Raw genomic sequence first — 55,766 nt, 5'->3', positions numbered from 1 at the left:
CTGAACGATCCCAAGCAGTACTGGTCGATCTTCTCGGCCATCGACGGCGACACCATGAAGGTCGCCTGGCAGGTGCGGGTCGACGGCAATCTCGACAATGTCGACGCCGACTATCAGGGCAAGTACGCCTTCGCCACCTGCTACAACTCCGAGGGCGGCGTGACGCTCGCCGAGATGTCGGCGAACGAGCAGGACTGGGTCGTCATCTTCAACATCAAGCGCATCGAGGAGGCGGTGAAGAAGGGCGACGTCACCGTGATGAACGGCGTGCCCGTCGTCGACGGCCGCAAGGGTTCGCCTTACACCCGCTACGTTCCGGTCTCCAACAGCCCGCACGGCATCAACACGGCGCCGGATGGCATCCATGTCGTCGCCAACGGCAAGCTGTCGCCGACCGTGACGGTGTTCGACGTGCGGCTGTTCGACGACCTGTTCGACGACAAGATCAAGCCGCGCGACGTGGTCGTCGCCGAGCCGGAGCTCGGCCTCGGCCCGCTGCACACGGCCTATGACGGCAAGGGCAACGCCTACACGACGCTGTTCCTCGACAGCCAGGTCTGCAAGTGGAACATCGAGGCGGCGAAGCGCGCCTTCAAGGGCGAGAAGGTCGACCCGATCATCCAGAAGCTCGACGTCCACTACCAGCCCGGCCACAACCACACCTCCATGGGCCAGACCAAGGAGGCGGACGGAAAGTGGCTCATCTCGCTCAACAAGTTCTCCAAGGACCGCTTCCTGAACGTCGGTCCGCTGAAGCCGGAGAACGATCAGCTGATCGACATCTCCGGCGACCGCATGATGGTGGTGCACGACGGGCCGAGCTTCGCCGAGCCGCACGACGCCACCATCGTGCATCGCTCCAAGGTGAACCCGCTGCACGTCTGGAAGCGTGACGATCCGTTCTTCGAGGACGCCCGCAAGCAGGCGGCGGCCGACGGCATCACGCTGGAGACCGATGCCAAGGTGATCCGCGACGGCAGCACGGTGCGGGTCTACATGACCTCGTCGGCTCCGGCCTTCGCGCTCGAGCAGTTCGAGGTGAACCAGGGCGACAACGTCACCGTCTACGTCACCAATGTCGACGACATCGAGGACCTGTCGCACGGCTTCGCCATCGTCAACTACGGCATCAGCATGGAGGTGGCACCGCAGGCGACCGCGTCGGTCTCGTTCACGGCGAGCCGGCCCGGCGTCTACTGGTACTACTGCACGTGGTTCTGCCACGCCATGCACATGGAGATGAAGGGCCGCATGCTCGTGCATCCGCGCAACGCATGATGGCCCGACTCCACCATACGCTCCTGGCAGCGGCCCTCTGGGCCGCTGCTCCGGTCGCGGCGCAAGCAGAGCGCGTCACCGTTCCGGCCGGCGCCGACGTGCAGGCGGCGCTCGACGCCGCCGCCGACGGCGACACCGTGGTGCTGGCCGCCGGGGCGCACCGCGGACCGGTCACCGTGTCGCGAGCGCTGCGGCTCGAGGGTGCGCCGGGTGCCGTGCTCTCCGGCTCCGGCCAGGGCAGCGCCGTCACCGTGACGGCGCCCGACGCGGCGGTCGCGGGCCTGGTGATCCGCGGCTCCGGCTCCGATCTGGAGAAGATGGATTCGGGCGTGTTCCTCGCCCGCACGGCGAGCCGCGCCGTGGTCGAGGGCAATCGCATCGAGGGCAACCTGTTCGGCGTCTATGTGCACGGCGCCGCCGGCGCGGCGGTGACGCGCAACGTGATCGTCGGGCGCAAGGGCGGACGCACCAGCGAGGCCGGCAACGGCGTCTCGATGTGGAACGCGCCGGGCGCCCGGGTGACCGGCAACGACATCCGCTTCGGCCGCGACGGCATCTTCGTCATCACCAGCCGCGACAATACCTTCTCCGACAACCGGTTCGCCGAGCTGCGCTTCGGCATCCACTACATGTACGCCAACGACAGCGCGGTCGAAGGCAACGTCTCGCTCGGCAATCACGTCGGCTACGCCATCATGTATTCGAGCCGGCTGCGGATCACCGGAAACCGCTCGGAGCGCGACCGCGACCACGGTTTCCTGTTCAACTACGCCAACGGCTCCACCATCGCGGGCAATGTGGTGCTCGGCGGGCCGATCGCGGAGACGGCCGACATCGGCGGCGACGATCAGCACACGGCACTCCTGGCGCGGGCGCGTGAAAGCGCCGGAACGGTGCGACGCGCCGGCCCGGAGAAGTGCGTGTTCATCTACAACGCCAACGCCAACCGCTTCTCGGGCAACCGCTTCGACGGGTGCGAGATCGGCGTTCACTTCACGGCCGGCTCGGAGAAGAACGAGATCGTCGGCAACGCCTTCGTGAAGAACCGGCACCAGGTGAAGTATGTCGGCACCCGGTCGCTCGACTGGTCGAAGGACAGGCGCGGCAACTTCTGGAGCGACAACCCCGCCTTCGATCTCGACGGCGACGGGGTCGGCGACACGGCCTACCGGCCGAACGACATCGTCGACAAGGTGCTGTGGACCGCGCCCGCGGCGAAGATCCTGATCGCCAGCCCGGCCGTGCAGCTCCTGCGCTGGGCGCAGGCGCAGTTCCCGGCCCTCTATCCGGGCGGCGTGATCGACAGTCATCCGCTGATGGCGGCACCACCCATCCCCGCGGCCGCGGCGCCGGCCCTCGCCCAGGGCGTCCGAGAAACCTCCGGGAGACGTTCGCCATGACCGGGTCCCCGATCGTCGAGCTGCACAACGTCGCCAAGCGCTACGGCACGGTCGAAGCGGTGCGCGACGTGTCGCTGTCGGCAGCGGCGGGCGAATGCGTCGCGCTGGTCGGCCACAACGGCGCCGGCAAGACCACGCTGATGAAGCTGATGCTCGGCCTGCTGCATCCGACCCGCGGCAGCGTCCGCGTGCTCGGATCCGATCCGGACGCGGGGGCGTTCGCGGTGCGGCGTCGGATCGGCTTCCTGCCCGAGACCATCGCGTTCAACCCGGCGCTGACCGCGACCGAGATGCTGCGGTTCTATGCGCGGCTGAAGCGCGAGCCGATGCGCGTCGTCGCGCCGCTGCTCGACCGCGTCGGCCTCGCCGCGGCCGCCGACCGGCGCATCGGCACCTATTCGAAAGGCATGCGCCAGCGGCTCGGCCTCGCCCAGGCGCTGCTCGGCGAGCCCGCGCTCCTGCTGCTCGACGAGCCGACCACCGGGCTCGATCCGGCGTTGCGCGGCCAGCTGTACGGGCTGATCCGCGATCTCGTCCGCGGCGGCGCCACGGTGCTGATCTCCACCCACGCGCTCGGCGAGCTCGAGGGCGTCGCCGATCGGGTCGTCATCCTCGACCGCGGCGTGGTCCTGGCCGACGGCTCGCTCGGCGCGCTGCGCCGTCTCGCCCGCCTGCCCATCCGGGTGCGCGTCAAGGTCGCCGGCGCACAGGCGGAGGCGCCGGCCTGGCTGCGCGAGAGCGGCGAGGCGTTCAACGGGCATCACTTCGACCTGACCTGCACGCCGGACGGCAAGATGGCGCTGCTGCGCCGTGCCGTCGAGAGCGGCGCCGCCATCGACGACATCGAGGTCGCCGAGCCGACACTCGACGATCTCTACGCCCATTTCCTCCGCGGGGGAGACGCCCGATGATCAACCTCGCCGCGATCGCCGGCAAGGAGCTGCGCGAGGCCGTGCGCAACCGCTGGGTCGTGGCGGCGACGCTGCTGCTCGGGGCTCTCGCCTTGAGCCTGACGCTGCTCGGCAGCGCGCCGACCGGCACCACGGGTGCGAACGCGCTCGACGTCGTCGTCGTCAGCCTGTCGAGCCTGACCATCCTGCTGCTGCCGCTGATCGCGCTGCTGATCTCGCACGACGCGCTGGTCGGCGAGGTGGAGCGCGGCACCATGCTGCTGCTGCTCGGCTACCCGGTGGCGCGCTGGCAGGTGGTGCTCGGCAAGTTCGTCGGCCATCTGATCGTGCTCGCGCTCGCCACCTTGATCGGCTTCGGCGCCGCCGGCGCGGCGATCCTGATCACGGCGCGCGACATCGCGGCGGAGAGCTGGGCGGCCTTCGCCGCCATGATCGGCGCGTCGCTGCTGCTCGGCGCCGCCTTCCTGGCGATCGGCACCTGCGTCAGCGCGCTCGCCCGCAGCCGCGCCGCGGCGGCCGCCGTGGCGATCGGCCTGTGGCTGCTGTTCGTCGTCGTCTACGACCTCGCGCTGCTCGGCCTGCTCGTCGCCGACCAGGGCACCCGTCTCGGCGCCGGCGCGATCGAGGCGGTGCTGCTCCTCAACCCGACCGACGCCTATCGGCTCCTCAACCTGACCGGCTTCGCCAATGTCAGCCTGTTCTCCGGCATGGCCGGGCTCGCCGGCACGGTGTCGCTCGCCGTGCCGACGCTCGTCGCGGCGCTGGTCGCCTGGACCGTGCTGCCCCTCGCCGCCGCGACGGCCGCCTTCGCCCGCAAGGAGATCTGACGATGCGCCCGATGCTTCGGCTCGCCGCGCTGCTCGCTTTGCCGGTCCTGCTCGCGCTCGCCGCCTGCAGCGAGCAGGCCGCCGCCCCGCCGCCGCCCCCGCAGGCCCTGACCGCCGAGGCGATGGGCCACTATTGCGGCATGAACGTGCTGGAGCATCCCGGGCCGAAGGGGCAGATCCACCTGGCGAGCCGGATCGACCCGGTGTGGTTCTCGGCGGCGCGCGACGCCGTCGCCTTCACGCTGATGCCGGACGAGCCGCGGGACATCCGCGCCGTCTACGTCTCCGACATGGCCCGCGCCGAGAGCTGGGACACTCCCGGCGCGACCAACTGGGTCGAGGTGTCGAAGGCGTGGTTCGTCATCGACAGCCGGCTGCGCGGCGGCATGGGCGCGCCCGAGACGGTGCCGTTCGGCGAGCGGAGCGCCGCCGAAGCCTTCACCGAGCGGAACGGCGGCCGCGTCGTGCGACTCGCCGAGATCCCGCACGACTACGTGCTGGGCGGCCCGGCCGAGCCGGTCCGCGCGACCGGCGCAACCGACGGGTCGGCAGCGCATGGACATTGAGCCGATGGCACGGATCCCGGCATCTCACCCGCACCCCAGCCGCCGCCGTTTCCTCGCCGTCGCGGCAGCCGCCGCCGGCCTGCCGCTGCTGCCGTTCGGATCCGCCGATGCGGCGACCGACGGCGCGCTGGTGACGTGGCGGGGCGTCGCGCTGGGCGCCGTCGCGACCCTGCAAGTCCACCATCCCGACCGCGCGACGGCCGAGCGGCTGGTCCGCGCCGCCGTCGCCGAGACGGCACGGCTGGAGGCGATCTTCAGCCTCTACCGCACAGACTCTGTGCTCTCGGAGCTCAACCGCACCGGCGTGGTGATCGCCCCGCCGACCGAGCTGGTCGACCTGCTCGCCGCCTGCGACGCGATGGTGCGGGCGACCGGCGGCGTCTTCGATCCCACCGTGCAGCCGCTGTGGGCCTGCCATGCTGCGCATTTCTCCGCCCGCGGCCGCGACGCCGGTCCGCCGCCCGCCGACGCGCTGCGCGACGCGCTGGCGCGGGTCGGCTGGGACAAGGTGCGGTTCGGCCGCGACCGCGTCGCCTTCGCGACCCGCGGCATGGCCCTCACCCTCAACGGCATCGCCCAGGGCTTCGTCACCGACCGCGTGGTGGCGCGGCTGCGCGACGCCGGGCTGGCGCATGCGATGGTCGACATGGGCGAGATTTTCGCGCTCGGTGACCATCCGGGCGGACGGCCGTGGCAGGCGGCGCTCGAGAGGTCAGCGACTCGCGCTCCGGACGTCGTCCCGCTCGTCGACCGGGCGGTCGCGACGTCGGCGGCGGCCGGCTTCGCATTCGACGCCGACGGCCGCTGCAACCATCTCTTCGATCCGCGCACCGGGCGCTGCGCGGCACCGGCCCGGCGCATCACGGTCGTCGCGGCGACCGCGACCACCGCCGACGCCCTGTCCACGGCGTTCAGCCTGATGGACGATGCCGTGATGGCCGAGACTGCCCGACGCAGCGCCGTGGAGCTCTACCCGTGGCGGGGCGAGTAGCCGAGCGAACGTGGAGAGGCGCGCCTGCAAAGGCCTCGAGCGCCAGCCTCTTCAGCGGGTCGGCGGCCGGATTCATAAACGCCACCTTAACGGTTGTGTCCGCATTTTAGGGATCGCCTTCCGGCGCCCGGGTCGGCCTGCCGCGAGAAGGCCCCGTCGTTCTCTGATGGATCGAGCACGCCGATGCGGCCCTTGTTCACGGTCTCGTTCGTGGTGAGCCTTCTGGCGGCCGTCTCGGTCGCCCAGGCCGAGAAGCGAATCTTCATCCTCGGCCACAATGCCGACGGCTACGGCATCGACCAGTGCCTCGCTTCGGGCGCCCGCTGCGGCACCGCCATGGCGACGGCGCTGTGCAAGCAGCGCGACTTCAAGCAGGCCGTCTCGTTCCGAAAGGTCGACCGCGACGAGATCACCGGCTCGGTGCCGGCGGCGTCGGGCTGCCGCGGCGCGACCTGCGACGATTACGTCGCCATCGAGTGCTCGCGCTGACGGCTGTGCCCTTCCCCCCCGCTCGTTTCAGAGCGGTTCTTGGTTGTGATGAATCGGATTTGACTGGTGCTCGTTCCCGTGAAAGCGGGGACCCTGGGGCCGCCCGACGTGTGGCTCTGGATTCCCGCTTTCGCGGGAATGAGCGGAGTGTGGATCGATTCCAACGGCAACCGCGCCAGGATCACCCGCCCTCGATCTCCGCCTTGACGGCGGCGAGCGCCTCGGCCGTGTCGACGTCGGTGGCCGCCGCGGCGGCGGCCGGCACCTCGGCGACGGCCTCCTGATAGGCGGAGATCAGGTTTCGCGCGCCGATGTCGCCGGTCAGCCGGCCGAGCTCGGCGAAGAAGCGACGCGACCATACGACCGGGTTGCCGCGCTTGCCCTCGACCGTCGGGATCACGATCAGGGCGCCCTTCTCCGGATCGAAGGCGGCGATCAGCCGATCGATCAGATCCGCGTCGACCTGCGGCATGTCGCCGAGGCAGACGATCGCACCGTCGACGTCCTCGGGCAGCGCCGCGATGCCGGCCTTCACCGAGGTCGAGAGCCCTTCGGCATAGTCGGGATTGTGGACGAAGCTGACCGGCAGGTTGGCGAGCACGGCGCGGACGCGATCGCGCTGGTGGCCGGTGACGACGACGATCGGCCCGGCCTGCGAGGCCAGGACCGCGTCGACGACGATGCGCACCAGCGGCCGTCCGCCGATTTCGGCCAGCAGCTTGTTCGGCCCGCCCATGCGGGTCGAGCGGCCGGCGGCCAGAACGACAGCGGCGATCTTGGTCCCGTGCGACGTGGCAGCGGGGTCGGAGGGCTCCTCGCGCGGTTGCGGCCGCGTCACGATCTCCATCAGGAGGCCGCCGACGCCCATGCCGGCGACGTCGGTGCTCGTCACCGGCAGCCCGCACATCAGGCGCGCCAGGACCCAGTCGAAGCCGTTCTCCTTGGGGCTGCGGGCGCAGCCCGGCGCGCCGAGCACGGGCCGGCCGCCGACCTCGGCGATCATCAGGAGATTGCCGGGATCGACCGGCATGCCGAAGCGCGCGATGCGGCCGCCCGCCGCTTCCACGGCCGCCGGAATCACGTCGCGCCGGTCGGCGATCGCCGAGGCGCCGAACACGATGACGAGCTCGGCCCCCTCGGCGAGCACGCCGGCGATCGCCTGCGTCACGGCCTCGGTCTCGTGCGGCACCTTGCGCTCGGCGACAATGGCCGCGCCGGCCGGCGCCAAGCGCTCGGCCGTGACCCGCAGCGTCTTCTCAATCACCTTGTCGGCGAGGCCGGGCAGCAGCGTCGAGACGACCGCGACCTTCTTCACGCGATAGGGCGCAACCCGCACCAGCCCCGACGACACCGCGAGCGCGGCGTCGCGGGCCGCGCCGTCGACCGCGAACGGGATGATCTTCGCGGTCGCCACCATGGTGCCGACGACCACGGGCGCATAGGCCGGCAGCGTCGCGAAGGTGATGTCGGGATCGACGGCGTTGAGGCGATCGACACCGTCGCGGTCGACGACCAGCACGCCGGCCGCGTCGGCGAACAGGTTGGCGCGGCCCGTGAACGCCTTGTCGACCCGGATGCCGGGCCCCGCGGCCGCCGCCGCGATGGCGCCCGCCGCCGCGTCCTCGGGAACGTCGCCGGTCTCCGGCCGCGCGACGACGATCTCCGGGATGCCGGCCGCCTCCAGGGCAGCCGCCTCGGCCGCGCCGATCACGGTGCCCTTCTTCAGGACGAGACCGCCCTGGCGGACCGTGTGCACCACGATGGCGCCCGTCGCCTCGGCGACCGGGACCGGACCGAACTTCATGACGCGGCCTTCTCGCGGGCAGGTGTTCCGTCGGCCGCCTTCGCCGGCAGGCGCAGCCGCGCCGTGATCTCGGCCAGGATCGACACCGCGATCTCGGGCGGCGACACGGCCCCGATGGCGAGCCCGATCGGCGCGTGGATGCGCGCGATCGTCGCCGCATCGAGGCCCGCCGCCGTCAGCCGCTCGACGCGGCGGGCATGCGTCTTTTTGGAGCCGAGCGCGCCGATGTAGAAGCAGTCGCGCTGGAGCGCGTGCAGGAGCGCCGGGTCGTCGATCTTGGGATCATGGGTGAGCGCCACGAAGGCCGTGTAGCGATCGACGTTCAGGGGCGGCAGCGCCGTGTCGGGCCACTCGGCGAGCAGCGGCACGTCGGGGAACCGCTCCGGGCTCGCGAAGGCCGTGCGCGGGTCAATGATCGTCACGTCGTAGCCGAGCATCCTCGCCATCGGGGCGAGCGCCTGGCTGATATGGACGGCACCGGTGATGACGAGCCGCGGCGGCGGCACGTGGACGGTGAGGAAGACGCGGCCCTCCGGCGTCTCGGCCATGCCGCTCTTGCCGGTGCGCAGATGCTGGTCGAGCAGCGCCGCGAGCGGATCGGCCGGCGCGTCCAGGGCGCGCACCAGCCGCTGCGCCCCGGTCGCGACGTCGGTGACGACGATCACGGCACGGCGCGCCGCCCGCTCGGCGTTCAGGCTTTTCAGGATCTCGAGCTTCACGGCGCCGCTACTCCACCTTCTCCACAAACACCCGGATGGTGCCGCCGCAGGAGAGGCCGACCTTCCAGGCGGTCTCGTCGGCGACGCCGAACTCCAGCATCTTGGGCGCGCCGCTCTCGATCACGTCGAGCGCCTCGGAGACCACGGCGCCCTCGACGCAGCCGCCCGACACCGAGCCGAGGAAGCGCCCGTCCTGGTCGATGACCAGGTTGGAGCCGACCGGCCGCGGCGCCGAGCCCCAGGTCTCGACCACGGTGGCGAGCGCCACGCCCTTGCCTTCGGCCCGCCAGTCCTCGGCGGCTTTCAGAATGTCCTCGTCGCGTGCCAGCATTCTTTGGCTCCCTCGCTCGGCGGGCGGGCCGCGCCCGGTGGTCGTCCGGTCAGGCCGCGAGGCCGCGGCCACCGGCGCGCCTGGAGGCCGTACCCGGCTCCGACAGGGCCTGCACCAGGGCCGCCATGCTGTCGAGATTGTGGATCGGATGGAATTCGTCAACATGCGGCAGCATGGTGCGGATGCCGCGTGCCTTGGCCTCGAAGCCGTCGAAGCGCAACAGCGGGTTGAGCCAGACGAGCCGGCGGCACGAGCGGTGGAGCCGGTCCATCTCGAAGGCGAGGCGCGCATCGGTGTCGCGCTCCAGCCCGTCGGTGATCAGCAGCACGACGGCGCCCTGCCCCAGCACCCGGCGCGCCCACTGCTTGTTGAAGGCGCAGAGCGAGGTGGCGATGCGGGTGCCGCCCGACCAGTCCGGCACGGCGGCCGAGCAGGCGGACAGCGCCGCGTCCGGATCCTTGGTGCGCAGCGCCCGCGACACGTTGGTGAGCCGCGTGCCGAACAGGAACGAGTGCACGCGCGTGCGCGCATCCGTGACGGCGTGGAGGAAGTGCAGGAACAGCCGCGTGTACTCGCCCATCGAGCCCGACACGTCGAGGAGCGCGACGAGCGGCGGCGTCCGCTCACCCGGCCCGAGCCGCTTGAGGTCGACGAAGGCGCCGCCGCCGCTCAGGCTGGCCCGCAGGGTGCGGCGCATGTCGATGCGGCGGCCGCGGCGGTCCGGCACCAGCCGACGCGTCTTCACCGCGTCGAGCGGCAGCACCATGCGGCGGATCGCGGCCTGCGCGGCGGCGATCTCGGCCGCGCTCATCTGGGCGAAATCCTTCTTCTGCAGAAGCTCGGCGTCGCTCGCCGTCAGCTTGGCGACGATCTCGGTCTCGCGGGTCTCCGGCATCAGTTTGTTCTTGACGCCCTCGAACAGCGCATCGTTCACGCGCGCCGCCGCCGGCTTCGGCGTCTCGGGCGCGCCGCCCGGCGCCTGCGGCATCATCAGGCTCATGAGCTGCTCGAGATAACCGCGCCGGCGAAAGAAGATCCGGAATGCCTGGTCGAACACGGCGGCGTGCTCGTGCCGCTTCACCAGCACGGCGTGCAGCGTCCAATAAAAGTCCTCGCGGGTGCCGACGCCGGCGGCGCGCAACGCCTCGACGGCGTCGATCACGGCCCCCGGCCCGACCGGCAGCCCGGCCCGACGCAGCGCCCGGGCGAAGTACACGATGTTGTCGGCGAGGCGGCCCTCTACACCGGCTGTCGCGCCCCGAGGCGCGTCCACGCTCTCCGTCATGGCCGGGCTCGTCCCGGCCATCCACGTCCTGGCGTCCGGCGATGCCGCCGCGTGGATGCCCGGGACAAGCCCGGGCATGACGAGGCAGGAGCTGCGGCCACCCGCATCACTCCGCCGCCGTCATGTCGGCGCGGAGCTGCGCGATCAGCTCGCTCGCGCGAGACCCTTGCAGACGCGCGATGTCGTCCTGGTACTTCAGCAGGACGCCGAGCGTGTCCGACACCGTGGCCGGGTCGAGCGCGACGGCGTCGAGCTCGGTCAGCGCGCCGGCCCAGTCGAGCGTCTCGGCGACGCCGGGCGCCTTGAACAGATCCTCGCGCCGCAGCGCCTGGACGAAGCGCACGATCTCCTCCGACAGCGTCGTCGAGATGCCCGGCACCTTGGTGCGGACGATCGCGACCTCGCGCTCGGCGCTCGGGTAGTCGACCCAGTGATAGAGGCAGCGGCGCTTGAGCGCGTCGTGGATCTCGCGCGTGCGGTTCGACGTGATCACGACGATGGGCGGATGCGCGGCCTTGACCGTGCCCATCTCCGGCACCGTCACCTGGAAGTCGGCCAGCACCTCCAGCAGGAACGCCTCGAACGCCTCGTCGGTGCGGTCGAGTTCGTCGATCAGCAGCACGGGGGCGCCGCCGGTGTCCGGCTCCAGCGCCTGCAGAAGCGGCCGCTTGATCAGGAATTCTTCCGAGAAGATGTCGTGGGTGAGCCGCGCCCGGTCGACCGTGCCTTCGGCCTCGGCGAGCCGGATGGCGATCATCTGGGCCGCGTAGTTCCACTCGTAGACGGCGCTCGCGACGTCGAGCCCCTCGTAGCACTGCAGCCGGATCAGCTTTCGTCCGAGCGTGCTGGCGAGAACCTTGGCGATCTCGGTCTTGCCGACGCCGGCCTCACCCTCCAGGAAGATCGGCCGGCCCATGCGCAGCGCCAGGAACAGCACGGTCGCCAGCGACCGGTCGGCCAGGTAGTCGGCTTGCGCGAGAAGACTCTGGGTCGCGTCGATCGACGCGGGCAGCTTGGTCAACGGAACGTCCTTCGCGGTGGGCAACGATACGCGGCGCCGAGTATGCCCCGAACCCTCTCCCTCAGGGAGAGGGTCGGGCGCGCGCGCAGCTCGCGACCGGGGTGAGGATTTACGGCATCCGTCGGATGGCTCGGCACCCCCTCACCCGGACTTCGCGCCTGCGGCGCGAAGTCCGACCTCTCCCCGCTGGGGAGAGGTGCACGGAGAGCGCCGCGGGCCAGAGCCGCACGCGAGACGCCGCCCTCACCCGTTCGCGGCGGCGACGGCGCGGCGGGCCATCACGCCGATCAGGTGGGCCCGGTACTCGGCGCTGGCGTGGATGTCGCTCGCGAGGCCGTCGTCCGGCACCGTGATCCCCTCCAGGGCCGCCGGCTCGAAGCGCGCGCTCAGCGCCGCCTCGAAGGCCGGCAGCCGGAAGGCGCCCGAGGTGCCGGCGCCGGTGACGGCGACGCGCACGCCATCCGAGAACGTCGCCACGAACACGCCGACGATCGCGTAGCGTGACGCCGGGTTGCGGAATTTCTGGTACGCCGCCTTCTGTGGGACCGGAAAGCGCGCCTTGACGATCAGCTCGTCGGGCTCCAGCACGGTCTCGAACAGGCCGGCGAAGAAGTCGTCGGCGGCGATCTCGCGCTTGGTGGTGACGATCGTCGCGCCGAGCGCCAGAGCCGCGGCCGGGTAGTCGGCATTCGGGTCGTTGTTGGCGAGCGAACCGCCGAGCGTGCCGCGATGGCGCACGGCGGGGTCGCCGATCAGGCCGGCGAGCGCGGCGAGCGCAGGGATCGCCTGCTGCACGACCGGCGACACGTGCACCTCGGCGTGGCGCGCCATGGCGCCGATCGCCAGCAGGTCGCCCTCCATGGCGATGCCGTTCAGCCCCGCGATCGTATTGAGGTCGACGAGATCCGAGGGCGAGGCGAGGCGGAACTTCATCATCGGCAGCAGGCTCTGCCCGCCGGCGATCGGCTTGGCGTCGCCGTTCTCGGCGAGCAGCGCCGTCGCCTCGTCGAGCGCGCGCGCGCCGTGATAGGTGAATTCGTACATCCGTCCTCTCCACGTTTCGCCTCGCGGCGATCTCGTCTTTCACCTCTCCCCGCATGCGGGGAGAGGGAACACCGGCGCCTCACCAGGCGCCGGCAGTCGCGAGCCCCTACTCCGCCGCCTGGGCGCGTGGGCGGCGTTGCAGCGCGCGCCACACCGTCAGCGCGCTCGCCGGCATCGGCACGTCCTCGGTGCCGAGCGCGTCCGTGACGGCGTTCATCACGGCGGCCGGCGCCGCGATGGCGCCCGCCTCGCCGCAACCCTTTATACCAAGCGGATTGCCGGGGCACGGCGTCACCGTGGTGTCGACGACGAGCGCCGGCAGGTCCATGGCGCGCGGCATCACATAGTCGTTGTAGGAGCCGGTGACGAGCTGCCCGGACTCGTCGTAGACGGCCTGCTCCATCAGGGCCTGGCCGATCCCCTGCGCGATCCCGCCATGGACCTGGCCCTCGACGATCATCGGGTTGATGACGTTGCCGAAGTCGTCGACCGCCGTGAACCGCTCGACGCTCACGCGCCCGGTTTCCGGGTCGATCTCCACCTCGCAGACATGGCAGCCGGCCGGGAACGTGAAGTTCACCGGATCGTAGAAGGCGCCCTCCTTCAGGCCCGGCTCCAGCTCGGCGCCGGAGAACTTGTGCGCGATGTAGGCGTTGAGCGCCACCTCGCCGAACGTCGCCGCCTTGTCGGTGCCGGCGACCTTGAAGGCGCCGTCCTCGAAGACGATGTCGGTCTCGGCCGCCTCCAGCATGTGGGCCGCGACCTTCTTGGCCTTGGCCTCGACCTTGTCGAGCGCCTTGACGATCGCCGACATGCCGACCGCGCCGGAGCGCGAGCCGTAGGTGCCCATGCCGAACTGCACCTTGTCGGTGTCGCCGTGGACGATCGACACATTGTCGATCGGGATGCCGAGGCGGTCCGACACGAGCTGCGCGAAGGTCGTCTCGTGGCCCTGCCCGTGGCTGTGGCTGCCGGTCAGCACCTCCACGGTGCCGGTCGGGTTGACCCGCACCTCGGCCGATTCCCACAGGCCCACGCCCGCCCCGAGCGAGCCGACCGCCTGGCTCGGCGCGATGCCGCACGCCTCGATATAGGCCGAGAAGCCGATGCCGCGCAGCTTTCCGCGCGCCTCAGACTCGCGCTTGCGGGCGCCGAAGCCCGCGTAGTCGGCGAGCTGAAGGGCCTTGTCGAGCGAGGCGGCGTAGTCGCCGCAGTCGTAGCTCATGATCACCGGCGTCTGATGCGGGAACTTCTGGACGAAGTTCTTCCGACGCAGCTCCGCCGGGTCCATGCGAAGCCGTCGGGCCGAGACCTCCATCAGCCGCTCGATCACATAGGTCGCCTCGGGGCGCCCCGCCCCGCGATAGGCGTCGACCGGCACCGTGTTGGTGTAGACGGCATCGACCGTGCAGTGGATCGCCGGAATCGCGTACTGGCCGGACAGCAGCGTCGCGTACAGATAGGTCGGGATCGACGACGAGAAGGTCGACATGTAGGCGCCGAGATTGGCGATCGTCCGCACCCGCAGGCCCAGGATCTTCCCGTCGCGGTCGAACGCCATCTGGGCGTGGGTGACGTGATCACGACCATGCGCGTCGGCCACGAAGGCCTCCGAGCGGTCGCAGATCCAGCGCACCGGCCGGCGCACGCGCTTGGCTGCGGCGAGCGCCACCACCTCCTCGGCATAGATGAAGATCTTCGAGCCGAAGCCGCCGCCGACATCGGGGGCGACGACGCGCAGCCGGTGCTCGGGCGCGACGCCGATGAAGGCGGAGAGCACGAGGCGCGCGACGTGCGGGTTCTGCGACGTGTTCCACAGCGTGAAGCTGTCGCTGCCCGGGTCCCATTCGGCGAGCGCGCCGCGCGGCTCGATGGCGTTCGGCACCAGCCGGTTGTTGACGAGGTCGATGCTGGTCACGCTGGCGGCGCGCGCGAAGGCGTCGCTGGTCGCCGCGGCGTCACCGAGCTGCCAGTGGAAGATCGTGTTCCTCGGCGCGACCTCGTGCAGCTCCGGCGCGCCGTCGCGCTGCGCCGCCGCCGGGTCGACCACGGCGGGCAGCTCCTCGTAGTCGATGACGACCGCCTCGGCGGCGTCGCGCGCCTGCTCCAGCGTCTGCGCGACGATCGCCACCACGGGCTCGCCGACATAGCGCACCCGGTCCACCGGCAGGGCCGGATGTGGCGCCATCTTCATCGGCGAGCCGTCGGTCGAGTGGATCATCCAGCCGCACACCAGCGGCCCGAGCTTGTCGGCGGCGAGGTCCTGGCCCGTGATCACGGCGAGCACGCCGGGCAGCCGCGAGGCGTGACCGGCCTGGATGCGGACGATGCGGGCATGCGCATGGGTCGAGCGCAGGAAGTGCAGGATCGCCTGCCCCGGCCGGTCGATGTCGGCCGTGTAGCGGCCGTTGCCGGTGACGAAGCGGAAGTCCTCCTTGCGGCGCACGGGGGCGCCGATTCCGGTGGCGCTGCTGCCGCTCGGCTTCTGTCCGGTCCCGCTCATGCGCGTCCTCCCGTGAGCGTCCTCGTCGCCGGGCGGCCGCTCTCCGGCAGCCTTCGCCGGCGACGCGATGTGAAACGCGCCGGGGCGGCTACTCGGCCGCTTGCTGGCGCGGGGAATCACCGTCCGCCATGGCGCGGGCGCCGGCGGCGATCGACTTGACGATGTTGTGGTAGCCGGTGCAGCGGCAGAGATTGCCCTCGAGCTCCTCGCGGATGGTGCGATCGTCGAGGTCGTGTCCCTTGCGGCGGACGATATCGAGCGCCGTCATGATCATCCCGGGCGTGCAGTAGCCGCACTGGAGCCCGTGATTCTGGCGGAACGCCTCCTGCATCGGATGCAGCGTGTCGCCGGTCGCGACGCCCTCGATGGTCAAGACCTCGGCGCCCTCGGCCTGGACGGCCAGCATGGTGCAGCTCTTCACCGCGAGGCCGTCGACATGGACGACGCAGGCGCCGCACTGCGAGGTGTCGCAGCCGACATGCGTGCCGGTCAGCCGCAGCGTCTCGCGCAGGAACTGCACCAGAAGGGTGCGGGTATCGACCTCGGCCTGCACGGGCTTGCCGTTCACGGTCATCGACACGACAGGCATGGCACCTCCGACGCGCTCCCGGACCGATGCGGCCGCCGGCGCCCCGGAGGCACCGAACCGCGCATCGACGTATCTGGAATTTTACGGAGTGTGGCCCGCCCTCGCCGTCACGGTCAAGGGCGAGATCGGAATCGCTCCAAGGCAGCGCCGCGGGGGCGCCGGTGCCGCGTCGCCGCGGCCGCGGGTGCGTGTTCGCGGTCCCCCGGGCGGCGCGTCTGGCCCCCTGCGCGGCGCGAGCGCCGGCCGGCTCGCGATTGCGGTTGCATGTTCGGCCCGAGCGGCTAAACATGCGCCCGCCGAGTCCGGCTCGCCGGGCGCGGCGGTGCGGCTGACGCTCTGCGGCGGGTCGCCCGAAGGCCACGTGGCGGAGTGGTTACGCAACGGTCTGCAAAACCGTGTACGCCGGTTCAATTCCGGCCGTGGCCTCCACTCATCTCTCTTCGCCTCCAGATCACTCTGCTTCATCGATCCGCGTTCCCTCGTCCGGCCGCGTTGCGTCTGCGCGCGCGGCGCCCGCGAAACCGCGCGATCGATTCGTTCGCACGACTTGCGCCGCCTCGGCGCCGCAGCGGGAACGATCGACGCGGGCTCACCCTCCGCGAGCGAGCGCCGCCGACACACGCTTCGGTTAATTCGCCGATAACATCGCCGTCCCGGGCCATGCGGCAGCGTTATGCTGCCATGCAGCAATTCCGCTGGGATCAGGCGAAAACCCGAGCTATATCAACCGCACGAAGATTTCATAAGGTGAGACGATGTCGATCACGTATTCGGCCGGGCATGGCGCCCGGCATGGTGTCGTCGCGTTCCTGCGCGACGTCGCGGCGGCCGTCAGCGAAGGACTGGAGCTGGTGTCGCGCTACAAGGCCCTGGAAACCAAGACGGACCGCGAGCTGTCCGCGATCGGCCTGACCCGCGAGGATCTGCCGCGCGTCGCCGTGCACGGCTGGAAGAAGCGCTGAACGGTTGTTCGACCGAGGGCGCTCGTCCGCATCGGCGGCAGCGCCCCGGTCCGTATCCCTGCCTCGGCGTCCCGCCCCCGGACATCGTCCGTGCGCGAGATCGTTCACAGCCGACGAATTCGGGTTGGCAATCGCCCCGAGGTTTTGTTATACGCCCCCTGCCTGAGCCGTGAGGTGCGTGTTCCCCGGTAGCTCAGCGGTAGAGCAACCGGCTGTTAACCGGTTGGTCGCTGGTTCGAATCCGGCCCGGGGAGCCACTCAGCTGTTTCTGGACGTTCGGTACCGTCTCCCGACGTCCCCGATTTGGCGAAATCACTGAAATTTGGCACTATTTTCGGCTGTGGCGGTCTCGGACCGTCCGCCGACATCTCCTAGTTCTGTTGGTACCGGCGTTGGTACCGACGCGGCGGGCGCCCCTGGGACCGGCTTCGGTACCAACAAGGGTTCCCGAAATGCCCCTCAGCGACACAGCCATCCGCTCCGCCAAGCCCCGCCCTCGGCCCTACAAGCTCTCGGATGGCGGGGGGCTGTACCTCCTCGTTGCGCCTACGGGCGCCAAGCTTTGGCGCCTCGCATACCGCTTCGCTGGCCGACAGAAGGGGCTTGCCCTCGGGGCCTACTGCACGGCCGGGACGCCCTCTGAGACGCTTGTCGGGCTGGCGGAGGCCCGCAGTCGGCGCGAAGCGGCTAGGCGGCTGTTGGCTGATGGCGTCGACCCGGCCGAGAGCCGCCGCCAGGAGAAGCAGGCCGCCGCCGCCCCGACCTTCCGGGAGGTCGCGGCCGATTGGCTCACCAGGAAGGTGAAGGGGGAACGCAAGGCCCCGGGCACGGTCGAACGCGCCGAGTGGCTGGTCCGCGAGTTGTCCACAGCTTTGGGCTCCCGGCCGATAGCCGAGATCGAACCTCCGGAGCTGCTGGAGGTCCTTCGCCGCATCGAGGCCCGCGGACACTTGGAGACGGTGGCCCGAATGCGAAACACCGCCTCGCGCGTCTTCCGGTTCGGCATTGCCTCGGGGCTGTGCGGCCGCGACCCGGCCGCCGACCTCAGGGGCGCCCTGACCTCCCCCACCTCGGACCACCGGGCGGCAATCACCGACGCCACGGGCGTCGGCGCCCTACTCCGTGCAATCGACGGATACTCCGGGCAGGCGGTGACCCGCCTCGCCCTCCACTTCATGATCCTAACGATGGTCCGCCCGGGCGAGGCGCGGTACGCGGAGTGGCCCGAGATCGACGGCTCCGTCTGGAGTATTCCCGCGGCGAAGATGAAGCGCCGGCTCCCGCACAGGGTCCCTCTCAGCCGGCAAGCCCTCGCCGTATTGAAGGAGCTGCGCGTCCTGACCGGCAATGGCCGCCTGCTCTTCCCCTCGACGGTCAGCCGCGACCGGCCGATTTCCGAGAACACACTGACGACCGCCCTCCTCCGGCTCGGCTACCAACGGAGCGAGGTGAGCGCTCACGGCATGCGCTCGACCGCCAGCACGATCCTCAACGAGAGCGGATTGTGGAGCCCGGACGCGATTGAGCGGCAACTCGCCCACGTTCCGCGCGACAAGGTGCGCGCCGCTTATCACAGGGGCGAGCATTGGCCCGAGCGTGTCAACATGGTGCAGTGGTACGCGGACCACCTCGACGAGCTTCGGAGTAATCGCAAGGTCGTGGCATTCCGGCACACCGCTGCGGCGGCGGAAGCCTGAGCGCGACGTCTCCAGGCTCCGTGGCCGGCCCGGCGACGCGGTGCCCGTCCGATCGCGCGAACCGTCGGACGGGCGTGATGGCCACCAGCACAGGAACGAACCAATGACCACCGCAGGCACGTCTACCACACCCGCGACCACCAGCGACGCCGGCTCGCCCTTCAGCACGATCCTGAAGGCCCACGAAGCCGCAGAGGCCGCGCTGGCCGCGGCACAGTCCGACGCGATCCCGGACCAGGCATTCGAGTTGCTCGTCGACTACAGCAATCAGGTCCGCAACGAGGTCCTGAAGGCACCTGCCGGGAGCATCTCCGATCTGGCGGCCAAGCTCTTCTTGCTCGCGGATTTTTCGGCGACCTACGATGTCTCGCCGGCACCCGGCTTCCCCTACGCCGAGATCGCCGCCTCGATCCGCGAGGATGTGGCGAAGCTGTTTCCCGCGAACTGATCGGGTTGCCCGCGCACGCGGTCGGCGCTACCGTCCGGCCGCCTTCGCATCGCCGAGGGCCTGATCATCCCGAAGCACCGCCGCGCTCGGCACCCGGCCCTCACAGGCCGGGTGTTTCTTTTTCAGGCGGCGCACCCGGCGACGAAGGCGGGACGAGAACCTGATCCGCGGCGAGACCGGCCCGTCCGAACGCGCCCTCCTCACCGCAGAGCGGAAGAAGGTCTACGAGGCGAAGCACCCGGAGACGAAGGCTGGTGGTGATCGCCGGTCGGCCGAGAAGCGATCAAAATCCCAAGTTGGGACTTTGAAGGAGGCCGACGCCTTCGTGAACGACACGGCGAAGAAGACCGGGCGCTCGCGGACGGCGGTGGCCCGTGACGCGACCGCCATTCAGACGGCCGCGGCTCCAGCTCACTGCTCAAAGGGACCGTGAAGTTGACGAAGTGAGACTTGGAACCAACCACTTGGCCAGTGTCCGTGCGGAACGGTGATCGCTTGCACGCTGCCTTCAACATACGTTGTGTGGCCCGTTTGGCGATCATACCCTCGCAACCTGATCAACTTACCCATGTTCCTCAGGGCCAGTTCAGCTTGATGACTTTCAACAATGATCGTCGTCACTTCTGCATCTCCATCTTCGAGAAATTGACGTCAAATAGCGCACCTCGCACGTCTGACGACGGCGGGTCTCGATCGGAATGGAAGGATACAGATATCGGTTCGTCGCTGTGGCTAACGCTGTAGCTGGGCAGTGCGCGCGACGCCGTGGCCAGAGACATGGTTGCGGTTTGGCTGCTCGTCCAGAGGGCTGTCGGAGTTTTTTTTCGGCGCCAACCTCACCCTAAAGGTCTCACGGCCGGCAGCAGTGCATCCGTGCTGTCCGGCTCGTGAGGATGCGCCGCGAGGCAGCGCACCACCAATATGACGACGAGCTGGCATGGTGTCCAGGGCCGGGCCTCTCTAAACCCGCTCGCCTTCGTGATCAGACGCGCCGCGGATAGTCGCTGTAGCTGTTGTGGGCCGTCCGCGTGCCCGCGGCGCGCGGCGCACCCCCGCCGCCGCCGGACAGCGACGCCGGAGCCGGCGCGATGCGGGGGGCGACCACCGGCGAGGCGCGCATGCCGGCGAGCGCGTTCAACTTCGCGTGGACCGCTTCCAACTTCTGAAGGGTCTCGTCCAGCCCGACCACGCGGACCTCCGGCGTCGCGCTCTTGGTGCCGAGCTGGTCGATCGCCGTGCCGGCGTCGGACGCCTTCTGCTTGATCTCTTCCGACTGCCGCAGCGGTTCGGCCGGCGAGACACCAGGGCGCGGGACGGCGGTCGGCGTCGTGCCCGTGAAGGGCTGCGCCGGACGTACACCAGGGCGGCCACCGCCAGGGGCCGGCGTGCTGTCGTCGAAGCCCATCGGAGGGATGGCCGGCGGCAGCGGCGTGGCCGGCGTCACCTTCGACTTACCGAGCCCCGGGACGCGAGACCTCCACTTTTCCAGGGCGTCGCGGCGGGCCTGCAACGCTTCGTCCTGCTTCGTGACGACGGGCTCGTGCTGGCGCAGCCGGATCGCTTCAAGATCGAGGCGGGCGCGCTCGCGTTCGATGCGGGCCGTTTCGAGCTGGCCGCGGAGGCGGTCGGCGGTCCACCGCGCGAACGGGCGGCCCGCCTTCTGATCACGTTCGGCTGCGGCAAGGCGTTCCTCGACCCGGCGCACGTTTTCCTCGGCGGAGCGAGCGCGGTACTCCGCCGTCTGCTGCGCATGCTGGCGCCACAGGTCGCGGTCCGCTTCGGCACGCCCCTCCGGCGTCGCGATCTTGTTGAGCGCATCCGACACGACGTTGAGCCGCGAGGCGACGCCTTCCAAGAGGCTCGACACGCCGGCCGCGTCCAGCGATCGGCCCATCGCAGCCCATGCCAGCGTCCAGCTATCCGACAGACGCTGAACCGCAGCCGCAGCGTCGTTCGTCACCTTCACCACGTCACGGTCGACGGTGCCGAGCGCCTTCGTCTTGATGTCGTTCCTCAGCTTCTCGCGCTCTTGCCGGAAGCGAATGATCGCCGAGACCGCGTTGCGGCTGTCGATCTCGCCGAAGAACTTCGGGAGCTGCGACAGGTCGCCCTTGACCGCCTTCTCGGTCAGCTCGGCGATCACATCGAAGAGCTGGCGCCCCTCCCGCTGGCCCTTTTTCAGCCCCTCTTCGAGATCGACGCCAGCCTCTTTGAAATTTTTCTGAACGTCCTTCGAGTAGATTTTGGAGAGCAGATCACGAACACCGTTGAACGCCTGTTCCGAGTTTCCCGTCTGCTTCCGCACGATCTGAAGTGCCGAAAACAGGTCGCTCAGGCTTTCGACGCCGGTCTGTCCGACGTTGTTCCACGCGGACGCGAGCGACGGCATGAACTGCGCCATGTCCTTCAGCTCGAACTGGCCCGCCTTGCCTGCGTACGCCATGCGATCGAACGCCGTTTGCATCTCCGCAGCCGAGATTTTCAGGTTCGACGCCATCGCACCCGATGTCTTCGCCACGTCGTCGACCGCCGCGCCGGACGCCTGTGCCGTCTTCACGATCGGACGCATCAGCGCCACGGCGTCAGAAAGGCTGAGCCCTTGCGTCACCAGCGCGTCGAGCCCCTTCGTCGCTTCGGCCTGCGCGACCCCGTACTCGGCGGCCAGCGCGTGAACCTGACGGCGCGCGCTCGCCACTTTGTCGGCGGACGCTTCGGCCGTGATGCCGAGCCGGGTCCACAGGCGGTCAAGGTCCGCATGATCGCGGAACCCCTGCGTGACCTGTCGCCCGAGCGCGTAGCCGCCGATCCCGCCGAGCATCATTCGAAGGTTGGGCGCCATGGGCATCAGCATGCCGTCGCGCGGGGCACCGGCGCCGAGCCCCCGCCGGCCGACCATGGCGCCGTTCACGGACTTCGCCGCGCCCTCAATCCCGCGCAGTGCGGCCGCAATGTTCTTGGCCGGGCCGGACGCTTGGTCGATGAGCTTGATTACGATCTCTGCGCTTCGTGCGGCCATTCTACAGCCCCCTTCTGATCACTTCCTCGGCGCCGACGTGGTGCGCGTCGACCAGACCACGGGTCCAGACATTCGTCCGCATCGGCGGATGCGCCGTCACCGCCCACTCGGCACGCGGCCACTCTAGATCGCACTCGGCGAGCCGTTCAGCCTCGGCCGCTACAGCCGACCAGCTCACCGGCGTCTCGTTCCCGGCGAGGGCGGCGCCGTGCGGATCGCGATGCGCGACGGCGACCCAGAATAGACCGTCCTCCGTGCTCGGCGCGGCGATCATGAAGGTGCGCGACACGTCGCCCCCAATGTTGATCTCGACCGTGACGGCATGCTCGGGCGGCGGCGTGTGGAGCGCGAACAGACGGTCGACCGGCGGCGCGGCGTCCAGGGCCGCCCGCTCGGCCTGCATCTTGTCGGCAAGCTGGCGGAAGGCGCGGCCGACGACGGCCCACGCCTCCCGGCGAATGTGATCAGGATCAGGCATCATCCACCACCTTCTGTTCCGCCGTTCGGCCCATCTCGGCAGCGGCAGCAGCGAGGCGCTCCCTCGTGTCCCGGACGGCCTCCTCAATCTTCCTGCGCAGCACGAGGTCGCGGCCGCCGATACGCGCGGGCCACGCCTCGATCTCGGCCACGAAGAGACCGCACAGGGCGTCAATCGTCTCTTCGTACTCGTCGAGGTCGACGAGCTGCCCCTTCATGCGCGCGAGCTTCAAGCGAACCATTTCCGCCTGCTGGCGCCGCAGCTCGGAATGCGCCGCGCTCACGGTTGCGCGCGAGCCGGGGCGCTTCAGGTGCGAGACGTAGGAGCGCGTCGCGTCGGCGGCATCGTAGCTGCCATCGGGCCGGCGACGGATCACCCCGGCATCGGTCAGCTTCGCGACCGCCTGCCGCGTCACGCCCCACAGCTCTCCAAGCCCGGTTGCGCTCATCACCAGGACCGGAGCCTTTGACTTCATCGGCATCTTCATGCCACCCCGCAACGGAACCGCAGATATCAGAAGGCCAGATACGTTCGTTTCCCGGGCTGCGCGCGCACCGCGGGCCTGCCCTTCCGGCAGACGGTCCCTAGACCCCCGCCCACCCCATCAGCGCCCTCGCGTGCCCTCTGGCCGCCTTCATGCGATGCGCCTTCATGTTCCTGCCCGGCGCGCGCGAGCGCGCCACCGACCGCGGCAGAGCCCCGGGAAGGGATGCGGTCCACCCCCCACACCGCGCCGACGCGACGGCAATGGTCGCCCTCTCCGAGATCGGCGAGACGGAGCGGCGGGCGGTTGCGAGGCAGAGGGGCCTAGTCGACCTGACCGGCGCGCTGCCGAGCGTGTCAGTGCTCGGGTTCTGCGGCCGCGCTCGGCACGTTCTGAAGTCGAAGGGGCCGGGCGTCGCCCGCCCGCCCGGCCCCCTCTCGCGCGTCGCCGCTTGCATCTGCCCGCCCGAGGAATGAAGCGAACCGGCCCTGCGGCGGCGCACCCCAGCCGGAGCCGCGGGCTGCCGGTCGGGATTGCTGGTCTCCATCTTCACGCACCGCTTCCGGGAGAGACCGCACCACCGTTGCGGATCGCTCCGGGATGCTGGCCGCTGTTCGCGGCGGCGATCGCCTTGGCCCAGCCCGACGAGTTCCCGCTCACCGGGCCGGCCGGCACCGTGCTGACCGCATCGGAGAAGCCGTGGCGGGCGACCAGTTCGCGGTTCGCCTCGGCGACGGCGCGCGCCCACCCGGCCCGGCCGGACGGGGGCATGATCTTCTCGTCGGCGGCAGCCGTCTCCAGGCCGAGGCCGGCGTTCGCCTCGGCGACCGCGCGCCGCCAGCCGGCCGCGATCCGGTCGCGGTGCCCGGCGATCGTCGTGTCGTTGTGCATCAGGCTCACCTTGTGCGTCTTGGCCGCGCTGGACTGCATCGAACTGATCACCGTGTCGAGCGATGCGACACGATCGGCGAGCAGCTTGGTGATGGCCTCGCGGTCGCCGGTCCGCGGGTTGGCGTAGGCGTGGAAGACGCTGGCCTCGGTGGCGAGCGCCTGCTCGACCGAGAGCTTCGGCCGCCCGGCGGCGACCTCGTGCGCGAAGACCGATCGGAGATCGTCCACGCTGGCCTGGATGCGGCCGCGCACGTCATGCGGCAGGGGGCCGAAGGGGTGCCCGTCGACCTTGTGGCGGCCGGCGTGGATCAGGGAGACGTTGAGCCCGAAGTCCTGGAGCAGCTTCGACAGGTCCAGGTGCATCGTGTAGACGCCGATCGAGCCGACCAGGGCCAGCTCGTCGCCGAGCACGATCTCGTCGCTCTGCGCCGCGAGCCAGTAGCCGGCCGAGGCCGCCATGCTGGTGACGTGCGCTACCACAGGCTTGCCGGCGGCGCGGGCCTCGCGGATCGCGCCGGCGGCGCCGAGGATGCCGTCCACGGTCCCGCCCGGCGAGTTGATCGCCGTCACGATGCTGCGAACCTGCGGATCGAGCGTCGCCCGGCGCACCTCCTTCGCGATCGCGTCGTAGGACGTGAAGCGGGCGCTGCCCATGTAGTCGCCGCCGGAGAGCAGCGCGCCACGGATCGGGATCACCGCCACACCGTTCTGGACGGCATAGCGCGGGCCGCTCGTGCCGTTTCCGGCGCCGGCCGCCGCCTGCGGCGCGGCCGCGGTGCTCTCGGCCTCCAGGTACGCCTCCCGGATTTCCAGGGCGTGCGGCTCGTAGACGAGGAGCGGCCGCGCCGCGAGCGCCGCCGGCCACGCGGTGATCGAGGGCGAGGGCATCAGTTCTCCTCCCCGTTGGTGACGACGATGCCGAGCAGCGCCGGCACGGCGACGTCGGAGCGGTGCGCGATCGGCGTGCCCTGCTCGGCCGCCAGCTCGACCAGGGCGACCTCTTCCCGTTCGGCAACGAGCACGTCGCGCTCGATCTGCGCGAGCTGGTCGGCGCGCTCGGCGTCGTTGAGGGCGTTCGCGTCGTCGGCGATCGCGTCGACCTCGTTGCAGAGCTTCTTCACGAGTGCGTCGCGGTGGAGCCACGCCACAACGGCGAGCGCGTCGTGAACGGTGGTCGAGCCGACGCCGGCACCCGCGATCCCGACGTGCACGGTTCCGGTCGGCCATCGGACCAGCTCGCCCCCCTCGATCGCCCCCGACACGTCCGGCGCACCCGCCTCGGCGATGCGGCTGATCTCGGCCACCATGCGCGCTTTCACGATTGCGCTCGGCACCGGCGCTGCCTCCACGCGCCGCCGATCCGCCGTCAGTTCGCGGACGCGGCGGCGACGCGCTTCGATCATGTCGAGGACGCTGCTCTTCTTCGGCACCACGGGCGGGGCCGAGATCGCGTCGGAGACAATCGCCGAGTGCGGCAGTTCCTTCAGCCAGCTCTCCACCCGGTGGACAAGGCCCGACACCGCCGCCGCCTTGTCCGCGCGAGTGGCGTGAACCACGGCAAGCTCGGCGATCTCCGCCGCGGCCCGCTCCATGGAGGCATTCAACGCCTTGACGCGCTGGTCGTCTTCAGACGGTCGCACTCCGGGATAGTGGCGCAGCCGCGCCAGCTCGCGCTCCGCTTCGCGGCGCTGGTCGCGAAGGTCGGCGAGCCGGTCGCCATGGTGGTGAGCGGCGGCGCGCGCGTCGGCGGCAGCGACACGGAACGCCCGGAGGCGTTCGGCGGCGAGCGGCGGGAGCAGGTCGATCGGGTCGGGGCGCTCGCCGGGCCGGCGGCCGGCGGCCACTTCCGCGACGAAGACGCCGGAGGGAGCGTCGGTCATTTTGAGGTCTCCACGTCGTTGAGCTGATCATAACTATGGAGGGCCCTCCGGTTCACGAAAACACCACGCCGCAACGCGCGACGGACCGTCTCCGGCGAAGGGACGTGATCACGAATGCTCAACACCTTCCACCAGATCGCAGCGGGCCGCCCCGCGTGCCGGGTCGGCACCTGATCGGCGAGGCGTTCGCGCACCCACGCGCTCGCCGCGTATCGAGCGATGCCGGCGGCGATCTGCGTCGCCGCCTCGCGTTCGGTTGCATCCGGCCAGAATTTCTCCCGAGCCGTCCTGATCAGATCGTCCCGGGCGGCGAGCGCGGCGAGGGTCTCGGGCAGCCGCCGGCCACGGCCTCGCGGCAGCTCGCCCGCCCCAGGCGAGACGGCGCCACGGGCGCCGCAGGTCAACTCGACCGCGCCGGGCCACTCGACACCGTCCCGCCCGCTGGGGCACAACAGCGGTGGCGTTGGCGGCGCCGTGGCATCATCTATGATGGAGACCACGGGAGCGGACGGGGTCACTTCCGGGCACCGCTCCCGGTCCGGGGCGGCGGCGGGCGGGGCGTGCCTCGGGGGACGGAGTACCCAGACGGGACAGGCTGGGGCTCGACGCGCTTCTGATGCTGCTGCCGCTGGTGCAGCGGGCGCCGGATGCCGTCCCGCCCTTCGGTCTTCTCAAGTCGCGGAATGGTGCCGGCTCGTTCCAGGCGATCGCGTATGTCCTGGACGAAGTTGCGAGCGACGGCGAGACGGGCCGCGATGGCACGGTTCGACTGATCCGGCTCGTTGGTCAACTCGACCGCGACCAGCCGGCGCTTCTCTGCGTCGCCATACCGTCGCAGCTGTTCAACTACGTTGCCGGCGGCATCAAGGACCTGCACTCGGATGCTTCGCATGCTCGACCCGATCAGGACTGAGCCGACGCGTGAGCGTCGCTGGTCGTCATGTTGATCATATTCGAAACCTCCAGTTTGACGTTTGCCCGTGAGCCTCTCGCCTGATCGAGCCAGAAGTTGATCTGTTGAGATTGGCTTTTCGGGACGGGACAGAATTTCTTGTCCCTATGTCCCTGTCCTTGTCCCTCGTCGCGTCCCGGCGCGACGCCGATTTCGCGCCGCTCGCCGTTCCTGTTGGGTAATCGGAGAGGAACAGTTCGTGACGGTTGGAGAGAGGTTCTGAGCTGACAGCTTCGCCTCTGAGGGCGAGCTATCAGCCACGTGACGGCCGGAGCCGAGGACGTCGCAGACAGGCGGATCAGAGCACCTCAATGGAGGTAGGCCGGGGTTGTGCTGTCGGCCTTTACGCTCTGCTTATCAGCGCGGGAACATCGCGCCGCTGATCCGCCAACAGCACGACTACCTGAGGGTCGGCGCGAGCCGGCGCCCTCTCCTGGGCGACCACTCGTCGCCCTTCAGCCGGTGCCCTCCGGCGGGTGCACCCGCGGTCATGCTCCCGCGGAGTTGGCGCAGACGTCGCGCTGGCTATGTGAGCTTGAAGATCACCAGCGGGTCGGTTATCTGAAGGATGCCGATCCGCCGGCATAGAAGTCACGGCTGGCCACCTTGCCCGGGTGGCCGGCCGTTTTCGTTACGCCGCCTTGCCACCTTCGATCTGGCGGCGGAGATAGTTGTCGAGGCTCGCCTCCACGACGCGGCGCGCTTTCCCGAGCTTCACGGTCTCGAAGGCACCCTGCCCGATCAGCTTGTAGATCGACGAGCGGCTGATCCTGAGGCGCTGGCGCGCCTCGTGGACTGTCAGAAGCGTGACCGGTGTACTCGTCATGTTCATCTTTACAGCCTCTCAGATGGGACGGAATGGACGACAAAGGTACAGCGCGCACGGCAATCGACAAATCCGTCCCCTTAACGAAAGGACAGATATCGCGTTGTCTAAAGTGTTATAATTTCTCGTTTTTTTAAAACTCGGACGCACAAAATACCGTCGCAGATCGACCCAAGTGGGTGTCTGTCAGACCAGCGACCGGCTCTTCGATGCGGCAGACGTGCAGCACCTCGCCGAGAGCCTTCGCGCGCGTCGCGTCCTGCTGGACCGCCCGCTCGGATCGGCCGGTCTGCCGGGCGGCGTCCTTCGTGAAGCGGTCGGGGGGCGTATCGTCGCAAACTCTGCGACGAGTTGCCTTCGCCCTGCCCGGCCCGGCCCGCCTTCCTTCGTTGGCTTCGTCTCCGGGTGCACGTCCTCGTAGACCGCCTTCCGCCGCCCGGTGAAAAGCCAGTTCTGTAGGAACGTCTCTTGGCGCTACCGGCGATCAGCCGGTGCAGACACAATTTCTGCGTGCCTCGGCCTACTCCACAATTGCCACTCCGACAATCTTGCGATAATCAGCAGTACATGCCCGGGTCGACCGTCACAGATCTCGTTTTCAAAGAAGCGCTGCCTCAGGAGTTTGGACCCTGTCCTCCCTCCAGCGCTATCCGTCGTGGGTACGATGAAGTTTGGAGGTATGTTCAATCAAACCCTCCAGGTGACAACGACTTCAACTCCTTCGCCTCCGAAAAGCCGCCCCCTTACGGCGTGTCGCCGTGCAAGTGGGCTGCTTGCTCGCTATGGCTTAGCTCAACCGGCGATTACAAAGCACTCCCCAAAGTTAAAAGAAAATATAATTATGTAGCAAAAGTCCAGATAACCGCTGACTGTGGATATACACAACGCGAAGGGAACCATATCTCTTTCTGGAGATTCTCAAACTTCTCGCCGACCATTATAGATGTGTATCCACTATGAAACAGCCGGGCAAACGAAGCGATAAGCCGCACGCCCAGCTTTTATATACGCTCGTCTATTTGGATGAGCCTCAAGTCATACTGCTGGACCACGGGAATGACGCCAAAATTATTGCGGTGGCGATCGAACGCCCTGATATGGTTCATCCTTTTTTCGGCGCAGAGATTTCAGCTGCACAATGGGAGCGCTATCGAAGGGAGTACGTAGACCTCCGGTACCTTTTTCTCCATCCACGCTGGCGAAAATGGTATTTCATCGACCTTGGAGCAGCGGATAGCGACGGTAACGTGCCTCTCAAATCGGCTACGTCCGAAGAACGTCAAAATGAAAGCTTTCTACCCTCTCATGGTTTTTTCGCGCGGGCTCACACCTGCGCGCCTGAGGAGTTACCCACGGCAGTTCTGCAGACGAAGAAGTACTCGATCGACGGGTCCTGGGAACCTTCCGAACTTTCGCTTTTCTTCGCGCGGATATACGATCTTTATTCTTTTTTTCTGGGAATGCAGAAATTCTCCTCAGAGGAGACGACAGATGATCAAAGAAAGATCTTGATCGACGCATTCGGACGCAACTCGTTACACAGCGGATTTAATTACGTGCACTTTTATGGAGACCTGAAGGGGCTACTAAGCTTGGATGAGCGCCTGTCAATGGGAGCAATTGTCAAGCAGTCTCCCGGATTTGTCGACGTTCGTGGCGTAGGCGAAGTCCTAAGTGAGGTTTCACTGTCCTACACGAATTTTATTAACAATTACGAGGACCTCAGAGATAGCTACAATATCCTCCATAAATATCTCTCTAGTGCTAAACTTTTGCGGCGAGCAGACGCCCGTTACGATAACAATAGCCCAATAGCAGCACACATCAAGCAACTCAGCGAGCCGCTTTGCAGCCTCCTCGCGTTGGAATACGATGTGATTTATCGGCTAACTGGAGGCAATCACCTATTGGTAGCCAAAATACTGCTTTCGCACTTCAGACGCTTGGCCCATTACGCTATATTTTTCGACGAAGGTCGAGTAAGTTTTTCATCTACCCTACATGTCAGCGACATAGCGTAAGGTTATCGCTTCGACCGGCGCCAGCCGGCTCGGATAGCGTCCTGTTCCAAACAGAACCACCGCTTCCCCTTCGCGGGCGTCATCACGACCTTGTCGTAATCGACCATTCCAGGGAGGTGGAAAATGCGCTCGCCGTTTCGGTTCACGTTGCCCTTGATCTCGCAACCCGGAGCGGGCTGCTCCAAGCCTGCCGATGCACCGGAAGGCGGGGTCGGCCGTGAGATTGGGTCGGTGGTCGGAGGTGGTCGGACCGGTTCTGGCGTAGCACCACGGGCGATCCGGCGGTGCTCCCATGGCTCAACGAATTCGCCCGACCACATCCCGGCCCGCTTCGCCTTAGCCACGTCCTCCTCTGGCACGTAGCGGTCGGAGTAGCGCCGGAACGCGAGGGCGAACCCGGCCCTCACCATTCCGGCATTCACCTCTGCACCGCCGGCCGTGCAGACCCCCAGGGCTCGCCCGTATCGGTCGCGCCCCACCACGGTGCAGGACACCGGCCGGTCCCGGATCAGCGATCGTAAGGCGCTGGTGGCGAGGGTGCCACACGGCCAGCTCTTCCCCGCACGTCGGCAGCTCTGGTCTTTCTCGGGCGCGTCGATCCCTTCAAGCCGGACGTGCTCGCGGCCGACAACGATGGTGTCGCCGTCGACCACGCGGGCCGGGCCGGCGATCGGCAGCTCGGTGGCTGCGGCCGGGGCGATCGCCGGCAGAGCTGCGACGAACAGCCGGAGCATGCCGAGCTTCATTGCGATCTCGCGCCCCGCTTGGCGCGCGCGGCTGCGCCTTTCGCTGCGGCCTCGTCGGCGCCGACGTTCGGCCCCTCCGCCGTGCAGCGGGTGGTGGGCGGGCTCCCGCAGGTCTTGCCGATATCCTTCCACCCGACGCACCGACCGTCCGGGTCGCGATAACCAGGCCCGCCGCGGCAGCCGCATCCGGAGCACGATTGTGCCGCGGACGATGTGATGCCGAACACCAGAGCGAGGGAGAGGGCGGCTCCGAGCAGGTGCTTCGCCACAGGTTCATTCCTTGGGGGGCTGGTCTTCCTCTGGCCAGTCGTCGGGAAGATTGCCGATCAGCTTGGCGAGCTTGATCATCGACGCGCCGTCGCCCTTGGCAAGCTCCGCATCCCACGCTTCGCGAAATTCGCGAGCCCACCGGGGGCCAGCGACGGGACGGCTCCCGCTCGGCATCCGCCGAGAGCCCTGCCGGCGGCGGGGAGGAGGAAGGTGCCGCATGGCTCGCCTCTGTTGTGAACGAGCCATACTACCATAGTTGCTCTCCGGCGCTTGGCCGACCGTCGTCGGGTCTCTACCCTCGCCGGCCTCTCGGATCGGGTGAACCTCTGTGGGCGTCCGCGACCGCATACCCCGCATGCTCGCCCGCCTCGCGGGCGCTGCCGATGACGCGGCCCGGCGCGAGCAAGCGCGCGAGCTGGTCGCCCGCTGGAACGCCGAGCTGGCGGCCGGGGCCATGCCGCTCTGGTCGCCCTCGATCCGCGGCGCCCTGGTCGCCGGGACGCCGTGGTTGGAAGTGCTGTGCCCGGCGTGCTCGACGATCGGCGCCGTCGACCTGCGGCGGCTCGACCGGCACCCGGAGGGCGCCGTCGCCGCCCTGGTGCTCGGCCTCCACTGTTCGCGCTGCGGCCCGCACGCGCCGATGCCGCGCCTGCTTGGGCTGCACGCCCTGCCGCAGACCGGACGTCCCGGTGCCGCCTTGCCGGAGCCGCCGCCCGGCCCGTAGGCTGCCGGGATGTGCAACCTCTACTCCGTCACGAAGGGGCAAGCTGCGATCCGCGCCCTGTTCCGGGTCGCCCACGATCGGGCCGGCAACTTGCCGCCCATGCCCGGCGTCTTCCCGGACTACGCCGCGCCGATCGTCCGCGTCGGGCCTGACGGACGGGAGCTGGTGACAGCGCGGTGGGGGATGCCGTCCCCCGTGTTCGCCCTGAAGGGCCGAACCACAGACCCGGGCGTGACCAACGTCCGCAACGTCAAGTCCCCGCACTGGCGCCGGTGGCTCGGCGAGGGCTCCCGGTGCGTCGTCCCGTTCACGTCGTTCTCGGAGTACGAGACTACGGCCGAGGGGAAGAAGGTCCCGGTCTGGTTCGCGCTCGACGATAGCCGGCCGCTGGCCGCGTTCGCCGGCATCTGGACGAGCTGGACGTCTGTGAGGAAGGCGAAGGAGGGCGAGATCACCTGCGACGTGTTCGCCTTCCTGACCACCGACGCAAACGCCACGGTGGCGCCGATCCACCCGAAGGCGATGCCGGTGATCCTGCGGTCCGAGGACGAGGTCGACACGTGGCTCCGGGCGCCGGCACCCGAGGCGTTGGCGCTGCAACGCCCGCTGCCGGACGAAGCGCTCCGGATTGTGGCGCGCGGGGACCGAAGCGACGGCGAGAGGGGTGCCGGCTGAGCGGGGTTATGCACAGGCCAGAGCATCCCGGCCGGTTGGTAGATTGGTTGGCACGAGCATCAGAGCGGGACATAAATTTCGTTTTATATTAACGGGTTACGGTGTTTTTTCGGCTCCGGCCCGGGGAGCCACTCAGCTTCGTCTTGGCGTGAAGAAGGCCCGCTACACGGCGGGCCTTTCGCATTTCGGGCGACGCTCGGCACCGCCGCGCCGGTCCGCATGGCCCGGACAATGACGAAGGCCGCTCCGGTGGAGCGGCCTCGAATGTCGCGACCGGGCGCGGCCGGCCTTCGGTGAAGCTGCCGCGGCGGCGGGTTGCCCCGCCCCCGAGCTCACTTCTTGCCGACGTAGATGCGGCACCAGGCGGTCGGGCTGATCTTGCCGTCGACCGTGGCGCAGCCATCCGGCGAACGCCAGTTGGTGCAGTTGTCGCACTGCTTGCCGTCCTTCGGCGTGTCCTGATAGGCGACGGCCTTCTGGGCCATCTTGGCGGACGCAGTCGTCACGCCGGCGCCGATGACGGCGGCGGCACCGGCCGCGGTGGCAGCGGTCTTGAGGAGACGACGGCGGTCGAGATCGGTCGGCTTTTGCATCAGAATCGTCCAGTCGGAGCGTGATTGGAATTATTCCACTCTGCGCTCGCGACCTTACACGATCCTTACAATGATTCCAATCTGAGTGGCGTATTAATACCGCTGGAGCGGTGTCGGGGCGGCCGCTGCCTCGGCGGAGAGGCCCGCGGGCGCCGCCGCGGACGGCACGACGAGACGCGACACCAGCACGCCGATCAGGGTGACGAGGCTGCCGACGCTGATGGCGTTCACGACCAGCATGCTGGCCTGCTGATCAGCCGGGAAGCTCACCAGCGGCGGCCCGAGGCGATCGACGAGCCAGCCATAGGCGACGAAGGGCAGCGCCAGCACGGGCAAGGACACGAGCCGCTCGTGCGGCCGCACCAGCGCGGCGGCGAGCAGCGCGCAGGGGACCAGAAAAAGCTCGAGCCCGCTGTCGCGGCCGACCGCCTTCACGGCGATCAGCGTGTTGGCGACTCCGACCACCGGCAGCAGCAGCCGTCCGGTGAACGAGTTCCAACGCGCCACCGCCGGCACGGCCAGGAAGAACGGCGTCGAGAGCAGCGTCAGCCACACCGGCCAGGCGGCCAACCCGGCGATGGCATGCAGATAGAGCGGATAGAAGGGCTGATTGCCGACCACGACCAGCGCCACCGTCGCGGCGACGCCGGCGAGCGGGTCGTCGACGGTCGCATAGGCGCGCAGCTTGGCCAGGTGGTCGCGCATGGGGCCTCCCGAGGTGATGTCCGGATACGAACGGCGCGCCGGGACCGATCACGGCCCGCCGGGGCCGGCAGCCCGCCTCCCGACGAAAAAGGCCGGAGCCCGTCGGCCCCGGCCTTTCCCGCGAGATCGCGGTTTGCGCGCGACGTGTCGGCGCGGCTCAGCTCGCCGCCGGCGCCTTCACGTCGATGCCCTTGTCCTTCATGAACTGCTGCAGCTCGTTGGCCTGGAACATCTCGCGGACGATGTCACAGCCGCCGACGAACTCGCCCTTCACGTAGAGCTGCGGGATCGTCGGCCAGTTGGAGAAGTCCTTGATGCCCTGGCGGAGATCGTCGTTCTCCAGGACGTTCAAGCCCTTGTAGGGCACGCCCAGATAGTCGAGGATCTGCACCACCTGGCCGGAGAAGCCGCACATCGGGAACTGCGGCGTTCCCTTCATGAACAGCACGACGTCGTTCGACTTCAGCTCGTTCTCGATGAATTGCTCGATGCCCATGGTCGCGTCCCTGGAGGCCGGCCACCCAAGCGCGACCGGACCCGATTTATCGCCCTATGTAATCGCAGTTCTCCCGGCGCACCAAGCCCCTCGGCGCGACTGTGACGATTGGATAGTTGGATTTCAGTTCACTTTTTCGCGGGGGCGTAGAACGTGCCCTCGACCTCGCAGATGTCGTCCTGGTTCAACCGGTCGACCTCGACGATGGTGCGGGGCGGGTACGGCCCCTTCCCCCAAAGCTCCTCCTGGACCTTGTTCACCAGCGGCCGGAACCGGTACATGTCGGTGACGTAGACGACCAGCCGCACCGCGTCGCGCAGCGTCGCGCCCTCCGATTCGGCGATCAGCTTCATGTTCATGAAGGCTTGGCGGATGCGCGCCTCGTCGCCGGCGACGAGCGTGTTGGTGGCCGGGTCGATGCCGCGCATGCCGGCGACGTAGACGACGTCGCCCGCCCGCGTGCCGAGCGCCCACGTCCCCGTCGTCTTGATCCCGCCGGCCGGCGCCAGCGTCTTCACGCCGTTGGGCGAGAGGTCCTGAGCAACGGCGGATGTTGCCGTCTGGCCGAGCGAGAGCACGCATGCGAGCGCCGCAGCCGCGGCGAAGCCGATCCGAGTCATGTCACCTCCGGGGGTTTTTCCGATGCGGCGAACGCCGCACCGGCGAGGGAGCAAGGGACGGGCCAAGTCACCATCCTCGTGTCCCGGACGCGGTGCAACGCACCGCGAGCCGGGACCCAGGGCGTCGGAGACGGCGGTTGCCGCTGCTGTCTCGAAATCGCCCGTGATGACGCCCCTGGGTCCCGGTTCTGCGGCGCATCAGGCCGACGGCCTGACGCGCCTTGTCCGAGACACGCGGCCGTGCACCGGGCCGCGGCCTGGTCGATCAGCCAGGCTGACCCACGACCGATAGTGGCGCCTCACCCCTTCTGCGGCGCCGAGGTCTGCAGCGCCAGCGCGTGCAGGGCGCCCCCCATCTCGGCCTTGAGCGCCTGATAGACGAGCTGGTGCTGCTGCACCCGGGATTTCCCGCGAAACACCTCGGAGATCACGGTCGCGGCGTAATGATCGCCGTCGCCGGCCAGATCCCGGATCGTCACCTCGGCGTCCGGGATGTGGCGCTTGATCAGGGCCTCGATGTCGTGCGCATTCATCGGCATGGCGGTCTTCGCACCCTTCGGTCGCAGCAGCGGTCCCGGTCACTCGGGACGGTTGGACGATCCCGGCTCACATCGTGCCGCCCGCCATGTAGGCGGGCAGCCAATGCTCGAACCTCTCGGTCAGACCCTGTAATTGAAGCGGGCGTTCACCGGAAATCGCAAGTGCGTGCCCGCCCGTGGTCCCCAGCCGCTGCACCGACACGCCGGCGGCCTTTGCGCGCGCCTCGACCGTCGCGGCGGCCGCGGCCGTCGCCGTGACGACATAGCGGGCCTGGTCCTCGCCGAACCAGTAGGCATGCGCCGGCACAGCGCCCGACACGGCCGAATCGATCTGCGCCCCGCAGCCGCCCGCCATTGCCATCTCGGCGACCGCGACCAGCAGGCCACCGTCGGAGACGTCGTGGACGGCGGTGACGAGGCCGTCGGTGATCAACGCGCGGACGAGGTCGCCGTTGCGCTTCTCGACCGCGAGGTCGACCGGGGGCGGCGCCCCCTCCTCCCGGCCGTAGAGATCCCGCAGCCACAGCGACTGGCCGATCCAGCCGGTGGTCTCGCCGAGCACCATGATCGTCTCGCCGGCCGCCTTGAAGGCGACGGTCGCGCTCTTGGCGAAGTCGTCGAGCACGCCGACGCCGCCGATGGTCGGGGTCGGCTGGATCGCCCGGCCGTTGGTCTCGTTGTAGAGCGACACGTTCCCCGAGACGACCGGGAAGTCGAGCGCCCGGCAGGCCTCGCCGATGCCGGCGATGCAATCGACGAGCTGGCCCATGATCTCGGGCTTCTCGGGATTGCCGAAGTTGAGGTTGTCGGTGACGGCGAGCGGCCGCGCCCCGACCGCGGTGAGGTTGCGCCACGCCTCGGCGACCGCCTGCTTGCCGCCCTCGAACGGGTCGGCCTCGCAGTAGCGCGGCGTCACGTCGGTGGTCATGGCGAGCGCCTTCGGCCCGTCCAGCACCCGCACCACGCCGGCGTCGCCGCCCGGGCGCTGCACCGTGTTGCCCATGATGATGTGGTCGTACTGCTCCCACACCCAGCGCTTGCTGCACAGGTCGGGCGTTCCGATCAGCCGCTCGAGCGCGCCCGGAATGCTGGTCTCCGGCTCGATCGAGGCCGGGTCGATCACGGCGGGCTTTTGCGTGCGGACATGCGGGCGGTCGTAGACCGGCGCCTCGTCGCCGAGCTCCTTGATCGGCAGATCGGCCATCACGACGCCGTTCCGCTTCACCACGAAGCGCTTCGACGGGTTGGTCTCGCCCACCACGGCGAAGTCGAGGCCCCATTTGCGGAAGATCGCCTCGGCCTCGGCCTCCTTCTCGGGCTTGAGGACCATGAGCATGCGCTCCTGGCTCTCCGAGAGCATCATCTCGTAGGCCGTCATGCCGGTCTCGCGGCACGGCACCGTGTCGAGGTCGAGCGTGACGCCGAGGTCGCCCTTCGCCCCCATCTCGACCGCCGAGCAGGTGAGCCCGGCCGCGCCCATGTCCTGGATGGCGACGACGCAGCCCTTCGCCATGATCTCCAGGCACGCCTCGAGCAGCAGCTTCTCGGAGAACGGGTCGCCGACCTGCACGGTCGGCCGCTTCGCCTCGGCCGCGTCGTCGAACTCGGCCGACGCCATGGTGGCGCCGCCCATGCCGTCGCGGCCGGTCTTGGAGCCGAGATAGACGATCGGCATGCCGACGCCGGAGGCGGCCGCGTAGAAGATCTTGTCGGCCTCGGCGAGGCCGAGCGCGAAGGCGTTCACCAGGCAATTGCCGTCGTAGCTTTTGTGGAACCGCACCGAGCCGCCGACCGTCGGCACCCCGAACGAGTTGCCGTAGCCGCCGATGCCGGCGACGCAGCCGGCGACGAGGCGGCGCGTCTTCGGGTGACTCGGCGCCCCGAAGGACAGCGCGTTCAGGCAGGCGATCGGCCGTGCCCCCATGGTGAAGACGTCGCGCAGGATGCCGCCCACCCCGGTGGTCGCGCCCTGGTAGGGCTCGATGTAGCTCGGGTGGTTGTGGCTCTCCATCTTGAACACGGCGGCGAGCCCGTCGCCGATGTCGATCACGCCGGCGTTCTCGCCCGGCCCCTGGATCACCCACGGCCCGCTCGTCGGCAGCGTCTTCAGATGGATCTTCGAGGACTTGTACGAGCAGTGCTCGTTCCACATGGCCGAGAAGATGCCGAGCTCCGTGAAGGTCGGGGTGCGGCCGATCAGGGCGACGATGCGGTCGTACTCGTCCGGCTTCAGCCCGTGCTGGGCGATCAGCTCGGGGGTGATCTTCGGCTCGGTCTGGCTCACGAAAGACGCCTTCATATGCTGCACCGCTTCGGGCGAGAGCCATCGCGCGGCACCGCCCCGGCGTCAACCGCGAACAGCGCCGCGGGCCGGCCGGCCCGCCCGCTTGCGCGCATTGCGGCGCTCGGCCACTCTCGGCGAGCCCGTTCCGTTATCGGCCCGCCCTCGTCACCCCCGGAGAGCCGCCGTGATCCTCTACTCGTTCTTCCGCTCCTCCGCGGCGTATCGCGTCCGCATCGCGCTCAATCTCAAGAACTTGCCCTACGAGACTGTCGGCGTTGATCTTTTGAAGAACGGCGGAGAGCATCTCTCGGACCGCTACAAGGCCGTGAACCCGCAGATGCGGGTGCCGGCGCTGGGCCTGCCCGACGGCGACGTGCTGCTCCAGTCGCTCGCCATCATCGATTATCTCGACGAGCGCTTTCCCGAGCCGCCGCTGCTGCCGGCCGACCCGCTCGCCAAGGCGCGGGTGCGGGCCGTCGCCCAGATCATCGCGGCCGACATCCATCCGCTCAACAACACCGGGGCGCTGCGCTACCTGAAGCACCGTCTCGGCCACGTCCAGGACGAGCTCGACACCTGGTCCAAGCACTGGATCGGCGCCGGCTTCGAGGCGATCGAGCGGCTGATCGACCCCGCCCCCTACACCTTCGGGGCGAGCCCGACGCTCGCCGACATCTGCCTCGTGCCGCAGGTCGCCAACGCCCGGCGAATCGCCATGCCGCTCGACCGCTTTCCGAAGATTTGCGCCGTCGAGGCAGCCTGCCTCGCCCTGCCCGCCTTCGACCGCGCCCGCCCCGAGGTTCAGCCCGATACGCCGGCGACCGGGGTTCCGGTCGGCGTCTGAGCCGCAGCCCCCTCCGAACCGCCGGAAAAGCCGCCGGTTCAAACTTTGGACACCATTCCGGCGCTCTGCTCGGACCCGGGACAAGGCCGGATCACGGCCGTGCGCACGAGGGCGGAATGGTGAGAGGGGCAGGCTGGCTCGGCCGGCTGGGAGCGGGCATCGCCGGCGCGGCGATCGCCGGCGCGACGGCGCTGGCGCAGAACTATCCGCCGCCGGCCTATCCGCAGCAGGGTTACCCGCAGCAGCAGGGTTACCCGCAGCAGCAGGGCTATCCTCAGCAGGGCTACGGCCAGCAGCCGGCCTACGGCCAGAATCCCGTCTGCACCCGGCTGGAGGCGCAGCTCGGCATGCTCAATCGCGGCGGCGGCGACCCGGCCCGGGCCGAGCAGTCGCGCCGCTACGAGGACGCGATCGGCAAGCAGACCGCCGACCTCGACCGCATGATCGCCCAGTCGCGCCGGCTCGGCTGCGAGAGCAACCCGTTCCTGTCGCTGTTCAGCAACCAGCCGGCCGAGTGCAGGCCGCTCGGCGGCCAGATCCAGGACATGCGCGACCGCATCACCCGCTCGCAAGCCGAGCTTCAGCGCATCCAGGGCGGCGGCGAATCGGAAGGCCAGAAGCAGGCCGTGATCGCGGCGCTCGCCCAGAACAATTGCGGTCCGCAGTACCAGGCCGCCGCCAACCAGAACCGCGGCCTGTTCGGCGGGCTGTTCGGCAGCAACCCGGCGCTGCCCTCGCCCGACGGCCTGCAGTCCTCGACCTACCGGACGCTGTGCGTGCGGACCTGCGACGGCTACTATTTCCCGATCTCGTTCCAGACCAATCCGTCGCGCTTCGCCGACGACGAGCAGGCCTGCCAGAAGCTGTGCCCGGCCGCCGAGGTGCAGCTGTTCACCCACCGCAATCCGGGCGAGGAGATCGGCCAGGCCGTGTCGCTCGCCGGCCGCTCCTACCGGGACCTGCCGACCGCCTTCAAGTACCGCACCGCGCTCGACCAGCAGGCGTGCTCGTGCCGCAAGCCCGGCCAGAGCTGGGCGCAGGCGCTCGGCGTCTCGCCCGACACCACGGTGGAGCGCGGCGACATCGTCGTCACCGAGGAGAAGTCGAAGGCGATGGCGCAGCCGCGCATCGACGCGCAAGGCCGTCCGATCCCGGCCGCCCGTAAGCCGGCGACCGGCCTGGCGCCGGCCGGGGCGACGGCGGCCGGCGGAACCCCGCCGGGCGCCGCGACGACCCCCTCGGCCGACGCCACCGCGGCCGGCGGCGCGTCGACGCCGATCCGCAATGTCGGCCCCAGCTACGTGCCGGCGCAGCGGTAGCTTCTCCTTTCAGAGCCCCCAGCGGGAGCGTTTCTCACTCCTTCATTCCGAGCGCGGACCGTCAGGTCCGCGAACCCGGAATCCATACCCCCTGTGCTGTTGGCTCTCGGCAGAAGGGGCTATGGATTCCGGGCTCGGCGCTCGCGCGCCGCCCCGGGACGACCGAGGCAGGACACTGTGTCCGCGACACGAAGTCCGGCATGCCCGCGACACGAAGTCCGGCCCAGCCCGGCCGCGCTCCGCGCGGCTCAAAAATCCCCCGGCCGCGCTCCGCGCGGCCTAAAAATCCATCGCGGTGCTGCGCGCGGCCGCGGCGGCGGCGCGGGTGGATTTCGGCTCGGAGTTCTCGGGCGGCGGGAGCGGCACGCCGGGGTCGCGGAACCGGTTGGTGATCGGATAGCGGCGGTCGCGGCCGAAGTTCTTGAGCGTCACCTTGACGCCGGGCGCCGCCTGGCGGCGCTTGTACTCGGCGAGGTTCAGCATGCGCTCCACCCGCACCACCATGTCGCGGTCGAAGCCGTCGGCGACGATGCGGGCGATCGGCTCCTCGCGCTCGACGAGGCGCTCCAGCACGGCGTCGAGCACGTCGTAGGGCGGCAGCGAGTCCTGGTCGGTCTGGTTTTCACGCAACTCTGCCGTGGGGGGCCGCACCAGGATGCTCTCCGGGATGACGACGCCGTCCGGTCCGAGCGCGCCGTCCGGCTTCCAGGTGTTGCGCAGCGCCGAGAGCCGGTAGACCTGAGTCTTGTAGAGGTCCTTGATCGGGTTGAAGCCGCCGTTCATGTCGCCGTAGAGCGTCGCGTAGCCGCACGACATCTCCGACTTGTTGCCCGTCGTGACGACCATCAGGCCGTGCTTGTTCGACACCGCCATCAGGATCACGCCGCGGGCGCGCGCCTGGAGATTCTCCTCGGTGACGTCGCGCGGCAGGCCGGCGAACAGCGGCGCCAGCGCCGCCTCCAGCCCCTCGACGGCCGGGGCGATCGGCAGCACGTCGTACTTGACGCCGAGCGCCTGGGCGACCGCGGCGGCGTCGGTCTTCGACACGTCGGCCGTGTAGCGATAGGGCAGCATCACGCAGCGCACCCGCGCCGGCCCGAGCGCATCGACGGCCATGGCGGCGCACAGCGCCGAGTCGATGCCCCCCGAGAGGCCCAGCACGATGCCGGGAAAGCGGTTCTTCTCGACGTAGTCGCGCAGGCCGAGCACGCAGGCGGCGTAGTCGGCCTCGTCGTCCTCGATCAGCCGGGCGACCGGCCCACCGGCGCAGTACCAGCCGGCCGCGCCGCGCTCCCACACCGTGGTGGTGACGCATTCCTGGAACGCCGGCAGCTGGAAGGCGAGCGAGCGATCGGCGTTGAGGGCGAAGGAGGCGCCGTCGAAGACGAGCTCGTCCTGGCCGCACACCTGGTTGACGTAGAGGAGCGGCAGGCCGCTCTCGGTGACGCGCGCCACCGCGACGGCGAGGCGCTGGTCGGCCTTGTCGCGGCTGTAGGGCGAGCCGTTCGGCACCAGGAGGATCTCGGCGCCGGTCTCGGCCAGGCACTCGACCACGTCCTCGTAGGCACCCCACTCGGTCCAGATGTCCTCGCAGATCGGCACGCCGATGCGCACGCCCCGCACCGTCACCGGGCCGGGCGGCGCGCCGGGGGCGAACACGCGGCGCTCGTCGAAGACGCCGTAGTTCGGCAGGTTGACCTTGAAGCGCACCGCCGCGAGCCGGCCGCCGTCGAGCAGGCAATAGGCGTTGTGGAGCTTGCCGTCCTCGGCCCACGGGGTGCCGACCAGCACGGCGGGGCCACCGTCGGCCGTGTCGCGCGCGAGGGCCTCGATGGTCGCCCGGCAGGCCGCCTGGAAGGCCGGCTTGAGCACCAGGTCCTCGGGCGGGTAGCCGGCGAGGAACAATTCCGGGAAGGCGACGAGGTCGGCGCCCTGCGCGGCCGCCTCGCGGCGCGCGCGGCGCACCGTCTCGGCGTTGCCGTCGAGGTCGCCGACGGTCGGATTGAGCTGGGCGGCCGCGATGGCCAGTCGGTCGACGGGGCGGTCGGCGGAACTCTCGGCGGGTCGGTCGGTCATGGCGTCCGATCTAGAGCATTTTCGGCCCGGTTGAAATCCGGTCCGCCGCCGGACAGTTCCGCGTTCCGCTCCGGTGTAGGGCCGGGCTCGGGAGGCGGCGCATCGGCGCCGCCTTCCTCGCACCGTGGCGAGGGCCTTGCATTTCTTGGTCATTCCGGGGCGACGCACAGCGCCGAACCCGGAATCCAACCCAGGATGAGGAGTTCGCCGCTGGATTCCGGGTTCGCGTCCTTCGGCGCGCCCCGGAATGACGAGTTCTGCAAAGCCCTCGCACCGTCGCGGGTCAGGCGCCGAAGAAGCTCTTGATGGTGCCCCAGATGCTGCGTGCCGGCGCCGGTTCCGCCGCGGCGTCCCCGGCCGGAGCGGCGGACGGAGTCCCGGCGGCGGCCGAGCCGACCTCGGACCGCTTCACCACGTCGGGCGTCATCTCCTTGAAGAGGCCCATCTTGGCGAGCGTCGCCGGCCCCGCCATGCCGTCGGCCTCGAGCCCGTTCTTCTCCTGGAAGGCGCGCACCGCGGCCGCCGTGCCGGCGCCGAACGCGCCGTCGGCGGTCACGGCGAGCGCCGTCTGCAGGCGCTTCACGGTGTCGCCGCGCGAGCCCGAGCGCAGCAGCACCAGCTCGTAGAGCCCCATCTGCACGAAGGTGTCGGGCCCGGCGATGCCGTCGACCTTCAGCCCGTGCGCCTTCTGGTAGTCCTGCAGCGCCTTCTCGGTGCCCGGCCCGAAGCGCCCGTCGGCCTCCACGCCGAGCTTCCGCTGCAACAGCTTCACCGGCTCGCCGGCGAGCCCCCGCTTGAGAATGGCCATCAGCATCTCCCTCTATATTACTGAGTTGAAATCGCTTTCAGCATTTCATTTAGACCCGGGAGGGCGCCCCTCAGCGCCGGCCGATATCGTCGAGCCCGGCCTGGTCGGTGAGCGAGCCGCCCTCGTCCGGGTTCACTTCCAGCGGATCGTCCTGCAGGTGCCCGTTCGGGCTCATCCGGTCGACGGTCTGCGGCAGGTGCTGGGCCAGCACGGCGAGCAGATCCTCGATCGACAGGCCGGCCTGCTGCGACATCTGACCGAGCTCGCGGTCGCCGAGCGCGTTGCGCAGCCGGTCGGGCGACACGTCCATGTTGGCGCCCTGCCCCAGCCACGAGCCGACCTCGCGGTCGAGCCCACCGCGGCGCAGCGCATCGAGCAGGCCGCCGAAGCCGCCGAGGTCGGTGCGACCGAGGATCTGCGAGAGAATCGACGGCAGCGCCGTGGTGTCGAGCTGCCGGAAGGCGCCTTGGACGGCGCCGGCGATCAGGCTGTCGAGCAGGCCCATGGGGTCCTCCGAGGTGTCTTTGAATTTTCCGACGTGTCTTTGAATGTCCGACGTGTCTTGGGGTTCGAGAGCGTTCCATCCGGACCGGCGGCCGGCCGGCACCGTCACGTCAAGCGGCATCGGAGCGCATCTTCGTGACGCCCGTGCGGCGTATTCGGGTCCGGCGCGTTGAGGAGAGGGCGGCCGCCCGGACCGCCGTGCTCAGGATCGTGCCCAATGTCCCTGCCCTCCTCCCCGGATCGCGGCTCCCAGGACCGCAGCTTCCCGGCCCGGCTCCTCCTGGTCGTCGCGACCGGCGTCGTCCTGCTGCTCGCCTGGCAGCTCGCCGACCTGCTGCTCCTGGTGTTCGCCGCCGTGCTCGGCGCGATCCTGTTCCGGGCGCTCGCCGACCTTCTGGCGCGTCCGACCGGGCTCGGCCCCGGCTGGTCGCTGCTCGTCGCCGTGCTGCTGGTGACGGCGCTGCTCGCGGTGGTGTTCGTCCTGTTCGGGGCCACCATCGTGCAGAACGTCGAGACTTTGGCCGAGCAGCTCCCGACCGCCTGGGCGGCGGTGCGCGACCGGCTCGGTGGCGGCGGCTGGGTCGAGGAGGCGATCGACCGCGGCCGCGAGGCGCTCCTCTCCGGCGGGCTGGTGAGCCGGATCGGCGGCGCGCTGGGGCTCGCGGCCGGCGCCGTCACCAACCTGGTGCTGGTGATCTTCGGGGCGCTCTACATCGCGGCGCAGCCGTCGCTCTACCGCGGCGGGGCGCTGCGGCTGGTCCCGCCGCGCCACCGCGACCGCGCCGACCGGACGCTCGGGCGTTGCGGCACGGCGCTGCGCGGCTGGCTGTTCGGCCAGGTGATCGCCATGGTGCTGGTCGGCGTCGTCACGGCGACCGGCCTGTGGGCGCTCGGCGTCCCCTCGGCGCTGGCGCTCGGCCTGTTCGCCGGCCTGGCCGAGTTCGTGCCGATCGTCGGGCCGGTCGCCGCAGCGATCCCGGCGCTGGTCATCGCCCTGTCGGTCGAGCCGACGCTCGCGCTGTCGGTGCTGGGGCTGTTCCTGGTGATCCAGCAGATCGAGGGCAACGTGCTGCAGCCGCTGATCCAGCGCGAGATCGTCTCGGTGCCGCCGGCCCTGCTCCTGTTCGCCGTGGTCGGCTTCGGCGTGCTGTTCGGCGCGACCGGCGTGCTGCTCGCCGCGCCCCTGACGGTCGTCGCCTACGTGGCCGTGCGCGAGCTCTATGTCCGGACGATCGAGGCGGACGAGACGGAGCCCGAACGGATCACGGCGTCTCCGGCACGCCGCGCGAGTTCCTGAGCACCATGCAGGCGCCGCCCTTCTTGGACAGCGTGGCGCACAGGCTCGCCGCGGCGACGCGCGTCTCGACGCCGACCCGCATCTGGTAGAAGGCGCTCGGGCCGCGGCTGCGCAGCACGGTGCGGATGATCATCGGGTCGCGGCCGTCGAGCTCGCCGCGGAATTTTCGCTCGATCCGCGCATAGGCGTCGAGGACCTTTGCGCGCGAAAAACCGGCGGAGAGCTGGACGCCCCACGGCTTGGCAGCACCCTCGCGGACGCGCCGCTCCAGCTCGCCGACGAACATGGTCGGCTGCTGGCTCAGCAGCGCCGCGAGCGTCGCACAGGAGGTTTTTTCGGCGATGCCGTCCTTTCCGGAGCGGCCGGCGGCGGCCCACTCCTCGGCCGAGAGGCCCGTGATGGCGCGGACATAGCGCTGCGTCTCGCCGGGCAGGCCGCCGCGGCCGGCGAGCCAGTCGCGCACCCGCCGCGGCCCGGCATTGTAGGCGGCGGCCGCGAGCCCGAGATTGCCGAACTCTTCGCGCAACTCCCTCAGGAACTCGGCGGACTTCGGCAGTGCCGCGACCGGGTCGAACGGATCCAGCAGCCCGCGCTCGGCCGCCGTGTAAGGCATGAACTGGGCGATCCCCTGGGCGCGATGCCCGCGCCGGGTCATCGGCCCCTCGATGTGCGGGCGGAACCGGCTCTCCTGCCAGATCAGCCGGGCGAAGAAGGACAGCGGCAGGTCGTTCGCCGCAGCGGCCGATTCGAGGATCAGGCAGATCGAGTCCATGGCCGAGCCGGGCTTTTGCGCCGGCTTCGGCTCCTCCTTGGCGGCCTCGGCCGCCGGCGCCTCCGGTGCAGGCGCCGGTGGGGATGGCGACGCCGACGGCGGCTCGGCAGCGGGCGCGGCCGGCGTCGTGGCGGCGTCCGGCGCGGCCATGGCCGGCGCCGGCCCGAAGACGAGCCCGGCGAGCAGCAGGATCGGCGCAATGCAACGCATGGTCGTCTCCCGCCGTCTCGTGTGGCCGGAGAAAGCGTCGGGAATGCGAACGCCCCACGCGCCCGGACCCCGGCCCGCCCCGGCGAAGGCTTTACATGACTCGGTCATTCCGGGGCGGCGCATAGCGCCGAACCCGGAATCCAGCCCAGAGTATGGAGTTCGTCGCTGGATTCCGGGTTCGCGCCTTCGGCACGCCCCGGAATGACGTTTCCTTCAACGTCCTCGCCTCACCGCACCAGGAGGTCGACGGCCATCAGGGCGAGCGTGCCGGCCACGATGCCGGCGAACACCGACTGGCGGAACACGAAGAACGCCGCCATCCCCACCCCGGCGGCGCCGAGGCGGATCCACAGCGGCACGCCGGCGAGCGCGCCGGGCGCGAACACGACGATCTTCGCCACCACGCCGGTGAGGATCGCGGTCGCCACGGCCCGCACCCAGACCAGCACCTCCGACGTCTCGTCGAGCCCGCGCGAAAACACGACGCCGAGCCAGCGCCACATCTCGTTGGGCAGGAAGCCGACGAGGACGAGCAGCAGATAGGGCCAGAGCTCGCTCATGCCCGCGCCCTCATGACCGCGCCCTCGCGAGGCGGCGGACCAGATAGGCGCCGGTGCCGCCGATCAGCCCGGTCCACATCAGGTCGAGGCCGACGCCGAGCAGCACCAGGACCGGCGCCAGCACGAGGCCGGCGACCGCCGCCAACCGATCCGAGATCATCTTGGCCGAGCGCACCACCGAGACCAGGAACGACATCGGCGTGAGGAACAGGAGGCCGGCGACCAGCGGCTCCGGCAGCACCCGGGCGAAGTAGTATCCGGCGATCGTCGCCAGCGTCGCGCCGCCGATCAGCGCCGTGCCGATGCCGTTGGCGAAGGGGATGCGCTCCTCCACCGGGCGGCGCGGCGCGAGACGCAGCGATTCCATCCACATGCTCACCGCCGTGTAATGGGCGGCGAGCAGCACGCCGGCGAGGCTCGACGCACGGGTGCGCAGGATCGGCAGCAGCGCCACCACCATGGGCAAGAGCCGCACGCCGGTGAGCGTGACCGCGACCGCCACCTCGAGCGGCGGCGCGCCGGCGCCGAGCGCCGAGATCATGATGACCTGAGCGGGCGCCGCCCACACGACGAGGGTCGATAGCACGACCCAGACGATCGAAAAGTCGAGATCGTGGGCGAGCGCGCCGATGCTGATATAGGTGCCGACCAGGACGATCTGGAACACCGAGGTCGCGCCGACCCGGAGTCCCGCCAGAAAGCCGTCCCGGACGGGAGACCCGCTTCGCACGGGCGAGCCGTCCCGCACCGCCGGGCCGCCGCCTCGCTGTTCGTCCTGCGCCATGACGGCTCTGTCCCACAGCCGCCGGCACGGCGCAATCGGCTTCGCGCGGCGCTCACGGCTCGACCGGCATCGCCCCAGCGCCGGTGCGAACGCGGCGCCCGAAACGAAAGACGCCCCGGCGAGCCGGGGCGTCTTGTCGAGGATCCGATCGATCAGCGCGATCGATGAGCGCGACCGGCCGCGTCGCTCAGGCCTTGACCAGCGGCACCTTGGGCACCGAGCCCTTGCCGCCCGGACCGGCACCGCCGCCGGAGGGCGGACCGCCCTCCCCCTTCGGGCCGGACGGCTTGGCCCGCCGCGTGGACCCACCGCCGCCACCGCCGCGCTTGCGACGGGCCTTCGGCGGGGCCGGCACCTTCTCGGGCTTCGGCGTGATCGGCCCGTCGAGGAACTCGAAGCCGAGCTTCTCGCCGGTCGTCTCGTCCTTGGTCACGATCACCCGGACGTGGCCGCCGTTCTTCAGCTTGCCGAACAGCACCTCGTCGGCGAGCGGCTTCTTGATGAACTCCTGGATGACGCGAGCCATCGGCCGGGCGCCCATCTGCTGGTCGTAGCCGCGCACGATGAGCCACTTCGACGCATCGTCCGACAGCTCGATCGTCACGTCGCGGTCGGCGAGCTGCGCCTCGAGCTGCAGCACGAACTTCTCGACCACCTTGGCGATGATCGACTCGTCGAGATGGCCGAACGCGATGATCGAGTCGAGACGGTTGCGGAACTCCGGCGCGAACAGCCGGTTGATCGCCTCCGTGTCGTCGCCCTCGCGCTTGGTGCGATGGAAGCCGTAGGCCGCCTTGGCGAGATCGGCCGCACCCGCGTTCGTGGTCATGATCAGGATCACGTTGCGGAAGTCGACCTGCTTGCCGTTGTGGTCGGTCAGCTTGCCGTGGTCCATGATCTGCAGGAGCACGTTGTAGAGATCCGGGTGCGCCTTCTCGATCTCGTCCAGCAGCAGCACGCTGTGCGGATGCTGGTCGACCGAGTCGGTCAGCAGGCCGCCCTGGTCGAAGCCGACATAGCCGGGCGGTGCGCCGATCAGGCGCGACACCGTGTGCCGCTCCATGTACTCCGACATGTCGAAGCGGATCAGCTCGACGCCGAGCGTCGCGGCGAGCTGCTTGGCCACCTCTGTCTTGCCGACGCCGGTCGGGCCGGAGAACAGGTAGCAGCCGATCGGCTTCTCGGGCTCGCGCAGGCCGGCGCGGGCGAGCTTGATCGACGCCGAGAGCGCCTCGATCGGCTTGTCCTGGCCGTAGACGACCCGCTTGAGGTTCTCCTCGAGGTTCGACAGCACCACCGCGTCGTCCTTCGACACGGTCTTCGGCGGGATCCGCGCCATGGTCGCGATCGTGGTCTCGATCTCCTTGATGCCGATCGTCTTCTTGCGCCGGTGCTCGGGCAGCAGCATCTGCGCCGCCCCCGACTCGTCGATCACGTCGATCGCCTTGTCGGGCAGCTTGCGGTCGTGGATGTAGCGGGCCGACAGCTCGACCGCCGCCTTGATCGCCTCGTTGGTGTATTTGAGCTTGTGATAGTCCTCGAAATACGGCTTGAGGCCCTTGAGGATCTCGATCGAGTCGGCGACCGTCGGCTCGTTGACGTCGATCTTCTGGAACCGGCGCACCAGCGCGCGGTCCTTCTCGAAGTACTGGCGGTACTCCTTGTAGGTCGTCGAGCCGATGCAGCGCACCGTGCCGGCGGCGAGCGCCGGCTTGAGCAGGTTCGACGCGTCCATGGCGCCGCCCGAGGTCGCACCGGCGCCGATCACCGTGTGGATCTCGTCGATGAACATGATGGCGTTGGGATACGCCTCGATCTCCTTGATCACCTGCTTGAGGCGCTCCTCGAAGTCGCCGCGGTAGCGGGTGCCGGCGAGCAGCGTGCCCATGTCGAGGGCGAACACGGTCGCGCCCTTGAGCACGTCCGGCACCTCGCCGTGGACGATGCGGCGCGCGAGGCCTTCGGCGATCGCCGTCTTGCCGACGCCGGGGTCACCGACGAACAGCGGATTGTTCTTCTGGCGCCGGCACAGGACCTGGATGGTGCGACTGATCTCGACGTCGCGGCCGATCAGAGGGTCGATCTTGCCCTCGCGCGCCTTCTTGTTGAGATTGACGCAATAAGCCTCCAAGGCGTCACCTTTCTTCTTGGTGTCCTCGTTCGGCTTGGCGCCGTCCGAATCCTCTTCCGACGCCCCCCTGGCGGGGCGGGCCTCGGTGAGCCCCGGCCGCTTGGCGATCCCGTGGCTGATGTAGTTCACGGCGTCGTAGCGGGTCATCTCCTGCTCTTGCAGGAAATAGGCCGCATGGCTTTCGCGTTCCGCGAAGATCGCGACGAGCACGTTGGCCCCGGTCACCTCCTCGCGGCCGGAGGACTGGACATGGATGACGGCGCGCTGGATGACGCGCTGGAACCCGGCCGTGGGCTTGGAGTCCTCGGTGCCGTCGGTGACCAGATTCTCGAGCTCGGACTCGATGTAGGCGACGAGATTGCGCCGCAGCTTCTCGAGATCGACATTGCACGCCCGCATCACGGCGGCCGCGTCCTGGTCGTCGACCAGGGCGAGCAGCAGATGCTCGAGCGTCGCGTATTCGTGGCGGTGTTCGTTGGCCAGCGCGAGCGCCCGGTGGAGCGACTGCTCGAGGCTGCGCGAGAAGGTGGGCATCAGCTTATCGTCCTGTCCTGGTCTGTATCGGTCGTGCCTGCAACGGTCGTGCCTGCGGCGTCCGTCTCGTCTCCTGTCACTTTTTCTCCATCACGCATTGGAGAGGATGCTGGTGTTTGCGGGCGAAGTCCATCACCTGGGTCACCTTGGTCTCCGCCACCTCGTAGGTGAAGATGCCGCATTCGCCGATCCCGTGGTGATGGACGTGCAGCATGATGCGGGTCGCCGCCTCGCGGTCCTTGTTGAAGAAGCGCTCCAGCACGTGCACCACGAACTCCATCGGGGTGTAGTCGTCGTTAAGCAGCAACACCCGGTAAAGGTTCGGTCTTTTGGTCTGCGGTTTCGTCTTTGTGATGACCGCCGTGCCTGGCCCCGTCGGGTCCTGGCGGCGCTTGCGGTCGCCGTTCGCGGCGGTCGGCGGCGTGACGTCGCGCCAGACTGCGTCGCGTCGGACTCCGGAGACGAGGGGAAGGTCGTTCGAGCAGGCCGTCATGATCTCGTTTCGGTACGAAGGAGGGGCCGGCCCCGTCCGGGTCGGGCATCGAAGCATGCCGCAGCCCGGCGCGGCCCCGGAGCATAAATAATAAGCAACACCCTGCTTCGCCACCAGCCGGTCTTACCGCTCGACCGGGTCGCAATTCCGCGCCGCCGGGCGGCGCCCGTCCCGCGCCGCGGCAAGCCGCACCGGGCGCGCCCGCTCCGGACGCTCCGGCCCGGACGACAGCCCGGCCCGGCATTTCGGACGGTACGCCTGCGGACCGTACGCCTGCGGACCGAACAATTGCGGACCGAACAACTGCGGACCGAAACCGGCGGGCGCGCCCCTCGCCTTTCCGGCGCCGCCGCCCGACATGCTTGTCGGTCCGCCGGCCAGCCGGTCTGTGCGTCGGCCGAGGTTCGGGCGAGGCTCCGACCGCCGACCTTTTGCCGGCCGGCCCGGCCGCGTCCGACCGGCGACCCCGAAACCGGCACCGGCCGGTCGCGCGAAGGTCACGCCGGCACCGGCCAAGGTTAACAGGACACGAAGGGAAACCGGCGAAAGTTCGGCGGCTGTTGAACCGAACGTGAATGGATGCCCGGCACTATGGCACGGGGCCCTTTCAACCCGGTGGTGCGCGATGTCCATCCGACGGTTCATCCGCGATCGACGCGCCAGCGTCGTTCCTTTGTTCGCGCTCTCGATCGTGCCGCTGACCGGTCTGGTCGGAGCGGCGGTCGACTATTCGCGCGCCGCGGCGGCTCGCAGCGCCATGCAGGCGGCGCTCGATTCGACCGTCCTGGCGCTGTCCAGGGACAAGGACACGCTGGCGTCCGGCGCCGTCACGGCCCAGGCGACGACGCTGTTCAACGCCCTGTTCAACCGGCCCGACGTCGCGAACGTCGCGTTGACCACCTCCTACACCAACAGCAAGGGCTCGACGCTCGTCATCGGCGGCACCGGGACGGTGAAGACGGTCTTCATGTCGGTGCTGGGGTTCGCCGAGCTGCCGGTCGCCGCCAGCGCGACCGCCGTGTGGGGCAACACCCGGCTGCGCGTCGCCCTCGTCCTCGACAACACCGGCTCGATGGCGAGCTCCGGCAAGATGGACGCGCTCAAGACGGCCTCGAAGAACCTGATCAACCAGCTCGAAGCCGTCGCCAAGGCGCCCGAGGACGTCTACGTGTCGATCGTGCCCTACAGCAAGGACGTCAACGTCAAGACCGGCACCACCATTCCGACCTGGGTGGACTTCTCCATCTGGGACACGCTGAACGGCACCTGCACGAAGTCGAGCTACACCAAGCAGTCGACCTGCGTCGCCAACGGCGGCAAATGGACCCCGAAGGACCATTCGGTCTGGAACGGCTGCGTCATGGACCGCGACCAGAACTGGGACGTCGGCGTCACCGCCCCGGATGCGAGCGTCCCGTTCCCGGCCGAGCAGTACGGCTACTGCACCACCGCGATGCTGCCGCTGACCAACGACTGGGCGACGCTGCGGGCGAAGATCGACGCGATGACCCCGAACGGGTCGACCAACAACACCATTGGCCTGGTGTGGGGCTGGCAGACGCTGACCGCGGGCGCGCCGCTCAGCCCGCCGGCGAAGAGCGCCGACTACGAGTACCAGGACGTCATCGTCCTGCTCACCGACGGGCTGAACACCCAGAACCGCTGGAACGGCAACGGCTCCAGCCAGTCGACCGCGGTCGACGCCCGCACCGAGAAGGCCTGCACCAACGTCAAGGCCGCCGGCATCACGCTCTACACGGTGCTGGTGATGGACGGGAACGCGACGCTGCTGAAGAACTGCGCGACCGATTCGAGCCGCTACTTCTACCTGACCGCGGCCGACCAGCTCGTCACCACGTTCGACGAGATCGGCACCCAGCTCACCAAGCTGCACCTGTCGAAATAGCGCTCGCGGACGGACGCGGCCGGCGCCGTCCGACACGGCGTCGTCGGGCGTGTCCCGGCGGCGCGTCCAAGCGACGTCCTTCGGCGCCCGCGCCGCGCTCCGCCGCGCTGCCGTTCCCCCTCCTGCCGCGTCACCGTCCGGCCACCCGGTCGCAGTCCCGCGTGTCCGCGCCCGCCTGCTCGCACCGGCGCGAGCCCGTCCGTGTCCGGCGCCGGCGCGGCGCATCCGACCGCGCGGCCGTTTCGGGCACTGTCAAGCCCGGTTTTCGATGCGCCCGGTGAGGAGCCGTAAACCCTCTTTCGCACGAATGCCGCGACTGCTGCCGGGCGAGCCCGTTCGGGTCGGGTTTCTTGTTTCAAATTAGGCTTTGGTTTGATCTCGCCCGGTAACGATGGCGGGACGACCAGATCGGGTCGGTTCGGCGGGGTTCGGACACCATGAGCACGCGTCTCTCCAAGGCATGGTCGCTCCTCGAGACGTTCCGGCGCGAGGAGCGCGGCAACGTCGCCATCATGTTCGCGGTGGCCTTGGTCCCCTTGCTCGGCCTGGTCGGGGCGGCGATCGACTACAGCCGCGCCAGCTCGTTCCGGACCAAGATGCAGGCGGCCGCGGACTCGACCGCACTCGCCGTCTCCAAGACGGCGTCGGGCAAGACCAACGACCAGCTCACCGCCGAGGCCGACGCCTACTACCGCGCCCAGATCAACTCCAAGGACGCGACCGTCAACGAGGTCAAGACGACCTACACGAAGGAGCCGTCGGCGAACGTCGTGGTGACGGCGACGGCGACCATCAAGCCGGCGTTCATGGGAGTCCTCGGCTTCTCGCCGATGACCTTGAAGGCCAGCTCGACCACCACCTGGGGCAATCGGCGGCTGCGCGTCGCGCTCGCGCTCGACAACACCGGGTCGATGAACGACGACAACAAGATGGTGGAGCTCAAGAAGGCCCTGACGACCGCGAACACGGGCCTGCTGCCCCAGTTGCGCGCCGCCGCCGCCAGCCCGGGCGACGTCTACGTGTCGATCATCCCGTTCAGCAAGGACGTCAACGTCGGCAGCACCAACTACACGGCGAATTGGATCGACTGGACGGACTGGGAGGCGCCGCCCGCCAACTCGATGCCGGACATGAGCGTCGGTCCCGGGTCGGCTTGCCCGTATCCCAAGGACTGGTGGGGCAACAAGCCGATGGGCTTCACCTGCACGGCGAGCGCGACGAACGGCAGCTCGGAGGTGAGCACGGTTCCTGCGTCGGGATTGATCTGCCCCGGCATCGACAACGGCGCCGTCACGGCGAGCCTGAACGGGCGCTACTACAACGGCTGCTACAACAGCACCCAGTACTACTGCAAGGGAAAGTCCTGCAGCTGCTCGGGGCGCTCCCAGTGCGACTGCTCGGGCAACGGCAACAACAAGATCTGCCAGACCAAGTCGGGCTATTACGAGCATGCCTGGGTGGTCAACGACCACAGCACCTGGACCGGCTGCGTCACCGATCGCGGCGCGGCCAGCGGCCCGAGCCCGGCCACGGCCGGCGACGGTTACGACCAGAAATCGACGGCGCCGAGCACGAGCATCGCGGCCTCGCTGTTCCCGGCCGAGCAGACATCGTACTGCGCCGGATCGAACGGCCTCAAGGCGATGATCGGCCTGAAGGACATGCGCACCGACGCCGACTACAACGCCATGACCACCTTCGTGAACAACATGCAGCCGAACGGCAGCACCAACCAGGGCATCGGCCTGGTCTGGGCATGGCATTCGCTGGTCGGCGCCGGCCCGCTCACCGCACCGACCTACGATTCGAAATACGACCACCTCAACGTCATCATCCTGATGAGCGACGGCCTCAACACCCAGAACCGCTGGGACGGCAGAGGCTACGGCGGCCAGGCGTCGAGCGTGGTCGACAAGATCAACGACCGGATGCGCGATTCGAGCGGTCTCGGCACCTGCAAGAACATCAAGGACACCACCATCGCGGGCAGCACCGTGCCGATCGTGATCTACACGGTCCAGGTGAACACCGGCAACGACCCGACCTCGACCCTCCTGCAGAACTGCGCCAGCCCGAACGTCCTGTACAAGAATGGGGTCGCCCTCGACGGGTTCCCGACGGGAGACAAGTTCTTCCAGGTCAAGACGGCGAGCCAGATCGGCACCGTCTTTGCGCAGATCGCCAGCACGCTGAGCCAGCTGCGCGTCGCCAAGTAGCCCGAAGCAGCCCGCCGCACCGGGCCACCGGCCGTTCGGGTCGGCGCGCCGTGCCCCGTGAACGCGAAAAGCCCGGCCGAACGGCCGGGCTCGTCGCATGTGGATCGACGTCTGCGCAGATCGAAGCCTTCGCGGATCGGAGTCCGCGCGGATCGGACCGCTGCTCGCTCTGTCGCCCGCCCGGCCCGGCCGGGCGCGCGCTCAGCTGCTGGCCTGCTGGCCGGCGAACGGAACGGTCGGCAGCTTGCCGACGAAACCCTCGAACGGCTTGTAGATCTCCTTGGCGAGATCGGCGTACAGCTCGCTCATGCGGTTCGACTGGGCGATGAACGACTCGTAGCTCGCCTTGAGGTAGTCCGACTGCAGCTCGAGCGCGGTGTCGAGCGACTTGGCGCCGAGGATCTGCTCGAGCACCTGGGTGCCCTGCTCGAACGACTTCTTCGAGTAGTCGACGGCCTCGGCCGCGATCGCCTGCACGCTCTGCGACACGGCGCCGAACGACTTCATGGTCGCGTCGAGCCCGTCCTTGTTGAAGCCCTGCATGGTGTCGAGACGGATGTTCATGGGACGTCTCCCGGTTGCATTTTCCGGCCTCAACCCGCACGGACGGATGACCATCAGGTGATCACCACGTGAACGCGAACCCGTGCGCTGCGACCATCCTGAATATAGTGTGCGCTGCACAATTTTTCAAGCCGTCATTTTGCAGTGCAGCAAAATCAGCGGATTCTGCCTGTTAACCAAATATTTCGTTAACCAATTCGCAACCGCGCGTGCCTAGCTTGGGAGCTGCACGTCGTCTCGTTCACGCCCGATTTCATTGGTAACGGAACCGTGAGCCGCCGCAGGTTTGGCAAACAGCCGGCGGCCAAGGACGTCACGGGGACACATCGGCCGCAGGCCAACGCGACCGATGGATGAGGGGAAACAATGCTCCTGACATTCGGGACCACGCGTGGATTTCGCACGCTCGCCGTCGGCCTGCTCACCGGGGTCGCCGCGTTCGCCCTTCTCGTCGATTCGGCCGATGCGCGCGCCCGCAAGCGGCACGTCGCCAAGGGCGGCGGCTACAATCCCCCCTATGCGGCGATCGTCGTCGACGCCAATTCGGGCCAGGTCCTGCACGCCGCCGAGGCGGACGGCATCCGCCACCCCGCCTCGCTGACCAAGATCATGACCCTCTATCTGCTGTTCGAGCGGATGGAGGCCGGCAAGATCAAGCCCGACACCCCCCTCTCCGTCTCGGCCCACGCTGCCGCGCAGTCCCCCACCAAGCTCGGCCTCAAGCCCGGCCAGACCATCACGGCCGACGAGGCGATCCGCGGCCTCGTCACCCGCTCGGCCAACGACGCCGCCGTCGTCATCGCCGAGGCGATCGCCGGCGACGAAGAGGACTTCGCCAAGCTGATGACCCGCAAGGCGCGGGCGCTCGGCATGAGCCGCACCGTCTATCGCAACGCCTCCGGCCTCCCCGACGGCGCCCAGGTCACCTCGGCCCGCGACCAGGCGATCCTCGGCCGCGCCATCCAGGAGCGGTTCCCGACCCAATACCGCTACTTCTCGATCTCGTCCTTCGCATTCCGCGGCCAGACCATCCGCAATCACAATCGGCTGCTCGGCTCGGTGCAGGGCGTCGACGGCATCAAGACCGGCTACGTCCGGGCCTCCGGCTTCAACCTCGTCTCGTCGATGAAGCGCAACAACCGCCACCTGGTCGCCGTGGTGCTGGGCGGCAGCTCGGCCGGCGCGCGCGACGCCAAGATGCGCAGCCTGCTCGAGAAGTACATCGACGACGCCTCGACCCGGCGGACCGCGCCGATGATCGCCGAGGCGCGCGATGCCGATACGTCGGTCACCGCCGCCGCCCCGGCGCCGGCGACGCCCCGCATGATGCTCGCCTCCGCCGGCAGCGTGCCGGCGACGCCGCCGAGCGCAGCCGCCGGCGCGACCGCGATGCCGGGCGCCCGCTTCCCAGTCGCCGCCGCCAAGATCGAGCGCCCTGCCGCCGGCAAGCCCGAGGCCGCCAAGGCGCAGGCCTCCGCCGATCCGATCAAGCCGATCGCCGTCAAGACCATCAAGGTGAAGCTCGGCGGCGTGCAGACCGCCTCGCTGACCCCGCCGCTCGCCCACCTGCCCGTGGTCCCGGCGCATGACGGCGGCGCCCGCGCCGCCGCGACGACCCGCTCGCTCGCCGCGCCGGCCCCGGCCGCCGCTCCGGTCCTGCCGGCGGTCCGCTTTCCGTGGAAG

At 69.3% G+C, this 55,766-nt stretch carries 52 protein-coding genes and 2 tRNA genes (1 of these 54 running past the window's edge); 22 read left to right on the top strand and 32 right to left on the bottom strand.

Annotation, left to right across the window (positions count from 1 at the left end; all coding sequences use genetic code 11):
* From nosZ to ABTU92_RS19065, 7 genes are all read left to right on the top strand, one after another.
* On the top strand, nt 1-1,278 hold the 3' portion of the coding sequence (nosZ, locus tag ABTU92_RS19095; RefSeq protein WP_408093222.1) for a TAT-dependent nitrous-oxide reductase. The gene continues 696 nt to the left of window position 1, outside the view; 1,278 of the gene's 1,974 nt are visible here — the last part of the coding sequence; its start codon lies beyond the left edge, outside the window; its stop codon occupies nt 1,276-1,278.
* Nucleotides 1,278-2,678 carry a nitrous oxide reductase family maturation protein NosD gene (locus ABTU92_RS19090; protein WP_408093237.1) on the top strand — a complete coding sequence of 467 codons (1,401 nt, stop codon included), beginning with the start codon at nt 1,278-1,280 and terminating at the stop codon, nt 2,676-2,678. Before nosZ ends, ABTU92_RS19090 begins: the two co-directional genes overlap by 1 nt.
* Entirely contained in the window at nt 2,675-3,589 is a 915-nt protein-coding gene (locus ABTU92_RS19085; RefSeq protein WP_408093221.1) for an ABC transporter ATP-binding protein, read from the top strand. The genes ABTU92_RS19090 and ABTU92_RS19085 overlap by 4 nt, the downstream gene beginning before the upstream one ends.
* Nucleotides 3,586-4,416 carry an ABC transporter permease subunit gene (locus ABTU92_RS19080; protein WP_408093220.1) on the top strand — a complete coding sequence of 277 codons (831 nt, stop codon included), beginning with the start codon at nt 3,586-3,588 and terminating at the stop codon, nt 4,414-4,416. Before ABTU92_RS19085 ends, ABTU92_RS19080 begins: the two co-directional genes overlap by 4 nt.
* Nucleotides 4,417-4,427: 11 nt before the next feature.
* The gene (locus ABTU92_RS19075) at nt 4,428-4,982 is read left to right on the top strand and encodes a nitrous oxide reductase accessory protein NosL (RefSeq protein WP_408093236.1); all 555 of its coding nucleotides are present in this window, start codon (nt 4,428-4,430) and stop codon (nt 4,980-4,982) included.
* A gap of 4 nt (nt 4,983-4,986) precedes the next feature.
* Complete coding sequence (locus ABTU92_RS19070; RefSeq protein ID WP_408093219.1) at nt 4,987-5,973, top strand: FAD:protein FMN transferase; 987 nt, start codon at nt 4,987-4,989, stop codon at nt 5,971-5,973.
* Between the two features lie 183 nt (nt 5,974-6,156).
* Nucleotides 6,157-6,462: a hypothetical protein gene (locus tag ABTU92_RS19065; protein WP_408093218.1), complete on the top strand. Its 306-nt coding sequence runs from the start codon at nt 6,157-6,159 to the stop codon at nt 6,460-6,462.
* Nucleotides 6,463-6,643: 181 nt separating this feature from the next.
* On the opposite strand, the gene ABTU92_RS19060 is transcribed toward ABTU92_RS19065, so the two are convergent.
* From ABTU92_RS19060 to ABTU92_RS19025, 8 genes are all read right to left on the bottom strand, one after another.
* Nucleotides 6,644-8,266: an NTP transferase domain-containing protein gene (locus tag ABTU92_RS19060; RefSeq protein WP_408093217.1), complete on the bottom strand. Its 1,623-nt coding sequence runs from the start codon at nt 8,264-8,266 to the stop codon at nt 6,644-6,646.
* Complete coding sequence (locus tag ABTU92_RS19055; RefSeq protein WP_408093216.1) at nt 8,263-8,985, bottom strand: XdhC family protein; 723 nt, start codon at nt 8,983-8,985, stop codon at nt 8,263-8,265. The genes ABTU92_RS19060 and ABTU92_RS19055 overlap by 4 nt, the downstream gene beginning before the upstream one ends.
* 7 nt (nt 8,986-8,992) lie before the next feature.
* Nucleotides 8,993-9,316 (bottom strand): XdhC family protein, encoded by a 324-nt coding sequence (locus tag ABTU92_RS19050; protein ID WP_408093215.1) that lies wholly within the window; start codon nt 9,314-9,316, stop codon nt 8,993-8,995.
* 49 nt (nt 9,317-9,365) lie between these two features.
* Nucleotides 9,366-10,601 carry a vWA domain-containing protein gene (locus tag ABTU92_RS19045; RefSeq protein ID WP_408093214.1) on the bottom strand — a complete coding sequence of 412 codons (1,236 nt, stop codon included), beginning with the start codon at nt 10,599-10,601 and terminating at the stop codon, nt 9,366-9,368.
* A gap of 106 nt (nt 10,602-10,707) precedes the next feature.
* Nucleotides 10,708-11,622, bottom strand: a complete 915-nt coding sequence (locus tag ABTU92_RS19040) for an AAA family ATPase (protein ID WP_408093213.1) — start codon at nt 11,620-11,622, stop codon at nt 10,708-10,710.
* A 243-nt stretch (nt 11,623-11,865) separates the two neighbouring features.
* Nucleotides 11,866-12,666: an FAD binding domain-containing protein gene (locus tag ABTU92_RS19035; RefSeq protein WP_408093212.1), complete on the bottom strand. Its 801-nt coding sequence runs from the start codon at nt 12,664-12,666 to the stop codon at nt 11,866-11,868.
* Nucleotides 12,667-12,772: 106 nt separating this feature from the next.
* The gene (locus ABTU92_RS19030; RefSeq protein ID WP_408093211.1) at nt 12,773-15,169 is read right to left on the bottom strand and encodes a xanthine dehydrogenase family protein molybdopterin-binding subunit; all 2,397 of its coding nucleotides are present in this window, start codon (nt 15,167-15,169) and stop codon (nt 12,773-12,775) included.
* An 88-nt stretch (nt 15,170-15,257) separates the two neighbouring features.
* Nucleotides 15,258-15,758 (bottom strand): (2Fe-2S)-binding protein, encoded by a 501-nt coding sequence (locus ABTU92_RS19025; protein ID WP_408093210.1) that lies wholly within the window; start codon nt 15,756-15,758, stop codon nt 15,258-15,260.
* A gap of 355 nt (nt 15,759-16,113) precedes the next feature.
* Between ABTU92_RS19025 and ABTU92_RS19020 the strand changes: the two genes are divergently transcribed.
* The 5 genes from ABTU92_RS19020 (at nt 16,114) to ABTU92_RS19000 (ending at nt 18,865) form a co-directional block, all read left to right on the top strand.
* Nucleotides 16,114-16,187, top strand: a tRNA-Cys gene (locus ABTU92_RS19020).
* A gap of 326 nt (nt 16,188-16,513) precedes the next feature.
* Complete coding sequence (locus tag ABTU92_RS19015) at nt 16,514-16,720, top strand: hypothetical protein (protein ID WP_408093209.1); 207 nt, start codon at nt 16,514-16,516, stop codon at nt 16,718-16,720.
* A 182-nt stretch (nt 16,721-16,902) separates the two neighbouring features.
* Nucleotides 16,903-16,977 (top strand) — tRNA-Asn (locus ABTU92_RS19010).
* Nucleotides 16,978-17,172: 195 nt separating this feature from the next.
* Nucleotides 17,173-18,417: a tyrosine-type recombinase/integrase gene (locus ABTU92_RS19005; RefSeq protein ID WP_408093208.1), complete on the top strand. Its 1,245-nt coding sequence runs from the start codon at nt 17,173-17,175 to the stop codon at nt 18,415-18,417.
* Between the two features lie 103 nt (nt 18,418-18,520).
* Complete coding sequence (locus tag ABTU92_RS19000; protein ID WP_408093207.1) at nt 18,521-18,865, top strand: hypothetical protein; 345 nt, start codon at nt 18,521-18,523, stop codon at nt 18,863-18,865.
* Nucleotides 18,866-19,847: 982 nt separating this feature from the next.
* Here ABTU92_RS19000 and ABTU92_RS18995 read toward each other — a convergent pair.
* The 6 genes from ABTU92_RS18995 to ABTU92_RS18970 form a co-directional block, all read right to left on the bottom strand.
* Nucleotides 19,848-21,881, bottom strand: a complete 2,034-nt coding sequence (locus ABTU92_RS18995) for a phage tail tape measure protein (protein ID WP_408093206.1) — start codon at nt 21,879-21,881, stop codon at nt 19,848-19,850.
* A gap of 1 nt (nt 21,882) precedes the next feature.
* Nucleotides 21,883-22,362: a hypothetical protein gene (locus tag ABTU92_RS18990; protein WP_408093205.1), complete on the bottom strand. Its 480-nt coding sequence runs from the start codon at nt 22,360-22,362 to the stop codon at nt 21,883-21,885.
* On the bottom strand, nt 22,352-22,846 hold the full coding sequence (locus ABTU92_RS18985; protein ID WP_408093204.1) for a hypothetical protein: 495 nt from the start codon (nt 22,844-22,846) through the stop codon (nt 22,352-22,354). The genes ABTU92_RS18990 and ABTU92_RS18985 overlap by 11 nt, the downstream gene beginning before the upstream one ends.
* A 546-nt stretch (nt 22,847-23,392) precedes the next feature.
* A complete protein-coding gene (locus ABTU92_RS18980; RefSeq protein WP_408093203.1) occupies nt 23,393-24,622 on the bottom strand; it encodes a S49 family peptidase in 1,230 nt (409 codons plus the stop codon).
* Complete coding sequence (locus ABTU92_RS18975) at nt 24,622-25,578, bottom strand: hypothetical protein (protein ID WP_408093202.1); 957 nt, start codon at nt 25,576-25,578, stop codon at nt 24,622-24,624. Before ABTU92_RS18975 ends, ABTU92_RS18980 begins: the two co-directional genes overlap by 1 nt.
* A gap of 32 nt (nt 25,579-25,610) precedes the next feature.
* Nucleotides 25,611-26,114 carry a hypothetical protein gene (locus tag ABTU92_RS18970; RefSeq protein ID WP_408093201.1) on the bottom strand — a complete coding sequence of 168 codons (504 nt, stop codon included), beginning with the start codon at nt 26,112-26,114 and terminating at the stop codon, nt 25,611-25,613.
* A 116-nt stretch (nt 26,115-26,230) separates the two neighbouring features.
* Between ABTU92_RS18970 and ABTU92_RS18965 the strand changes: the two genes are divergently transcribed.
* Entirely contained in the window at nt 26,231-26,527 is a 297-nt protein-coding gene (locus tag ABTU92_RS18965; RefSeq protein WP_408093200.1) for a hypothetical protein, read from the top strand.
* A gap of 670 nt (nt 26,528-27,197) precedes the next feature.
* Here ABTU92_RS18965 and ABTU92_RS18960 read toward each other — a convergent pair.
* Nucleotides 27,198-27,392 (bottom strand): helix-turn-helix transcriptional regulator, encoded by a 195-nt coding sequence (locus tag ABTU92_RS18960; RefSeq protein WP_408093199.1) that lies wholly within the window; start codon nt 27,390-27,392, stop codon nt 27,198-27,200.
* Nucleotides 27,393-28,348: 956 nt separating this feature from the next.
* Between ABTU92_RS18960 and ABTU92_RS18955 the strand changes: the two genes are divergently transcribed.
* On the top strand, nt 28,349-29,413 hold the full coding sequence (locus tag ABTU92_RS18955; RefSeq protein WP_408093198.1) for a hypothetical protein: 1,065 nt from the start codon (nt 28,349-28,351) through the stop codon (nt 29,411-29,413).
* Between the two features lie 2 nt (nt 29,414-29,415).
* On the opposite strand, the gene ABTU92_RS18950 is transcribed toward ABTU92_RS18955, so the two are convergent.
* Nucleotides 29,416-30,159: a thermonuclease family protein gene (locus ABTU92_RS18950; RefSeq protein ID WP_408093197.1), complete on the bottom strand. Its 744-nt coding sequence runs from the start codon at nt 30,157-30,159 to the stop codon at nt 29,416-29,418.
* 273 nt (nt 30,160-30,432) lie between these two features.
* Nucleotides 30,433-30,603: a hypothetical protein gene (locus tag ABTU92_RS18945; protein ID WP_408093196.1), complete on the bottom strand. Its 171-nt coding sequence runs from the start codon at nt 30,601-30,603 to the stop codon at nt 30,433-30,435.
* Between the two features lie 181 nt (nt 30,604-30,784).
* On the opposite strand from ABTU92_RS18945, the gene ABTU92_RS18940 reads away from it, so the two are divergent.
* Together ABTU92_RS18940 and ABTU92_RS18935 are read left to right on the top strand one after the other, a co-directional pair.
* Nucleotides 30,785-31,153 (top strand): hypothetical protein, encoded by a 369-nt coding sequence (locus ABTU92_RS18940; RefSeq protein ID WP_408093195.1) that lies wholly within the window; start codon nt 30,785-30,787, stop codon nt 31,151-31,153.
* Nucleotides 31,154-31,162: 9 nt separating this feature from the next.
* Entirely contained in the window at nt 31,163-31,828 is a 666-nt protein-coding gene (locus ABTU92_RS18935) for an SOS response-associated peptidase (RefSeq protein ID WP_408093194.1), read from the top strand.
* Nucleotides 31,829-32,160: 332 nt separating this feature from the next.
* Here the strand turns inward: ABTU92_RS18935 and ABTU92_RS18930 are convergent, their stop codons facing one another.
* The 6 genes from ABTU92_RS18930 to purL all read right to left on the bottom strand — a co-directional run bounded on the left by ABTU92_RS18930 (nt 32,161) and on the right by purL (nt 37,065).
* Nucleotides 32,161-32,421, bottom strand: coding sequence for a high potential iron sulfur protein (locus ABTU92_RS18930; protein ID WP_408093193.1), 261 nt, complete (start codon nt 32,419-32,421; stop codon nt 32,161-32,163).
* A gap of 93 nt (nt 32,422-32,514) precedes the next feature.
* Nucleotides 32,515-33,126 carry a hypothetical protein gene (locus tag ABTU92_RS18925; protein WP_408093192.1) on the bottom strand — a complete coding sequence of 204 codons (612 nt, stop codon included), beginning with the start codon at nt 33,124-33,126 and terminating at the stop codon, nt 32,515-32,517.
* Nucleotides 33,127-33,283: 157 nt separating this feature from the next.
* Complete coding sequence (gene grxD, locus ABTU92_RS18920) at nt 33,284-33,622, bottom strand: Grx4 family monothiol glutaredoxin (protein WP_408093191.1); 339 nt, start codon at nt 33,620-33,622, stop codon at nt 33,284-33,286.
* 128 nt (nt 33,623-33,750) lie between these two features.
* Nucleotides 33,751-34,242: a RidA family protein gene (locus tag ABTU92_RS18915; protein ID WP_408093190.1), complete on the bottom strand. Its 492-nt coding sequence runs from the start codon at nt 34,240-34,242 to the stop codon at nt 33,751-33,753.
* Between the two features lie 299 nt (nt 34,243-34,541).
* The gene (locus ABTU92_RS18910; protein WP_408093189.1) at nt 34,542-34,781 is read right to left on the bottom strand and encodes a BolA family protein; all 240 of its coding nucleotides are present in this window, start codon (nt 34,779-34,781) and stop codon (nt 34,542-34,544) included.
* Nucleotides 34,782-34,848: 67 nt separating this feature from the next.
* Nucleotides 34,849-37,065, bottom strand: coding sequence for a phosphoribosylformylglycinamidine synthase subunit PurL (gene purL / locus ABTU92_RS18905; RefSeq protein WP_408093235.1), 2,217 nt, complete (start codon nt 37,063-37,065; stop codon nt 34,849-34,851).
* Nucleotides 37,066-37,249: 184 nt separating this feature from the next.
* On the opposite strand from purL, the gene maiA reads away from it, so the two are divergent.
* Nucleotides 37,250-37,909: a maleylacetoacetate isomerase gene (gene maiA / locus ABTU92_RS18900; RefSeq protein WP_408093188.1), complete on the top strand. Its 660-nt coding sequence runs from the start codon at nt 37,250-37,252 to the stop codon at nt 37,907-37,909.
* A gap of 116 nt (nt 37,910-38,025) precedes the next feature.
* Nucleotides 38,026-39,228 carry a DUF2865 domain-containing protein gene (locus ABTU92_RS18895; protein WP_408093187.1) on the top strand — a complete coding sequence of 401 codons (1,203 nt, stop codon included), beginning with the start codon at nt 38,026-38,028 and terminating at the stop codon, nt 39,226-39,228.
* 279 nt (nt 39,229-39,507) lie between these two features.
* Here ABTU92_RS18895 and ABTU92_RS18890 read toward each other — a convergent pair whose 3' ends face one another.
* The 3 genes from ABTU92_RS18890 to ABTU92_RS18880 form a co-directional block, all read right to left on the bottom strand.
* Nucleotides 39,508-41,304, bottom strand: coding sequence for an NAD+ synthase (locus ABTU92_RS18890; protein ID WP_408093186.1), 1,797 nt, complete (start codon nt 41,302-41,304; stop codon nt 39,508-39,510).
* Nucleotides 41,305-41,587: 283 nt separating this feature from the next.
* Nucleotides 41,588-42,112, bottom strand: coding sequence for a peptidoglycan-binding domain-containing protein (locus ABTU92_RS18885; RefSeq protein WP_408093185.1), 525 nt, complete (start codon nt 42,110-42,112; stop codon nt 41,588-41,590).
* Between the two features lie 70 nt (nt 42,113-42,182).
* Nucleotides 42,183-42,617: a YidB family protein gene (locus tag ABTU92_RS18880; RefSeq protein WP_408093184.1), complete on the bottom strand. Its 435-nt coding sequence runs from the start codon at nt 42,615-42,617 to the stop codon at nt 42,183-42,185.
* A 216-nt stretch (nt 42,618-42,833) separates the two neighbouring features.
* On the opposite strand from ABTU92_RS18880, the gene ABTU92_RS18875 reads away from it, so the two are divergent.
* Nucleotides 42,834-43,913 carry an AI-2E family transporter gene (locus ABTU92_RS18875; RefSeq protein WP_408093183.1) on the top strand — a complete coding sequence of 360 codons (1,080 nt, stop codon included), beginning with the start codon at nt 42,834-42,836 and terminating at the stop codon, nt 43,911-43,913.
* On the opposite strand, the gene ABTU92_RS18870 is transcribed toward ABTU92_RS18875, so the two are convergent.
* The 5 genes from ABTU92_RS18870 to clpS form a co-directional block, all read right to left on the bottom strand.
* Nucleotides 43,879-44,895, bottom strand: a complete 1,017-nt coding sequence (locus ABTU92_RS18870; protein WP_408093182.1) for a lytic transglycosylase domain-containing protein — start codon at nt 44,893-44,895, stop codon at nt 43,879-43,881. The genes ABTU92_RS18875 and ABTU92_RS18870 overlap by 35 nt on opposite strands.
* A gap of 227 nt (nt 44,896-45,122) precedes the next feature.
* Nucleotides 45,123-45,455 (bottom strand): AzlD domain-containing protein, encoded by a 333-nt coding sequence (locus ABTU92_RS18865; RefSeq protein WP_408093181.1) that lies wholly within the window; start codon nt 45,453-45,455, stop codon nt 45,123-45,125.
* A 10-nt stretch (nt 45,456-45,465) separates the two neighbouring features.
* On the bottom strand, nt 45,466-46,239 hold the full coding sequence (locus ABTU92_RS18860) for an AzlC family ABC transporter permease (RefSeq protein ID WP_408093180.1): 774 nt from the start codon (nt 46,237-46,239) through the stop codon (nt 45,466-45,468).
* 187 nt (nt 46,240-46,426) lie between these two features.
* Nucleotides 46,427-48,904, bottom strand: coding sequence for an ATP-dependent Clp protease ATP-binding subunit ClpA (gene clpA, locus ABTU92_RS18855; RefSeq protein ID WP_408093179.1), 2,478 nt, complete (start codon nt 48,902-48,904; stop codon nt 46,427-46,429).
* Nucleotides 48,905-48,980: 76 nt separating this feature from the next.
* Nucleotides 48,981-49,397, bottom strand: a complete 417-nt coding sequence (clpS, locus tag ABTU92_RS18850; protein WP_408093178.1) for an ATP-dependent Clp protease adapter ClpS — start codon at nt 49,395-49,397, stop codon at nt 48,981-48,983.
* A 625-nt stretch (nt 49,398-50,022) separates the two neighbouring features.
* Here clpS and ABTU92_RS18845 point away from each other — a divergent pair.
* Together ABTU92_RS18845 and ABTU92_RS18840 are read left to right on the top strand one after the other, a co-directional pair.
* On the top strand, nt 50,023-51,303 hold the full coding sequence (locus ABTU92_RS18845; RefSeq protein WP_408093177.1) for a vWA domain-containing protein: 1,281 nt from the start codon (nt 50,023-50,025) through the stop codon (nt 51,301-51,303).
* Between the two features lie 437 nt (nt 51,304-51,740).
* On the top strand, nt 51,741-53,519 hold the full coding sequence (locus ABTU92_RS18840) for a pilus assembly protein TadG-related protein (protein ID WP_408093176.1): 1,779 nt from the start codon (nt 51,741-51,743) through the stop codon (nt 53,517-53,519).
* A 201-nt stretch (nt 53,520-53,720) separates the two neighbouring features.
* On the opposite strand, the gene ABTU92_RS18835 is transcribed toward ABTU92_RS18840, so the two are convergent.
* The gene (locus tag ABTU92_RS18835) at nt 53,721-54,083 is read right to left on the bottom strand and encodes a phasin family protein (protein WP_408093175.1); all 363 of its coding nucleotides are present in this window, start codon (nt 54,081-54,083) and stop codon (nt 53,721-53,723) included.
* Nucleotides 54,084-54,449: 366 nt separating this feature from the next.
* Between ABTU92_RS18835 and ABTU92_RS18830 the strand changes: the two genes are divergently transcribed.
* Nucleotides 54,450-55,766: serine hydrolase (locus ABTU92_RS18830; protein ID WP_408093174.1), on the top strand; the 1,317-nt coding region annotated here is incomplete at its 3' end.

The organism is Rhodoplanes sp. SY1, assembly GCF_046000175.1.
Classification (GTDB): Bacteria; Pseudomonadota; Alphaproteobacteria; order Rhizobiales; family Xanthobacteraceae; genus Rhodoplanes.
This window is presented reverse-complemented; position numbering and strand designations above follow the sequence as displayed.

What these genes read in the sequence shown, in the direction of transcription:
- ABTU92_RS19090 (WP_408093237.1), top strand. Translation starts at nt 1,278, where the DNA reads ATGGCCCGACTCCACCATACGCTCCTGGCAGCGGCCCTCTGGGCCGCT.
- ABTU92_RS19085 (WP_408093221.1), top strand. Translation starts at nt 2,675, where the DNA reads ATGACCGGGTCCCCGATCGTCGAGCTGCACAACGTCGCCAAGCGCTAC.
- ABTU92_RS19080 (WP_408093220.1), top strand. Translation starts at nt 3,586, where the DNA reads ATGATCAACCTCGCCGCGATCGCCGGCAAGGAGCTGCGCGAGGCCGTG.
- ABTU92_RS19075 (WP_408093236.1), top strand. Translation starts at nt 4,428, where the DNA reads ATGCTTCGGCTCGCCGCGCTGCTCGCTTTGCCGGTCCTGCTCGCGCTC.
- ABTU92_RS19070 (WP_408093219.1), top strand. Translation starts at nt 4,987, where the DNA reads ATGGCACGGATCCCGGCATCTCACCCGCACCCCAGCCGCCGCCGTTTC.
- ABTU92_RS19065 (WP_408093218.1), top strand. Translation starts at nt 6,157, where the DNA reads ATGCGGCCCTTGTTCACGGTCTCGTTCGTGGTGAGCCTTCTGGCGGCC.
- ABTU92_RS19060 (WP_408093217.1), bottom strand. Translation starts at nt 8,266, where the DNA reads ATGAAGTTCGGTCCGGTCCCGGTCGCCGAGGCGACGGGCGCCATCGTG.
- ABTU92_RS19050 (WP_408093215.1), bottom strand. Translation starts at nt 9,316, where the DNA reads ATGCTGGCACGCGACGAGGACATTCTGAAAGCCGCCGAGGACTGGCGG.
- ABTU92_RS19045 (WP_408093214.1), bottom strand. Translation starts at nt 10,601, where the DNA reads ATGACGGAGAGCGTGGACGCGCCTCGGGGCGCGACAGCCGGTGTAGAG.
- ABTU92_RS19035 (WP_408093212.1), bottom strand. Translation starts at nt 12,666, where the DNA reads ATGTACGAATTCACCTATCACGGCGCGCGCGCGCTCGACGAGGCGACG.
- ABTU92_RS19030 (WP_408093211.1), bottom strand. Translation starts at nt 15,169, where the DNA reads ATGAGCGGGACCGGACAGAAGCCGAGCGGCAGCAGCGCCACCGGAATC.
- ABTU92_RS19025 (WP_408093210.1), bottom strand. Translation starts at nt 15,758, where the DNA reads ATGCCTGTCGTGTCGATGACCGTGAACGGCAAGCCCGTGCAGGCCGAG.
- ABTU92_RS19015 (WP_408093209.1), top strand. Translation starts at nt 16,514, where the DNA reads ATGTCGATCACGTATTCGGCCGGGCATGGCGCCCGGCATGGTGTCGTC.
- ABTU92_RS19005 (WP_408093208.1), top strand. Translation starts at nt 17,173, where the DNA reads ATGCCCCTCAGCGACACAGCCATCCGCTCCGCCAAGCCCCGCCCTCGG.
- ABTU92_RS19000 (WP_408093207.1), top strand. Translation starts at nt 18,521, where the DNA reads ATGACCACCGCAGGCACGTCTACCACACCCGCGACCACCAGCGACGCC.
- ABTU92_RS18995 (WP_408093206.1), bottom strand. Translation starts at nt 21,881, where the DNA reads ATGGCCGCACGAAGCGCAGAGATCGTAATCAAGCTCATCGACCAAGCG.
- ABTU92_RS18990 (WP_408093205.1), bottom strand. Translation starts at nt 22,362, where the DNA reads ATGATGCCTGATCCTGATCACATTCGCCGGGAGGCGTGGGCCGTCGTC.
- ABTU92_RS18985 (WP_408093204.1), bottom strand. Translation starts at nt 22,846, where the DNA reads ATGAAGATGCCGATGAAGTCAAAGGCTCCGGTCCTGGTGATGAGCGCA.
- ABTU92_RS18980 (WP_408093203.1), bottom strand. Translation starts at nt 24,622, where the DNA reads ATGCCCTCGCCCTCGATCACCGCGTGGCCGGCGGCGCTCGCGGCGCGG.
- ABTU92_RS18965 (WP_408093200.1), top strand. Translation starts at nt 26,231, where the DNA reads ATGCTGCTGCCGCTGGTGCAGCGGGCGCCGGATGCCGTCCCGCCCTTC.
- ABTU92_RS18960 (WP_408093199.1), bottom strand. Translation starts at nt 27,392, where the DNA reads ATGACGAGTACACCGGTCACGCTTCTGACAGTCCACGAGGCGCGCCAG.
- ABTU92_RS18955 (WP_408093198.1), top strand. Translation starts at nt 28,349, where the DNA reads ATGAAACAGCCGGGCAAACGAAGCGATAAGCCGCACGCCCAGCTTTTA.
- ABTU92_RS18950 (WP_408093197.1), bottom strand. Translation starts at nt 30,159, where the DNA reads ATGAAGCTCGGCATGCTCCGGCTGTTCGTCGCAGCTCTGCCGGCGATC.
- ABTU92_RS18945 (WP_408093196.1), bottom strand. Translation starts at nt 30,603, where the DNA reads ATGCCGAGCGGGAGCCGTCCCGTCGCTGGCCCCCGGTGGGCTCGCGAA.
- ABTU92_RS18940 (WP_408093195.1), top strand. Translation starts at nt 30,785, where the DNA reads ATGCTCGCCCGCCTCGCGGGCGCTGCCGATGACGCGGCCCGGCGCGAG.
- ABTU92_RS18935 (WP_408093194.1), top strand. Translation starts at nt 31,163, where the DNA reads ATGTGCAACCTCTACTCCGTCACGAAGGGGCAAGCTGCGATCCGCGCC.
- ABTU92_RS18930 (WP_408093193.1), bottom strand. Translation starts at nt 32,421, where the DNA reads ATGCAAAAGCCGACCGATCTCGACCGCCGTCGTCTCCTCAAGACCGCT.
- ABTU92_RS18925 (WP_408093192.1), bottom strand. Translation starts at nt 33,126, where the DNA reads ATGCGCGACCACCTGGCCAAGCTGCGCGCCTATGCGACCGTCGACGAC.
- grxD (WP_408093191.1), bottom strand. Translation starts at nt 33,622, where the DNA reads ATGGGCATCGAGCAATTCATCGAGAACGAGCTGAAGTCGAACGACGTC.
- ABTU92_RS18915 (WP_408093190.1), bottom strand. Translation starts at nt 34,242, where the DNA reads ATGACTCGGATCGGCTTCGCCGCGGCTGCGGCGCTCGCATGCGTGCTC.
- ABTU92_RS18910 (WP_408093189.1), bottom strand. Translation starts at nt 34,781, where the DNA reads ATGCCGATGAATGCGCACGACATCGAGGCCCTGATCAAGCGCCACATC.
- ABTU92_RS18895 (WP_408093187.1), top strand. Translation starts at nt 38,026, where the DNA reads ATGGTGAGAGGGGCAGGCTGGCTCGGCCGGCTGGGAGCGGGCATCGCC.
- ABTU92_RS18890 (WP_408093186.1), bottom strand. Translation starts at nt 41,304, where the DNA reads ATGACCGACCGACCCGCCGAGAGTTCCGCCGACCGCCCCGTCGACCGA.
- ABTU92_RS18885 (WP_408093185.1), bottom strand. Translation starts at nt 42,112, where the DNA reads ATGGCCATTCTCAAGCGGGGGCTCGCCGGCGAGCCGGTGAAGCTGTTG.
- ABTU92_RS18880 (WP_408093184.1), bottom strand. Translation starts at nt 42,617, where the DNA reads ATGGGCCTGCTCGACAGCCTGATCGCCGGCGCCGTCCAAGGCGCCTTC.
- ABTU92_RS18875 (WP_408093183.1), top strand. Translation starts at nt 42,834, where the DNA reads ATGTCCCTGCCCTCCTCCCCGGATCGCGGCTCCCAGGACCGCAGCTTC.
- ABTU92_RS18870 (WP_408093182.1), bottom strand. Translation starts at nt 44,895, where the DNA reads ATGCGTTGCATTGCGCCGATCCTGCTGCTCGCCGGGCTCGTCTTCGGG.
- ABTU92_RS18865 (WP_408093181.1), bottom strand. Translation starts at nt 45,455, where the DNA reads ATGAGCGAGCTCTGGCCCTATCTGCTGCTCGTCCTCGTCGGCTTCCTG.
- ABTU92_RS18860 (WP_408093180.1), bottom strand. Translation starts at nt 46,239, where the DNA reads ATGGCGCAGGACGAACAGCGAGGCGGCGGCCCGGCGGTGCGGGACGGC.
- clpA (WP_408093179.1), bottom strand. Translation starts at nt 48,904, where the DNA reads ATGCCCACCTTCTCGCGCAGCCTCGAGCAGTCGCTCCACCGGGCGCTC.
- clpS (WP_408093178.1), bottom strand. Translation starts at nt 49,397, where the DNA reads ATGACGGCCTGCTCGAACGACCTTCCCCTCGTCTCCGGAGTCCGACGC.
- ABTU92_RS18845 (WP_408093177.1), top strand. Translation starts at nt 50,023, where the DNA reads ATGTCCATCCGACGGTTCATCCGCGATCGACGCGCCAGCGTCGTTCCT.
- ABTU92_RS18840 (WP_408093176.1), top strand. Translation starts at nt 51,741, where the DNA reads ATGAGCACGCGTCTCTCCAAGGCATGGTCGCTCCTCGAGACGTTCCGG.
- ABTU92_RS18835 (WP_408093175.1), bottom strand. Translation starts at nt 54,083, where the DNA reads ATGAACATCCGTCTCGACACCATGCAGGGCTTCAACAAGGACGGGCTC.